This window comes from Pseudarthrobacter sp. Hb11 (assembly GCF_059383655.1).
The window spans coordinates 1-57,058 of record NZ_JBWZCM010000014.1 but is presented as its reverse complement, the minus strand read 5'-3'; the positions used below and the strand labels follow the sequence as shown (position 1 = coordinate 57,058).

Here is a 57,058-nt window from a genome sequence, read left to right as displayed (position 1 = left end):
ATCCCAGGTATCCACATCGTCCGTGGAACCGGTGGGGACGGTGACAAGCTGCAGGTCCAGACTAGCAAGGAGTGCACGCATGGAGCCGTTGATTAAGGTGTCCTGCGACGCCAGTTCCTCGGCCGCCCTTTTTAACTTGTCTGTGCGGTAAAACCCGGCCAGCCGTTGGGGCCTGCGGTCTTCGCCACAGGCCATGAGTCCGTCAACTTGGAACTCCCGCGATTCCAGTGCCTCCGTCAGCACCTCCACGGCAGCCGAGATACGGGGCATGTCACATGCCATTACCAGGGTGTACGCACTTTCGTTTCCGGCCTGGGCCAGAACCGCCAGGCCCGCAGCCACAGCCGCGGCGGGTCCTGCAAATTCCGGCTGCTCCCGGCAGGAGAGCACACCTGCGGGGAGAGCGCCGGCGTCCGGGCCCACCACTACTGTGCGGAACGCACCGGAGGCGGCGGCAAGCGACTGCTGCAGGAGAGTGGCACCTTCAAAGACGAGCCCTTGCTTGGGCACCCCGCCCAGCCTGGATGACCGGCCGCCGGCCAGGATCACGGCGTCGAAGTCCAACCGGTTTTGCTCCACTCCCCCAGCCTAGTCCGGGGACGGCGAAGGCGACCTACCCCGATCAGGCAGCGCGCTCAGGCAGCAGGAACGGATCCCAAGCGGGCGTGGGTTTCTCGAGTTCCTTGATTTGCCAGATGGTGCCATGCGGAGGCTCAGGGACAAACCGCAGTTTCCAGCCCATTTCTGCCGGGGTGTGGTCACCTTTGACGTTGTTGCACCGCAGGCAGGCGGCCACCAGGTTCTCCCAGGACTCCGCACCCCCGCGCGACTTGGGGTGGACATGGTCAATGGTGTGGGCAGCTTTTCCACAGTAGGCGCACTTGTGCCCGTCACGTCTCAGCACCCCGCGCCGGCTCACAGCTGTGGACTGGTTATATCTGGGGCGGATGTAGCGGTTCAGGAGAATCACGGACGGGCGGCCCAAAATCTCCTGGGGACCCACTACGGGCTCGTCCCCTTCAGCCACAACGCTCGCCTTGCCCGTGAGCACAAGCACCAGCGCCCGGCGGAAAGTAATAACCGCCAGCGGTTCATATCCAGCATTCAGAACGAGAGTGCGCATGCACGTACCTCTTCACGGCCGCACCCGGTCAGGGGCACGAGGGCCGGCTGCCCTCGGCATGGTCCGGGCTATGGATCGACACCACAAGAGTAAACAAAGAAGTGCACTATCAGCTAATTCCTGACCCGGGCCGCCGCGTCCGGCTGGCAATTAGTGCCCCGGGCAGATGGACCCGGGGTTTAAACAGACAGGACCCCCGCCGCAAGGGCAGGGGTCCTGATGTGTCTTGATCAACCGCTAAGCGCGGGCTGCAAGGATGTCAGTTGACGCGGATGAACACCGGGCCGGAGCCCACGTTGGCGCTGAAGACAACGGTCTGGTTGCCGTTGTAGCCGCCGTGCACCGCTTGGCCGTTGCCGGCGTAGACGGCGATGTGGGCCATGCCGGAACCACCGTCGGCGTAGTAGATGAGGTCGCCCGGCTGAGCCTCGGCGGCGCTCACGGTGCGCCCCAGGGAGAGGTAACCGGCAGGCCAGTCATGGAAGTTGATGCCCACGGCAGCCAGGGAGTTGGTCACCAGCATGGTGCAGTCCTGCGAAACGCCGAGCTGGGCGTAGGCGGCGGACAGAATGGCTGCGCCCTTGCCGCTTGCCGAGGCAGGAGCGGCGGGGGCTGCAGCGGCCGGAGCCGTGGCGGTCACCTTGGCAACAGCGGCCGTCTCTGCGGCGGGAGCGGGCGCGGGAGCCGGAGCCGGAGCCGGAGCCGGAGCTGCTTCCTGAACCTCAACCTCAACCTCGGGCTCCGGAGCTTCCACAACGGGAGCCGGCGTGGTGGTCACGGCAGGCTTCTCGAAGGTGATGGCAATGGTGGAAGCAGCCGAGATGGGAGCCTCAACCGTTGCTTCAACTTCCAGGGTGGAAGCCGGAGCGGAGTCGCGCTGAACGTTGGCGTCAGCAGCGTTGGCAGCCAGGCCGCTGGTCAGGACCAGACCGGAAGCAGCTGCGATGACAGCTGCCTGGCGTCCTACGCCGCCGGCGTTGTCGCCGACAGCCTTGGCAATGATGGCGAGCGAGTTGGTTTTGGTGACCTCGGCGCGGTGCCGTGCGGTTGCACGAGTAGTCATCAGTTCTCTCTTTCGTTTTCCTTCAAACCGCATGTAGGCAGCCAAAGGTGACTGGACGTGCCGGCATCTTGGGGGTACGCCGGCACGCCCCGAACGGGGGATGTGTGATTTAGCGAAAAGCGTTTGGGCAAAGAAAAAGCCCTTGGACCGTAAGGTCGAAGAACTAGTTCATGGTGTAGAACGCGGAGGAACCGGTAGCAGCTACCGAGTGCAGGAGCGTTCCCTGCGAGGGGTTCAAGGCGCTGATCATCATGCCGTTGCCAACGTAGATGCCGACGTGCGCACCGCCGTTCTGCATAACCAGGTCGCCCGGCTGCGGCGTGGACGTGGGCTTCATCGCAGTCCAGGCGTTGACGCGGGGGATGCTGATGCCGGCCTGGGCGTAAACCCACTGGGTGAAGCCGGAGCAGTCCCAGCCGCTGGGGGTGGTGCCGCCCCACACATACGGGCTGCCGATGCCGGTGTACGCGATGGCCGCAATGCCGGAGGTGGCAGCGGAGGACGCGGTGGCCACGACCTTCTCTGCTGCTGCCGATGCGGTGGTCTCTGTGGAAACCGATGCGGTGGACTCTGTGGAAACGGTGTCCGTGTCGGTGGCCGCGGCCGTGTCATCGTCATCAGAAGTTGACTGGACAGTCACCGGCTCCAGCACGGGAGCGGCGATGGTCTTGACCACCGGACGCTCGAAGGACACGGTAGCCGTGGGTGCCGCAGTGACCGCGAGGGCCGACTGCGCGGACCCGGACTCGGTGGAAGCAGAGACACCAGCGGTGGTGTCCGCCGCGTTGGCCGGCAGGCCCAAGGTCAGGACGAGGCCGGACGCAGCAGCGATAACTGCAGCCTGGCGACCTACTGTCCCGGCATTGGCACTAACAGCCTTGGACATGGTGTCCAGGGGGTTGGTACGAACCGATTGCGCACGGTGGCGCGCAGAATTATGGCGTGAAGACACGAAGGTAGCCTCTCCCAATGCCTGCGAGGTGAGCTGTCGGATTCGGATGGGAGTCACCCGGCCGCGCGGCTTCCTGGGAAGCTTTTGCGACTTAACCCCAAGGCCTTCAAACTGAAGGCCATAATTGGTTCCCCCGCCCCTGCCAGACGATGAAATGCGAACGGACCTTGAGCGGTGGCAGAGTTAGGCAATCCGCACAAGAGCGTCAACTTCGGAAAAGTTGACGCGAGTTAGACGGTACAGCAGTTTTGCTTGAATGTCACATTCAGGTCACGGCAGGTCAACATCATTTGATAGTTCACCGTCACTTGACTAAAGCCAGCCCGTGGGGTCAACAACTTCGCCGTTGACCTGGACCTCGAAGTGCAGGTGGCAGCCTGTGGAGGCTCCCGTGGTCCCGCTGAGGGCCACAACATCCCCGCGGGATACTGTCTGCCCCTCCTTCACGCTGAAAGAGGAGAGGTGGTTGTACGTGGTTTCCAGGCCGTTGCCGTGGTCCACTACAACGCGGTTGCCGCCACCGTACTCGTGCCAGCCCACAAAGGTAACGGTTCCGGTGGCCGCAGCCAGAACAGAGGTGCCGCACTGGGCTACGTAATCCTGTCCGCGGTGGAAGTCACCGGAGCCTCCCGTGATGGGGCTGACGCGGTAACCAAAGGGCGAGGCAGTGCTCAATGCAGCGAGCGGGGCACCGAGGCTTCCGGTGGAAGCGGCGCGGGTGATGGCGCCCGCAGACTGGGCACTGAGCAGCTGTTTCAGCTTCCCGTCGGGGTCCGCTTCGGTGACCACGGCGGATCGGCTGAAGTCTATTTCGGCCTCCGCTTCCGCGGAAATTTTGGGCTGTGGGGCTACAGCGGACGCGGCAACAGGAGAGCTCCCTGAGGCATCCGTAGCCATCACGGGACTGGTGGCCGGTACGGTCACGGTGAGCACCAGTCCGGTGGCGGCCAGGGCGACGCCGGCCTTCTGGCCGATGCCGCTGGCAGCAGCGAACTCGGTAATTTGACGGAATGGACCCCGACGCCGGCGCGCATCACGGTGCGGATCGCGGGGGCGTTCCGAGGTGATGACTTCGACAACGCGCGGTGTCGAAGCAGGGACCGCCGCGCGGCGGCGTCCCCTGGAATTGTGCATGGTCAAGAAGGGTTCCTCTCTGGAAAGCCTGCGAAGTTAGCTGTCGGATTCGGGTCAGAGAGTTCAAAGACCCGGTCCGCCGTAAGCAAGCTTCGGCACAGAGATATCCCCGGAGGGATCCTTCGCTGGAAGAGGCTTGCTGCTGACGGACTTCACCCCAAGGCAGTCCCCCGGCTGCCGCTTGTGGTTCCCCCGCCTCTGCCAGTTACGACTCATGCTCCTGATCCGCTGGCAGAGCTCGGCTCCAGATCAGGTAACGCTTTAATATCAACGCTTCGGTTCAACTATAGAGGGTTAACGCCCAAAGTAACAATTCCGTTATCTTTGCGTAACCCACCTCACATGAGGTAACGAGGCGCGCCGGCCAGCCCGCTAGCGGACGGCCACGAACACGTGCGCGGCCACCTCCGGAGGCAACTCAAGTGCCCCTTCAATGCCGGGAACCCGGACGGAGATGTAGTCCCCCACCCGCTCCAGCGACACAGCAGCCCCCGGCCTTATGCCGCCCTCATCCAGCTGCGAGAGCAGTTCCGGCTCCACCTGGATGGGCTCGGCAAGCCGGCTGATAGTCACGGCTGAGGCGGGCCCGTAGGACTTCATCGCTTCCAGGAGGCTGATGGCTCCATCGGCAAAGCCCGGGGACGGCACCCCGCCCAAGGCGGCCAGCCCGGGAATCGGGTTCCCGTACGGAGACTCGGTGGGGTGGTTAAGCATCTCGTAGATACGGCGTTCCACCCGCTCGCTCATCACATGCTCCCAGCGGCAGGCCTCGTCATGGACGTATGCCCAGTCCAGCCCAATCACGTCGGCGAGGAGCCGCTCAGCCAGACGGTGCTTGCGCATCACTTCCGTGGCGCGCTTCCGACCCGTCTCGGTGAGCTCCAGATGGCGGTCGCCCGAGACAACCACCAGGCCGTCCCGCTCCATCCGGCCGATGGTCTGGGAGACGGTAGGTCCGGAGTGGCGCAGCCTTTCGGCGATACGCGCACGCAGGGCAACAATGTTCTCTTCCTCGAGCTCCAGAATGGTCCGAAGGTACATCTCCGTAGTATCGATCAGATCCGTCATCCAGCTCAGCTCCTCGAGCGCAGTACCTTGCGTTGTCCCACCGTATCGCCGTCACTGCGACGTAGTCCGTGGAAAAGCTTAGCCTATTTTGACTTTGTCCGAATAGTTGCCGATGGCCGCAGGACCGTCTCATTGGCTGGACTATGACGCTTCCGGTTCCCGCCGATACAGCCCAACAAGGCAGAATGAGGGAGGCCCTGGCAGCAGCCATCAGTGACTGCCGGCCATCAACCCCCGTCCGGACCAAAGCCGTGTCCATGCCGAAACTGGAGCACCTGTGAGCGAAACCAGCATCACTATTCCCGCCGACCTCCTGCCCAAGGACGGGCGGTTCGGCGCCGGGCCGTCCAAGGTCAGGCCGGAGCAGATTGATGCGCTGTCCGCGGCGTCGAAGAACATCCTGGGTACGTCCCACCGGCAGGCCCCGGTCAAGAACCTCGTCGGTTCCGTCCGCGAGGGCCTCAGCCAGTTCTTCCGCGCCCCCGAAGGCTACGAAGTGGTACTCGGCGTCGGCGGTTCCACGGCGTTCTGGGACATTGCAAGCTTCGGCCTGGTGGAAAACAAGGCCCAGCACCTTTCCTTCGGTGAGTTCGGGTCAAAATTCGCCGCGGCCACCAACAAGGCGCCCTTCCTGGGTGCCTCTTCCATCATCAAGTCTGAGCCCGGCACCCGCCCCTCGGCCCAGGCCGAAGCGGGCGTAGACGTCTACGCCTGGCCGCAGAACGAGACCAGCACCGGCGTCGCAGCCCCCGTGAAGCGTGTTGCCGGTGCAGACGAGGGCGCACTGGTGCTCGTCGACGCCACCTCTGCTGCCGGCGGGCTGGATGTTGATGTTGCGCAGAGCGATGTTTATTACTTCGCCCCGCAGAAAAACTTTGCCTCCGACGGCGGGCTCTGGCTTGGCCTGTTCTCCCCTGCCGCCCTGGAACGCGCAGCACGGGTCAAGGCCAGCGACCGCTGGATCCCGGATTTCCTGGACCTGCAGACGGCCATTGACAACTCACGCCTGAACCAGACCTACAACACCCCGTCGTTGTCCACTCTGGTCACGCTGGACGCGCAGGTGCAGTGGTTGAACGCTAACGGCGGCCTGGACTTCGCTTCCGCGCGCACGGCAGATTCTGCCGGCCGTATCTACAGCTGGGCTGAGGCATCGGAGTTCGCCACTCCGTTCGTCATCAACCCGGACGAGCGCTCCAATGTCATCGCCACCATCGACTTCGACGAGACAGTGGATGCCGCAGTGGTGGCCAAGGTCCTGCGCGCCAACGGGATTGTGGACACCGAGCCTTACCGCAAGCTCGGCCGCAACCAGCTGCGCATCGCAACGTTTGTTGCAATTGAGCCAGCCGACGTTTCCGCCCTTCTGGCCAGCATCGACTACGTAGTGGGCGAACTGCGCAAGTAATCGCAACTGCGGGGCCACCCCGGCTGACCGCAACGCACCGGCTTTAACGTACGACGGCGCCGCCCGGGTTCTGCCCGACCGGCGCCGTTTGTGCGTCGTAGCTCAGTTTCCGCGCCTGGGCGCGATTCCGGGCGCTAATTTGTATCGGCGTCGCGCCCTGCGCGCTGTTCCTGCGCATCTTCGGCTTCAGCCTCCCGGGCTTCACTTTCCGGCGCTTCATTTTCCAGCCCTTCACCGTCCAGGCTGCCTACTGCGTCCAGAGACGCAGCAACGCCGTCAGCGGGCTCGGCGGCGGCAGCTTCCGGCGTGTCAGCCTGGTGGGCGTCGTCTTCGAGCGCGTCGGCTTCCGGCTGACCGGCGTCGGCTTCGCCGGATTCCTGTTCCTGCTCATCCTCCGGCCGGACGCGTTCTGCCCACGGAACCCATTCCGGGGCCAATATGGAGTCCTCGGACGGCAGGAGACCGAGCTCGTTGACCGTGACCACCTTGGACCGCGAGTTCCGTGTCAGCACGGCGAACCACTGCCAGCCTGCGTAGCCGGGCAGCCTGCACTCGAAGAGGTGTGTCACCAGCCGGTCGCCTTCGCTCTTGACTGCAAGGTGCCGCCCAATGTCCGACGCCGCAGTGATGCCGGCAATGGCGGTCCGTGCCGTGTCCGCGGCAGCGGCGAGGAAGGCGTCCGGCTTGCCGGTCCGCCAAACAGGCACCCCGGCGCGGGGCTTGGCCGTTTTGGCCGTCGCCGGCGCCGGGCCTACAGGCGAAAGGCCCGCAGCAGCGGGAGCAATACCGGCGTCCCCGCCCGTTGCGGCACCTGCCTGCAGCGCCACCAGGTCCACCGATGCCGGGTCCACCGACACCGGGTCCACCAACTCGACGTCCAGCGTCTCCGAGACCAACGACACCGGATCCAGTGACTCCGGGGCCGTTATCTCCAAGCCGCCGGGCTCGGCGGTTGTGTACTCCGGGTCCTGCTGATCAGCTTCCGGGTTCATGAGGGCCTAAACGTCCAGCTCGTCGGCAACCTTACGCAGGGCGGCGGCGATGGCCTTGCCCTTATTGCCTTCCGGGTATTTGCCTTTGGAAAGGGTTCCGGACAGGTTGTCCAGAACAGTCACGAGGTCCTGGACCAGCGGTGCGAGGTCCTTTGCGCTGGGCCGCTTTGCCTTAGCGATGGACGGTGTTTTGTCCAGCACGCGCAGGCCCAGGGCCTGGGCTCCCTTGCGGCCGTCGGCTACACCGAATTCAACGCGGGTGCCGGCCTTCAGCTCTGTTACGCCCTCGGGCAGCGACGATTTGGGCAGGAAAACTTCCTGGCCGTCTTCTCCCGCGAGGAATCCGAAGCCCTTTTCCTTGTCATACCACTTGACCTTGCCGGTAGGCACGTAATCAACCTTCTTCGTTCTGACGTCTTGAGACACGGCCGGCCATCACCGCATCCGCAGTGTTGTGCGGGTTCAGGGTATGACGGCTGGAGACCGTGTTGGTCTGTATCCCTCAAGGTTATCCTGCCCCGTGCCGTAATCCTGCTTTCGACGGCTCTCCGCAACGGCACACTGAACCGTGGCTGCGCTGTCAGACCGGGCTGTTAGCGTTACGTTTATGACACCCTCGCGTTACCGGCGTCCACTGACGATCCTCGCCGCAGTTATTGCCGTGCTTTCACTGGCCGCGGTGGCTGCCGTTATGGCATTCGCCTTTGCCGGTTCCGTGGCTCCGGCCTGGGTCACCTACACGGCACTCTACGGCCTGCCGCTGGCGTTCCTCCTGATGCTGTTCCTTGTTCTGGACAGCGTTGCCGGACGCCGGCGGGCAGGAAAACCGGGCGGGCGGTAACGTTGGACTGATGTCCCTCATTCGCGCGCTCAGCAAGGACCTGGAGGCACGCAGCGACGACTCGCTGCGGGCGCTGTTCGACGCGCGGCCGGACCTCATCTCCCCCGCTGTGCCGGACTTCGCTGCCCTCGCTGCACGGGCGAGCGGGCGCGTCAGCGTCCAGCGTGCGCTGGAGCGCCTCAACCGGCCACAGATGCAGGTCCTGGAAACGCTCCATCTGTCCACAAACACTGATACGGAGCACAGTGCCTCCGCGGCTGGATTGCGCAAACTGATTTCGGGTTCCACCGTTGCCGCTGTGGAGCGGATCCTGGCCGCTCTCCAGGAACTTGCCCTGGTCCACCGTGCGGAACCCCCGCATGGCGCACCCGCCACCGGCAACAAGCAGCGGTACTACCTCCCCGTTGGCAGCCTCAAGGACGTGGTGGGAATTTATCCGGCCGGCCTTGGCCGCAGCTATACAGAGCTGGTGCGCCTCCAGCCGGCGTTCGCGCAGCGCGCGGTGCAGCTCGTGTCCGAACTTCACCGCAGCGGCGCAGCCATCCATGGAGCCACAACACCCATGGAGGCAGCGCTCGCCCTGCAGCACTGGACGTCCTCGCCCGAGGCCCTCCAGGACATTCTGGCCACGGCTCCGGAACGGACCACCGCGTTGCTCGCCCGGTTCCGGAACTGGGCCATGGGTGCCGTCCCCCAAGCGCAACGCAAGGCGTCCATCGCCACTGAGGGATCCGACGTCGGGCCCATCGACTGGCTACTGGCGCGCGGCCTGCTGGTGCCCTTGGACGCTGCCCATGTGGAGCTGCCGCACAGCGTGGGGCTCTCGCTGCGCGGTGGCGCCATCATCAACGACTTCAGCCTTGCGCCGCCGGTCCCGGAGCTTGGCCGGACCAGCGCCGCCTTACGGCGGAATGCGGCGCTGGGGGCCATCAGTGAAACCCTGCGGCTGGTGGGTGAAGTACTCCATGCCGTGCGGGACCAGCCTTTGGCCACCCTCCGCAGCGGAGGCGTGGGCGTGCGGGAGATGAGGCGGCTGGCTGAGTTGCTGCGGATCGACCAGCCCCGTACCGGGCTTCTCCTTGAGCTCTGTGGGCTTGCAGGGCTGATCCGCCTGGACGTCGATTCGTCGTCGTGGGTTCAGCCGCCGGAGCTGGAGTGGCTTGTCCTGCCCCGGCAGGAACAATGGCTCTGGCTGGTGAATGCCTGGCTGGCCAGCCAGCGCGTGCCGTCCCTGGTGGGACAGCCGATCAACGGAACCCCGGGAGCATCTGCGCACCGCGCGGCTTCCGGGAGCACCATTATCGCGTTGTCGGCGGAGGCGCAGCGTCCGGACGCCCCCGTGGTGCGCAAACGGATCCTGGAGATCCTGAATGAACTAACGTGTGAGGCATCGGCCCCTGACGGAACAGCGCCGGTCCTGGACGCTGCAGCTGTGCTCCAGCGCGCCGAGTGGGCCCAGCCCCGGATGGCCCGGCGCTTCAGCTCCCTGATCCGCGGAGTCCTGGCCGAAGCCGAAATACTCGGCCTGCTCGGCTCGGGGGCCCTGAGCCAGCTCGGAAGCGCCATCGCGGACGATGAACCCGACGCCGCTCTCTCCATCCTGGGTGAGCACCTGCCCGCGGAGCTGAACCACGTACTGCTCCAGGCAGACCTCACCGCCGTAGCACCCGGATACCTTGCCCCCGCGCTGACCGAAAAACTGCTGCTGATGGCCGACGCTGAAGGCCAGGGGCCGGCCACCATCTACCGGTTCTCGCCCGGTTCCATCCGCCGGGCGCTGGACGCCGGCCATAGTGCCTCCACCGTGCTGGAGTTCCTGCGGGAGCACTCGGCCACCGCAGTACCCCAGCCACTGCAGTACCTGGTGGAGGATACTGCCGCCCGGCACGGCCGGCTGCGGGTTGGCGCAGCGGCGAGTTTCGTCCAGAGCGAGGATGAAGGTGCGCTGCTGGAGCTGCTGTCCGGACCGAAAACGGAGGGGCTGGGCCTGGTGCGGATTGCGCCCACCGTCCTCATCTCTTCGGCGCCGCCGCGTGAAACAGCACAGGCTCTCCGGAGCCTGGGCCTCTCCCCCTCCTTTGACGATTCGGAGCAGCCGGTGCTCCGGCTCCGGCGCGCTCCTGTACCGCACACCCCGTCCCGGCCCATCTACACCGCGCCGCGGACAGCTCCGCCGGCGGAAGAAGTCCAGGCGCAACTGGATGTGTTGCGGCACCGTCCTGCCGCCGTCGGGAATCATCACACCCCGGAAGGTGACCAGACAGGTGAGGCAGCCACGCAGCTCGGCCTGGAAGCCTTGCAGCGTGCCATCCGGCTCAAGCAGCGCATCAGCATGAACGTGGTGGACGGCATGGGGAATGCCAACCTGGAAATTGTTGTTCCCCTCTCAGTAAGCGGCGGACGGGTGCGGGTCTTCGACCCCGCGAAGGACACCGAACGGGTGCTGTCCATCCACCGCATTATCGATATTGAGGCCGCAGAGGAACTGCGCCAGTGAAGGACTCCCCCGAGTGAACGACGGACCCCTGATAGTCCAGAGCGATAAGACCATCCTCCTCGAGGTGGACCACGAGCTCGCCACAGAAGCCCGGCATGCCATCGCGCCGTTCGCTGAACTGGAGCGTGCCCCCGAGCACGTCCACAGTTACCGGTTGACTCCCTTGGGGCTGTGGAACGCCCGCGCAGCCGGACTGGACGCCGAGAAGGTCCTGGACACCCTCCTGAAATACTCCCGGTTCCCGGTGCCGCACTCACTGCTGATCGACGTCGAGGAAACCATGTCCAGGTACGGCCGGCTGCGCCTGGAAAAAGACCCGCAGCACGGCCTGGTCATGCGGACTGACGATTACCCCGTGCTTGAGGAAGTCATCCGGGCCAAGAAAATTCAACCGCTGCTGGGACCACGCATCGACGGTGAGACCGTGGTGGTGCACGCGTCCCAGCGCGGGCAGCTCAAGCAGCTCCTGCTCAAGATCGGGTGGCCGGCGGAAGACCTGGCCGGCTACGTGGACGGCACCCCGCACCTGATTGCGCTGAATGAGGATGGCTGGAAACTGCGGCCATACCAGCAGATGGCCAGCGACAACTTCTGGGCCGGAGGCAGCGGCGTTGTGGTACTGCCCTGCGGCGCGGGCAAAACGGTGGTGGGAGCGGCGGCCATGGCCACCGGCTCCACAACTACCCTGATCCTGGTCACCAACACCGTGGCTGCCCGGCAATGGAAAGACGAACTGCTCAAGCGAACATCCCTCACCGAGGACGAGATCGGCGAGTACTCGGGGGCCGTGAAGGAAGTCCGGCCGGTGACCATAGCCACCTACCAGGTCCTCACCATGAAACGCGGCGGCCTGTATCCGCACCTTGAACTGGTGGACGGACATGACTGGGGTCTGATCATTTACGACGAGGTCCATCTGCTGCCGGCCCCGATCTTCCGGATGACGGCGGATCTGCAGGCGAGGCGCCGTTTGGGGCTGACAGCGACCTTGGTGCGGGAAGACGGCCGCGAGGGCGAGGTGTTCAGCCTGATTGGACCCAAGCGCTACGACGCGCCCTGGAAGGACATTGAGTCCCAGGGTTACATCGCCCCCGCGGACTGCGTTGAGGTGCGCGTGGACCTGCCACGGGACGAGCGTGTGGCTTATGCCATGGCCGAGGACGCTGACAAGTACCGGCTGTGCGCCACGTCCGAATCCAAAACGCTGGTGGTGGAACAGCTCGTTGCCCGGCACGCCGGGGAGCAACTGCTGGTCATCGGTCAGTACATCGACCAGCTGGACGACCTCGGCGGGCGCCTGAAGGCGCCCGTCATCAAGGGTGACACCTCCGTAAAGGTGCGCCAGAAGCTTTTTGATGCTTTCCGGGCGGGCGAGATCCAGACGCTCGTGGTCTCTAAGGTGGCCAACTTTTCCATCGACCTTCCAGAGGCCTCAGTTGCGATCCAGGTATCGGGCTCCTTCGGGTCGAGGCAGGAGGAGGCGCAGCGGCTCGGCCGGTTGCTGCGGCCCAAGAAGGACGGCCGGGCAGCCCGGTTCTACTCACTCGTGGCACGGGACACCCTGGACCAGGAGTTCGCCGCCAAGCGCCAGCGGTTCCTTGCCGAGCAGGGTTACGCCTACCGCATTATCCGCATTATGGACGCCAAGGACGTGGAAACGGCCGGATAGCCGCCCCGTCTTCCAGCTTGATACGGGGCGGCGGCTCTTCACCTTGCTCACAACAAGTATCCAGACAACTCCCAGTGTCTGGGAGCATGATGGGAATATGAACAAGAACGGCCCTGAAGCGAAGCTCCTGGTAGTGGATGACGAACCCAACATCCGGGAGTTGCTCTCCACGTCCCTGCGGTTCGCCGGATTCGACGTCGTCTCCGCGGCAAATGGACGCGACGCCCTTGCCGCCGCCGATCTGCATGCCCCGGACCTCGCCGTCCTGGACGTTATGCTCCCGGACATGGACGGGTTCACCGTTACCCGCCGGCTCAGAGCTTCCGGCAAGCACTTCCCCGTTCTGTTCCTGACCGCCAAGGACGATACCGAGGACAAGGTCACCGGCCTCACCGTCGGCGGGGACGATTACGTCACCAAGCCTTTCAGCCTCGATGAGGTAGTCGCCCGGATCCGGGCCGTCCTGCGCCGGACGCAGCCCATGCTCGATGACGACGCAGTGATCCGCGTTGATGACCTGGAGCTCGACGACGACGCCCACGAAGTGCGGCGAGGCGGCACCGTCATCGAACTGTCCCCCACGGAGTTCAAGCTGCTCCGCTACCTCATGCTCAACCCAAACCGGGTGCTGTCCAAGTCGCAGATCCTGGACCACGTGTGGGAGTACAACTTCAACGGAGATGCCTCCATCGTGGAGTCGTACATTTCCTACCTGCGCCGGAAAGTGGACATCGACCCCGAAGCTCCGGCCCTGATCCAGACTAAGCGCGGCGTGGGGTACGTGCTCCGGACGGCAGAAAAGCGCTGACCTTGCTGCCGCGGTGGAAGTCGGCCTCGCTCAGGACGCAACTGGTGGCCATGATTATGGCGCTGCTCATCGTCGCCCTCACTGTGACGGGGGCAGGCACCCTGGCCCTGCTTCACAACTACCTGCAGACCCAGGTGGACGGCAAACTCAACGCAGCCGTCGACCTGGCGAGCAGGCAACGGTCCTTCTCGCAACTGCAGGCACGGAGCAACCCCGAGGTACCCACCGACTATTCGCTGATTCTGTTTGTGCCGGGGGAAGAGCCTTATCCGTTCGGCGCTGAACCCGACAACGGGCCGGACATCAGCACCATGAGCGTGGAAGAGGCCCAGGCCCGAGGCAACGATCCTTTCCAGGTGCGGGGAACGGACGGCCAAAACTGGCGGGTTTTGGCGGTGACGGTGCAGAACAACCAGACCACGGCGGTAGTGGTCATCGGGTTGCCGCTGGAGAGCGTTGACGACGTCCTGAAGCACGCCACCCTTGTTGTCACAGGAGTGGGCCTGCTGACCCTGCTGCTGGCGTCCCTGATCGCCAGCTGGACAGTATCGCGTGCCTTCCGCCCGCTTGCACGGGTGGAAAAGACCGCAGCGGCCATTGCCGCCGGAGATTTGTCCCGCCGCGTGGACGTGGAAAATCCCAGCACCGAGCTCGGCCGGCTCAGCAGCTCGCTGAATGCCATGCTGGCCCACATCGAAACAGCCTTCTCCGCCCGCATGGCGTCAGAGGCGAGGATGCGCCGGTTCGCGGCCGACGCCTCCCATGAACTGCGTACCCCGCTGGTGACAATCCGGGGCTTCTCGGAGCTGTACCGGCACGGGGCGCTGGCCACCAACGAGGACGTGGCCATGGCCATGGGCAGGATCGAAAGCGAAGCCAAGCGCATGGGCTCCATGGTGGAGGACCTGCTGCTGCTGGCCCGCCTGGATGAACAGCGCCCGTTGCAGCAAAAGCCCGTGGACCTGCAGCTGATCGCCCATGACGCGGTGGTGGACACGCAGGCCAGCGCCCGGTCCCGGGTGATATCGCTCGTGGGGCTCGACGGCGGCCCGGCAGCTCCCGCGCCCGTGCTGGGTGATGAAGCGAAACTCCGCCAGGTGGTAGGCAACCTGGTAGGCAACGCTCTGCGCTACACCCCGGAGGACAGCCCGATTGAGTTGGCTGTCGGCGTCCGCGTCATGGAGGGCGGGGAGCTCCGCTCAGTCATCGAAGTCCGCGACCACGGCCCCGGTATTTCTGAGGAGGACGCATCCAAGGTTTTCGAGCGCTTCTATCGCGCCGATACCTCCCGTACGCGGGAGACGGGCGGCAGTGGGCTGGGACTGGCTATTGTGGCCGCCATCGTCGGCTCCCACGGCGGTTTCGTCCGGGTGGCGAACACCGACGGCGGGGGCGCCACACTTGTGGTCACCCTTCCGAACCGCGATGACGCACCGGATAACGAATTTTCGGACCGTGCCGGAGCGGAGGACCTGGGTTCATACCCATAGCGTGGCGCAACGACGCAGTGGGCAGCGAGGGGCGGGGTTATCCACATACAGCCTCCCCGGCAGGGCAGCGCCGCACCCGCTTTCGTAGGCTCGTCATTGTGGCCCGGACAGTCCGGGCGCGGGAGCAGACGCTGCCCGTTCCAGCGAAAGGCACTGCCATGAGCATCATTTCCGTCGACACCGAACTGCTCCAGCTCAAATCCGCCAATGTGCAGGCAACAGTGGACCGCATCAGCGCCGACGTCCAGGCCATGAAGCGGGGGCTTGACGAGCTCCAGGGCACCTGGCGGGGCTCTGCTGCCACGAACTTCCAAGCACTCATCACGGAGTGGACCATCACCCAAGGCAGGGTGGAGGCTTCCTTGGCCTCGATCAACATGGCGCTCTCGTCGGCGGCGGCCACCTACGCGCAGGCTGAGCAGGGAAACACCCAAAGGTTCAGCTGACCCGCTGTTCGTGAAGGCCTAGGCTTCGGGCGTTCCCTGGTGGAAGCGGAGCCGCCACCGTCCACCGTCCAGTACCCAGAGGGAGCTCCTGAGGGTCGTGCCGGAGCGCGCGTAACTTCTGTAGGTCAGCAGGACTGCGCTGGTGCCGATGCGGTCCGCACCCAGGATCTCGATGTCGGTCCGCTCACCCGGGTCTTCTTCGAGTGCCATCATCATGGCGTCCCGCGTCCAGACCCTGCCCGAGCTGCCGATCTCCAGGAAGTCCGGGTGCAGCAGGACGGCCGTCCTGCCGATGTCGCCGCGCACCAGGGGACCCAGCAGTTCCCGCTCCAACTTCTCGACCAGTGCTTCGGGCGAGGCTGTCCCCGCCCGGCCTGCGCCGGCCAGGTCAAAGGCGCCGTCCACCTGGGTGAAATCCAGCTGGGCGAACTCCTCTTGAGGGAAGTCATCTGGGGTGAGTTCCTTCTGAGAGGACTCCTTCTGACCACCGTTCTGCCGGCCAACCTTCTGCTGCGTCATTTCCTGCCGCGTGGCATCCTGCTGGCTAAAAAGATCGAGTTCGTCGGTTGCGGCTGCTGGAGTTGCACCACCGGCAAAGGCTTCACCGGCTGCCGGGCCCCCCAAAGCCGGGGTTCCGGGCGCCGACGGATGGTGGGCGCCGGGAAACCCAGGTCCTGACCGGGCCGCTACCCCCTGCTGATAGGCGGTTGCGGCGGCCCGGGCCCGCTCATCGGCGGCTTCGTTCAGGTCATGCCCGGCGTGGCCCTTGACCCACTCGAACCTGTACTTCCGCCCGGCGAGTTCCCGGTCCAACTCCTTGAGCAGATCGACGTTCAGCACCGGCTTGCCGTCCGCCTTCCGCCAGCCTTTGCGCTTCCATCCTGGCATCCACTTGGTGATGGAGTTGATGACATACTGGCTGTCGCAGAGGATGTGGAGGTCCTCGTGGCGAAGGTGCGCGGTGGCCCGCAGCAGATCCAGGACAGCCATCAGTTCACCCTGGTTGTTGGTGCCGTGGGGCCATCCGCCGGCGCGCCAGCAATCGTCATTCACGTACCAGGCCCAGCCGGCCGGGCCCGGGTTTCCCAAAGCCGAACCATCGGCCGCTGCAGTAATCGTCACCGGTCCATCCTGCCAGAAGCCAACGACAATGCAGGATTGCGGGTGCAGAGACACAGCACCCGGGCAGGACCGCAACACCGTGCACGGCACCAACACCCCCATGCCCTCCTGATCCAATGAACTCAGAAGCGTTACGAGAGGAAACAGGAAAGCGTTTACCTAAACCTCTTGACGTAGGCGTCGGAGCCCCGGCACAATCGGAGGTCATAACGAGAAAACGCTTTCTGACTCCTATCCGTCGGCTACCATGCCAGCCGGAAGCACCAAGGAGGCGGACTCATCAGAAAAAGGAAGGCACATCAATGTCGATTCCAACCGTTAGCCGGAGGCGATTCCAGTTTGGCGCTGCAGCCATTGCCCTCTCCCTCCTCGCAACCGGATGTGGCACGTCCAGCAGTTCCAACAGCAACGAGGAAGTGACCCTGCGCTTTGCTTGGTGGGGCAACGAGTACCTCAATGCCCAGACTGAAAAGGTCATCGACGCCTTCGAAGCAGAGCATCCAAACATCAAGATCGAATCGGAACCCGGTGAGTGGGCCAGCTACTGGGACAAGCTGGCCACTAAGACAGCGGCCAATGACGCCCCTGACATCATCCAGATGGATCAGAAGTACATCGCCGAATACGGCGGACGCGGCGCCCTGCTGGACCTGTCCAAGCAGGAGGGTATCGACACGTCGAAACTGGACAAGGAAGGGCTGGCTTCAGGCCAGTATGACGGCGCCCAGTACGGGCTGAGCACCGGCCAGAACGCCTACGTCATCATGGCCAACACGAAGGTTTTTGAGGCGGCCAAGGTGCCCCTCCCGGATGACACCAAATGGACCTGGGACGAGTTTATGGAGACGGCGGCTAAAATCAGCGCCGCAGGAGACGGAAAAAACTACGGCGCCGCCTACGGCAGCAACGAGGCGGACCTGATCATCTGGCTACGCCAGCACGGTGAGAACCTCTACTCCAAGGACGGCAAGCTGGACTTCGATACCGCAACCGCCGCCTCCTTCTGGGAACGCCTGAAGGAGCAGCGCGATTCGAAGGCAAGTCCCCCGGCAACCGTGGCCACCGAGGACGCCGGGGCAGGTCTCGAAGAGAGCCTCTTTGGCACCAACAGGGTGGGCATGGCGTGGTGGTGGACGAACCAGCTCGGTTCCCTCGAGGCCACTACCGGCAGCAGTATTAAGATGCTCCGTGCTCCCAGCGGCGAGGGTTCCGCGGCCAAGAACGGCATGTACTACAAGCCCACCATGTTCTGGTCCGCTTCGTCACGGTCCAAGCACCCTGAAGCCGCCGCCACCTTCATCAACTACCTGGCCAACAGCCCTGAAGCCGGAGCCATCCTGATGACGGACCGCGGCGTGCCCACCAATGCGGAGATTGTTGAGAGCATCACGCCCTCGCTGAAGCCCGCGGATACCACTGTGGTCAGCTTCCTGAAGGACATTGCCCCGGACGTGAAGGAAGCACCGCCCGTTCCCCCGGTAGGCGCCGGCAGCGTGCAGAACGTGATCAAGCGCTACACCGATGAGGTCCTCTACGACCGTCTCACGCCGCAGGCAGCCGCCGAAACATTCAAAAAGGAAGTTGAAGGAATGGTGGCCGGCGCCAGGTAACAGCCCCGCGACTGCCGGACCAGGCAAGTATGCGGCACAAAAAATGCGGCCCCCTCTCGCGAGGGGGCCGCATTTATGTGTATTTGCGGGACAGGCCCGGCAGTGGCAGCCTAGAAGCCGCCCATGCCGCCCATGTCGTCGCCGCCGCCAACCGGAGCAGCGTTCTTCTCCGGCTTGTCGGCCACAACAGCCTCGGTGGTGAGGAAGAGACCGGCAATGGAGGCCGCGTTCTGCAGGGCAGAGCGGGTTACCTTGACGGGGTCGTTCACACCGGCGGCCAGCAAGTCGACGTATTCGCCTGTTGCGGCGTTCAGGCCGTGGCCGGCGGGCAGGCCGCGGACCTTGTCCACCACAACGCCCGGCTCCATGCCGGCGTTGAAGGCGATCTGCTTCAGCGGAGCGTCGATGGCAACGCGGACGATGTTGGCACCGGTTGCTTCGTCGCCGGAGAGCTGAAGGTTGGCGAATGCCTTGGCGCCGGCCTGGATGAGGGCCACGCCGCCACCGGCGACGATGCCTTCTTCAACAGCAGCCTTGGCGTTGCGCACTGCGTCTTCGATGCGGTGCTTGCGCTCCTTGAGCTCAACCTCGGTGGCGGCGCCGGCCTTGATGACTGCAACGCCGCCGGCCAGCTTGGCCAGGCGTTCCTGCAGCTTCTCGCGGTCGTAGTCTGAATCGGAGTTCTCGATCTCGGCGCGGATCTGGGACACGCGGCCGGCGATCTGGTCGGCGTCGCCGGCACCTTCGACGATGGTGGTCTCGTCCTTGGTGACAACAACCTTGCGTGCCTTGCCCAGGAGTTCCAGGCCTGCTGTTTCCAGCTTGAGGCCAACTTCCTCGGCGATGACCTGGCCGCCGGTGAGGACGGCGATGTCGGCAAGCTGCGCCTTGCGGCGGTCGCCGAAGCCCGGAGCCTTGACGGCAACGGACTTGAAAGTGCCGCGGATCTTGTTGACGATCAGGGTGGCCAGGGCCTCGCCCTCGATGTCCTCGGCGATGATCAGCAGCGGCTTGTTGGACTGCATGACCTTTTCGAGGACAGCAACCAGTTCCTTGACGTTGGAGATCTTGGAGTTGACGATCAGGATGTACGGATCCTCGAGGACCGTTTCCTGGCGCTCCGTGTCGGTGACGAAGTAGGCGGAAATGTAGCCCTTGTCGAAGCGCATGCCTTCGGTGAGCTCAAGTTCCAGGCCGAAGGTGTTGGACTCCTCGACCGTGATGACGCCTTCCTTGCCCACCTTGTCGAGGGCTTCGGCGATGAGGGCACCGATTTCGTCGTCACCGGCCGAGATCGAGGCCGTGGCGGCGATCTCTTCCTTGGTTTCGATTTCCTTGGCGGAGTTCAGCAGCTCGGCCGTAACGGCCTCAACAGCCTTTTCGATGCCGCGCTTGAGGGACAGCGGGTCGGCGCCGGCAGCAACGTTGCGCAGGCCTTCCTTGACCAGAGCCTGTGCCAGCACGGTAGCCGTGGTGGTGCCGTCGCCTGCGACGTCATCGGTCTTTTTGGCAACTTCCTTGACCAGCTCGGCGCCGATCTTCTCGTAGGGATCGTCCAGCTCGATCTCCTTGGCGATGGAAACACCATCGTTGGTGATCGTGGGGGCGCCCCACTTCTTTTCGAGGACGACGTTGCGTCCACGCGGGCCGAGGGTGACCTTAACGGCGTCGGCGAGGGTGTTCAGGCCCCGCTCAAGGCCGCGGCGTGCCTCTTCATCAAATGCAATGATCTTGGCCATAACGGCAGTAGTCCTTTCGGGACAGTCGTTAAGAATGAACCTTCGCTGCAGTGCCCGCGACGGACGATCCTTCACCGTTGGCCTCTGTATGCCTTCGGCTGCGGATCTCACTCCAGTGAGGTGTTTCTCGCTCCTCGACCGGTGCAAGGCGCCGCCGGCCGGAACCAGCTTTGCTTAGCAGTCGGTGCGTCAGAGTGCTAACTCAATAATTAGCACTCCCCACGTGAGAGTGCAAGCGAAAGGACGCGAAAAACAGTGCCGCGGGCAGCCGCGGCGAGGTTCAGCCGGAAGCCCGTCCCGCCGTCTCGAGGCCGCTCAGGGCGGGGTCGTTGTCGGCCCCGTAAGTGAAGATGCTGAACGCGGCCGTGGTGATGTCGCCGTTGGCGTCAAAGGCGATCGGCCCTGACTCGCCGTCGTAATTGGCATCCGGCCCGGACTTCAGGCGTTCCAGGCAGTCCTTATAGGAAGGGCACGGCCCGCCCTGCCCTTCCCCTGCCGGCCCCTCTGCTGATCCTCCCGAAACAGCTATCAGATTGGCGGCAATAGATCGGCCGGCGTCATTCTGGGCCCTCGCAGCAGCCAAGGCAGCAACGGTCACTGCGTCATAGGCTTCGGCTGCGAAAGACACGTCCTTCAGGGCCGGGTCCACCGCCAGGAGCCTTGCCTGGAAGCCGGCTTTGGGAAGCTGCCCGGGAACCACGGCGCGGGCGCCCTCCAGGTACCGCCCTGCCAGACCTGACCCGTAGCGGCCGAAGGCGCCGTCACTGAGGATGATCTGCTTCCCGTCAACACCCAAGTTGGCCAGTTCCGCCAGGGCGCCCTGCGCACCGTCACGGGCTATGACAATAACGGCGCCTGCCTCAGCCTTCCCGGCAGCATCGGCTGCGCTGCCCGCGTCGCCCGGCTTGAAGCCGGCAGTTGCCAGCACTTCCATTCCCGCCTGTTCGGCAGAGGCGGCAACGGCGTCCGAAAGGGCCTTGCCGTAGGAACCCTCCTGGTACAGCACTGCGACCGACGTGGCACCGGCGTCCTTGGCCAACTTCACCAGGACGGGACCCTGCGCGACGTCGGACGCTGCGGTCCTGAAGTAATAGCCGCCGCTGGTGATGCTGCTGAGCCCGGCGGCAGTGTTGGCTGGCGAGATGAGCGGAGTGCGGGCACGGGAGAGGACGTCAATTGCCGCTGCGGCACGGCTTGAATCGGTGGGGCCGATGACAACGTCCGCCTTCGCGGCGACGAGCGCCTCGGCCTGTTCCGCCGCACCCTGTCCCGTACCGGCTGGAAGGAGTTCCACCGGCTTGCCCTTGTGGCCGCCTGCAGCATTGATTTCCTGCACTGCGAGCCTGGCGGCGGCAAGTTGCGGGGCATTGAGGAAGCCGTTTTGGCCGGCGTTGTCCAGGATCAGTCCCACGCGCAGGGTGCCGTCACCGGAAGCCTCTGCGGCTTCCACCCGGGCATTGCCGGTGGCCCCGGAACAGGCTGTCAATACCAGGGCAGAACACAGGGCAGCCGTGGAAAGCGCCCGGCGGAGGTTTGCAGGGCGGAGGTTCAGATCAGTCACTCTGCCGGCCGGACGCTTTCAGCTTGCGGGCCCTTCTCGCCTTCGCCCACTTCGAGCTCCACCCGCTGGCCCTCGTCCAGGGCCCGGTAACCATCACCCTGAATGGCGGACCAATGGACAAAGATGTCATCGCCGGAGCCGTCAACGGTAATAAAGCCGTAGCCTTTTTCAGCGTTGAACCATTTGACGGTTCCCTGTGCCATGCTGACCACTCTTTCCGTTATGTCCGCACACCGCTGTGCGCCGACAGGCTCCAACCGCACCTAAAATCACTCTAGCCAATGCCCGGCCAGGGGTAGCCGGCTGCCGCGTGACCGCCCGCAAAAGTTATCCAGGCGTAACCGCTAAGCCTCACGCGGCTCCTGGAGGCTTACTGGTAGCCGGGCCCCAGCACCACAACCAGCGGCACCTGGAATTCTGTGCTTTCCACCACCGCGGGAATGCCGAGAAGCGCCGCCAAGGCCTGGGCGCCGGGCAGTTGGTCGGCCCCCTGGTAGAAGACGACGGACGCCTGCTGCGGGGAACCGGCCCAGTTGCCCACCTGGCCGAGCGTCCAGCCGTCGGCCTGGACCGTTCCACCCACCCGGCCGGCAAGTCCTGCCGTCCCTGCGGCGTTGTAAATGGCAACGCTTTGTGTCTTGTCGATGACCGCGGGAGCGGAGGTTGGCTCGTCCGGTTCCGGTTCGGCGACCGCGCTGGCTTCGGGCTCGGTGAACGGGGATGGCGTTGCCACCGCAGAAGGTTCCGGAGAGGCCTTGGGGGTGGCCGAAGGAGTGGAACCGGTGCCGGCCAGCGGGGAAGCCGCCTGGCTTACTGATGCCTGGTCCGGGGTGCTGACGCTAAGCTTGGGAAGGATCAGGAAGGACACCAGTCCAATCGCCAGGGCGGCAATGCCCACTGCGAGAATGGGCCAGAGCCGCACCCGTGACGGGGCGGAAGCCGTGCGGTGGACTCCTTGTCGCGAAGCAGTTTCCGGGACCTTGTCGAATTCATCGCGGGCGTATTTGGGCATGGAGATATCCTTGTTGATTGCTGCTGGCGGCTCAGCTCGAGCGTCTTAGGCGTCGGACCCCAGGCGCCGTGCGGTACGTGCACGGTGACGCGACGTACGTAGTCTACGCAATCGCTTGACCAGCATGGGATCGTGGGCAAGCGCATCCTCGGTGTCAATCAAGGCGTTGAGCAGCTGGTAGTAGTGTGTGGCGGAAAGGTCGAAAAGCTCCCGGATGGCCTGCTCCTTGGCGCCGGCGTACTTCCACCACTGCCGCTCCAGGGCAAGCATCTGCTGGTCACGCTCGCTCAACGGCGAGTCACGAAGCTTGAAGTCGGCCAGGAGGGAGTGCCGGGATTCCGGCTCCGGCAGGTGCTCCCGAGCTGGTTCCGCCACGGCGAACTCCTTAGCTGGTTACGTAAAATGTCTGACCCCCATGCTACGGACGAATAACAGCGTTGTCATTTGCGCCGGTGACAACATGCCCGGGCCCCGCTTCCGGATGCCCTGCAAGAATGGGACGGTGTTTGCATCAGATGCCTTGTTCGAACTTGAGCAGGAACCAGCGCGCGGAACCGGTTTCGCCGAGCTGGCGCAGCTCCCGCTGGAGGAGCTCATGGCGCCCGACTGGGCCGCCGCCCTGGCGGGCGTGGAAACGGAGCTTCGGGAGGTGCTTACCTTCCTCGCGGACGAAGTGGCGGCCGGACACCAGGTGCTGCCGGCGCCGTCGAACGTCCTGCGGGCCTTCCGGCAGCCCCTCGCCACGGTAAAGGTCCTGATCGTGGGCCAGGATCCCTATCCGACGCCGGGACATGCGGTGGGGTTGTCCTTCTCCGTGGATCCCCGCACACGGCCCATCCCCCGGAGCCTGGCGAACATCTACAGGGAGCTGGAAGCGGACCTCGGGCTGCCGGCGCGGGTCCACGGCGACCTGTCCGCCTGGGCTGACCAGGGCGTGCTGCTCCTGAACCGCGTCATGACAGTGCGCGCGGGATCGGCCGGCTCGCACCGCGGCAAGGGCTGGGAGAAGATCACGACGGCGGCAGTCACGGCGGTCGCCCACCGGCGGAACCACGACGGGTCCAAAATGCCTCTGGTTGCGGTGCTGTGGGGAAAGGACGCCGAAAGTGTCCGGCCCCTCCTGGAAGGAGCTCCTGCGGTGGCGAGTGCCCACCCCAGTCCGCTGTCCGCATCCCGCGGCTTTTTTGGGTCCCGGCCTTTCAGCCGCGTCAATGAACTCCTGAGCGGGCAGGGTGCCCTTGGCGTAACCTGGGAGCTCCCCCCGGCGCCCTAGCTTAGGCTTGCCTTATGAGCACCCTTCCCGCCGCTACCAGCGCCAACAAGAAAAGCCGTCCGCAGATCAACCTCGCCGTTGTACGCAGGGAAGAGCTTTCCCCGCACATGGTGCGGATCGTCGCCGGCGGGGACGGCTTCGCGGACTTCGTCAACAACGATTTTGTGGACCGGTACGTCAAGATCGTTTTTCCGCAGCCGGGGGTGGAGTATCCCTCTCCCCTGGATCTGTGGAGCATCCGTGAGACCATGCCGAGGGAACAATGGCCGTTCACCCGCACGTACACCATCCGCTGGGTGGACCCAGTGGCGCGCGAGCTGGCCATCGATTTTGTGGTCCACGGCGACGAAGGCCTCGCCGGCCCGTGGGCAGCCAAGGCGCAGCAAGGCGACATCCTGACCTTCACCGGCCCCGGCGGCGCCTACAACCCGGCACCCGACGCCGACTGGTACCTCTACGCCGGCGACGAGGCGGCGCTGCCGGCCATTGCTGCGTGCCTGGAGTCCCTGCCGAGGGAGGCAGTGGGCCTCGCCTTTGTGGAGGTGGATTCGAACGCCGACATCCAGCCGATTGCCGCTCCCGCCGGAGTGACAATCCACTGGATCGCCCGCAACGGTGTCCCCGCGGGCGAGAGCGACGTCCTGGTGCAGGCCGTGGCAAACGCCGAATGGCCCGCGGGCAGGGTGGACGTGTTCGCGCACGGCGAGCGCGGCTACATGAAGGCCCTCCGAAAGGTCCTTTTCGATCAGCACGGCCTCGAACGCAGCCAGGTCTCCCTTTCGGGTTACTGGGCCAAGGGCCGCGTGGAGGATGTATTCCAGGCGGAAAAAAAGCTGCCCGTAGGGCAAATATAGCCAGAATCTAGCCAGATCCAGCGGGCCTGGAGCGGGTCAGCGGCGGCGGGCGCGCCGCCGTTCATTGCTCGCCAGGCTGCGCGTCAGCGGCCGGGCGAGGGTGTCGCCGAGGACGATGCCGCCGGCTGTCCCCAGGACGATGGCACCGGCGTTCAGCATCCCTCCGGCGCCGAGCAGGATCTCGGCTTCCTCGATGGTGAGCACATACATGGACCGGAAGATGGTGAGGCCGGGCAGCAGGATCAGCGCTGCGGGCACGGCAACCACCAGCTGCGGCGCCCCCATCCTCAGGGCGACCACACGCCCCAGCAGGCCAATGACCACCGCGGCCAGGGCCGGGGAAAACCGGTCACCCACTCCGAGCTGGCTCGCAGCAAGCAGGACCAGGTAGCCGGCCACGCCCACCGCCGCTGTGGGCAGCAGGAGCTGCCAGCTGGTCTGTTCGGTGATGCCGATGGCCATCACGGCGACCGCCACAAAAATGACCAGGACCCACAGATCGTAGGCTGGCGGGAAGGTTTGGGTTACGTCGATGCGCTGCATCCCGGTCAGCTCACCCACCACGAAGGCGACGGCGATTCCCGCCACGATGGCGCCGAAGGTCAGCAGCGTGGACAGGAACCGGCCCGCCGCCGTCACGGGGAAGCCGTTGATGGCGTCCTGGACGGACGAAACGAGGCGTCCTGTTGGCAGGAGCAGGAGGATGCCGCCCACCACCACGATCGCGGGCGACGTGGTCAGCCCGAACTGCCACAGCACCAGGGCCAGCTGCGTCACCACAAAGGAGCAGCTGGCCGTGATGAAGAAGTCAGGAACGCGCCACCTCCCCAGTTGGCGGGCCAGCAGGCTGATGCCGATATTGGCCGCAAAGGCGATGGCAGAGGACACCGGTCCGCCCCCCAGGACCCCCACGAAGACGGCTGCGAACGTACCGAAGGCCACCGTGACCATCCAGCGCGGAAAGGGCTTGGGGCTGGTGATGGCCTCATCAAGCCGGCGGATTGCCTCGTCCCGGCCTACTCCCCCGGCCACAATGTCCGTCACCAGCTGATGCACCTTCGCCAGGCCGGCGTAGTTGTTGGTCCAGGAACGCACCACCCGCAGCAGCGAAATAGGTGTCTGGTCCTTCGGAGCGTAGTTGATGCCGACCGACTGGTTGGTGATGTCCACTTCGATGTTCTTCAGGCCCAGCGCTGCGGTGACGGCGATGATGCTCGTCTCCACCTCCAGCGCACCAGCCCCGTACCGGAACATGGTTTCGGCCAGGTGCAGCGCAAAGTCGAGGGTCTTGCGGGCGGAGGTGTCCACGCCGCCCACTTGGATAGTGGGGTTGGCGTAGGGACTCCCCGTCAGCCGGTCCACGATGCTCATCGGCGCGGTTGGCGGGTTTTCACCCTGTACCAAGCGCCGCAGCATTCTTTTGGCTGCGGCATTCTGCCGGACCTGGGCAGGGGTCAGCGGCTCTGTTTTGGGCAGGCCGTCCGTGCGCGGCCTGCGCCCGGGACGTTCGGGCCGGTCAGTCATGGTCGCCTCCTCCCGGTGTGGTGCTGTGATTGGTATGTCAGGCGGAGCGTTTCAGGGGCAACTTGCCCAGCAGGGTGCGGGCAGCGGCGGCCGCCGCGCGGGCCAGCCTGTTGGCGTGAAAGACGGCGGGACGGACCGGCGTCACGAAGTCGCCCACCAGCTGGACCACTTCGCCCCCGAAGCCCTTCTTGAACTCGTACCCGCCGTGGCCTTCCTCGTCCTGGCCGGAGATGCCGAATGTTCCATAGAAGTTGTACCGCGGGTACCCCTTTTCCAGTGCGTGGAGCATCATGCCCCAGTACAGGGAGGTGGCCCCGTTGAAGTAGATGTAGTCCTGCACGGTGCCGCCGATGACACACACCACCTCATCGCCGTAGCAGACAAAGTGGATAGCGGCCACTGTGGCGACTCCCACGGAGTCGGGGAACCGCTCAATGTCCTTGAGGCTCCGTTCGTAGCTGTCCACGAGGTCCTGGACCACTTTGAGCCGGTTGGCCTTTTTCTTGCTGCCGGTCTCTTCAACCTCACGGCGCAGTTCGGCCGCCGTCGCCGATTCCGCTTCCAGCCGCTCGGTGATGGATTTCCGGTAGGCCGGGATGTCGATCTTGGCCATCATGAGCTTCGTGAACTCCGTGGAGGTGGTCCGGAGAAGGTGCTCGTAGTAGGCGCGTTCGCGGTAGACGAAGCCCTTCTCGTCCCCTGCCCTGCTCAGCGCGCCGTAGAAGTCGTCGAGGGTTTCCAGGGTTGCCTGTTCCAGGAAGACGCCGTTTTTCTCGGCTTTGCGGATGGCCTTGCGGGTCCGGTAGCTGGTGCTCATGATGAGCTCTTCCGCGTCGCTGACGCCTGCGAGGCTTTTGATGAACATCCAGTTCACGTTGACGAAGTCCATGTCCAGTCCCTGGTGCTGGAATCCCAGCCCGGCAAGCCGGGCCACCAGCGGGCGGTTGTCCTCAACCTCGGGGTGTTCCGCGCCGTCGGCATCGCGGGCGATGTACTTGACGTTGGGGGAAATCCGCAGCTCAGCGGCTTTCCGTTCCACGGCGCGTTTGCGGAGGAGTCCGACGACGGCGCCCACGAGGTCTGCGTCCGTGTAGTCCATCAAAGGCCCCTTGGCGCATTCGCACACCGTGTAGCCCAGGCGCGTGGTGGTGTAGTTCAGTTTCCCGGCAGCGACCAGTTCACCATTGCGGCGCACGCCGAAGAGCTCCACCTGCTGGCCGCGGGCACGCTGGAAGGCCGCGAAGTCAACGGACTGGAAAAAGCTGTTATGCGGGTGCTTGAGGGCAAATGCCTCGAATTCTGCGTCGCTGAGAATGGCAAATTCAAGATCGGTGCCGGTGGTGACTGGATTCAAGGGATTTCCTCATTCGCGGTTGTGCGGCCTTGGTAGTGGCAGGCGCAGGGCAATGACGGGTAGGGGGGGGCGGGCCGGCGGTGCAGGGGTTCCACCGGGTGTGTCAGGTCAGTAGAACTGCTGGCCGGTCCGCGCGGTTTCGATCCGGCGGAAGACCTTTTCTGCGCCCTTGACCCAGAGACGGTGCTTCAGGGGAGCAAGAACGTAGTCGTGGCAGCCCACGAAATCGGTAACGGTTTTGGTGAAGCTGGTCTTGAACATGCCCATGCCGTACAGGTTGTGGCTCTTGTCCTTGATCCGGGCGGCAGGCGGCGTGCCGCAGAAGTCGTATTCGGTGCAGCCCAATTCCTGCATCCGCTTGATGGCTGCCCACTGCACCAGGTGCGAGTCGCCGTACTGTTTGCGGTTCTGCGTGGAGCCGCCGTCCTTGTAGGTGGCTTTGGCTCCGTAGTTGATAACGAAGGCGCCCACGCTGGGTTTGCCGTCCTCATAGACGAAGAAGAAGTTGCCCTGGCCGCGGCTGCAGAACTCGTCCCAGAATGCGGCGTAGTACTCGTAGCTGCGCAGCGGCATTGAGCCCTTGGCGTTGACGGTGTCCGCCATCAGGTCATACAGCGCACGATAGGTTTCCGGGCCGGGTTCCTTGCGGAGCACTTCACAGCCTTCCCGCTCGGCGCGGCGGACGGCGTTGCGGGCGCGGGAGGAGATGGCCTTGAAGACGGCTTCTTCCGTGCCGGAAATGTCCAGCAGCGCGGTGGAGTCGTTGGACTGGATGTTGGGTGCCTTGACCAATCCTGCTTCTGCCAGGTGCGCCTGGACGTCGGCTGAGTCAACGAAGTCAGGTTCGATCTTGATGGTAAAGACGTTGAGTTTCCTGGTCCTGGTGAAATCGGCACAGGCTTCAAGGGCTGCTTTCAGGTCCCCGGAGGCAGCAAGGTCGGGGCCTTTGATGAGGTACCAGAGGCGGCCCAGCACCGGGAACCGCTTCTCGAGTACCAGGTTGTAGCTGGCTCCGCCGGAGCTCTCCAGCACCAGGAAGCGGACCTTCCAGCCAGTGCCGTTCTTGACCGACGCATAGGCCGCCGACTGCAGCATATTGCCGCCGTTCGGGTTGGCAGTGACGTGCTTGTCCCAGTTTTCAATTTCCTCGGCGGTGGCAAAACGTGCGGTGAATTCTCGCAAGGGGGCCGTGTCCAATCAGGGTTGTGCGCGGTTCTGTTCTCGTGGCTGCGTGCGGACATGCAGCCTCAAGTCTAAAGCCTGGCGGCGTTCGGGCATTCCAGCCTAATGGGGGTGGGGCTCTTCATTGGGCAAGGGCCAGCGCTGTTCCCACCAGACCACGCCACCTTGACTTGGCAAAGCGTGGTGGCAAGGGTTGAAGCATGCAGCCGCATCCCGGACAGTTGACGCACCCGCAAAACAAAAGCGCTGAGCGGCCGGGCGCCGGCAGGCAAATAGCGGCCCTGGTTGCCCTCGTGGCAGCGTCCTACCTCGTGGCCGGGCTCGGAGCCCTCGCCACCGCGGGCAACGTGGAAGGGTGGTACATCACCGCCGATAAGGCACCCTGGTCGCCGCCCAACAGCGTCTTCGGTCCGGTCTGGACTCTCCTCTACACGGCGATGGCGGTGGCGGCCTGGCTGGTGTGGCGGAAGCGGGCATCCGGTACCAGGCGCGCTCTGACAGCTTACGGCGTCCAGCTCGCACTGAACCTGGCGTGGACCCCGGTATTTTTTGGTCTTTACCCCGCCATTGGGACAACTGCCCTGTGGTTGGCGCTGGTCATCATCCTTGCACTCATCGTCGCGGTCGCGGTGACAGTCCTCTACTTCGGCCCCATCAGCCGCACCGCCGGGCTGCTCCTGCTGCCCTACGTCAGTTGGCTGGTGTTCGCCGCCACGCTCAACTGGTGGGCTGCCGTCCACAACTGACAGGGCACGCCACAACGGACCGGCGCGTCCACTAAGATCGCGGCCGCCGTCAGCACACGGCCACGTTGACGGCCAAGCCACCCATCGCCGTTTCCTTGTATTTGGAGCTCATGTCCCTGCCGGTTTCGCGCATGGTCACAATCACCTCGTCCAGGGAGACGCGGTGGGAACCGTCTCCCCAGAGCGCCATCTTCGTGGCGTTGATCGCCTTGGCGGCGGCGATCGCGTTCCGTTCGATGCAGGGCACCTGCACCAGCCCGCCGATGGGATCGCACGTCAGGCCGAGGTTGTGTTCCATCGCGATTTCGGCGGCGTTTTCCACCTGGGCCGGGGTTCCGCCCATCACTTCGGCCAGTCCGGCGGCGGCCATCGACGATGCCGACCCCACCTCGCCCTGGCACCCAACCTCAGCACCCGAGATGGAGGCCTGCTCCTTGTACAGCACCCCGACGGCGCCGGCGGCGAGCAGGAACCTGACCACGACGTCGTCGCGGTCCTCCTGGGTGGCGTTCTCCATGCCCGGAGCAAAGTGCAGCGCGTAGTACAGCACCGCCGGAATGATCCCCGCCGCACCGTTCGTGGGCGCGGTGACCACGCGGCCGCCAGAGGCGTTCTCCTCGTTGACCGCGAGGGCGATCAAGTTAACCCACTCCTGCCAATACTTCGGGTCCCGGTCCTTGTCCTCCTTCAGGAGCCGGTCATGCCAGTCCGGGGCACGACGGCGGACCTTCAGTCCCCCGGGCAGCAAACCTTCACGCTTGAGGCTGGTCTGCACGCAGGCCTCCATCACTGACCAGATGTGAAGCAGGCCCGCCCGGATCTCTTCCTCGGAGCGGGAGGCTTTCTCGTTGACCAGCATGATGTCGCCAATCGAGAGCCCCTTGGACCGGCAGTGTTCCAGCAGCTCGGCAGCAGTGCGGAAGGGCAGCGGCAGTTCCTTTTTGGATTCCTCGAGCTCCTGCTGCGCGGCGTCCTCCTCACCTTCGCGGACGATGAAGCCACCGCCCACGGAGAAGAACGTGGCGGTGTGGAGGATCTCGTCCTCTGCGTCAAAGATGGCGAAGGTCATGCCGTTGGTGTGCCGCGGCAGGATGGTCAGCGGCCTCAGCACCATGTCCTTCACCCCATACGGCAGCGGCACCGCACCGGCGAGCTGCAGGGTGCCCGTCCCGTCGATGGCCGCCAACCGTTCCTCCACCTCGTCAGGCAGGATCAGCTCCGGATGGTAACCCTCCAGCCCCAGCAGGATCGCGGTCATCGTCCCATGCCCGTGTCCGGTCGCCGCGAGCGACCCATATAAGTCCACCCGCAGCGACGCCACACGGTCCAGGGCACCGGAGGATTTCAGCTCCTCCGCAAAAACGGCAGCAGCCCGCATCGGCCCCACAGTATGAGAACTCGACGGCCCAATCCCGATAGAGAAAAGGTCAAAGACACCAACAGCCATTACTTGTCCTAACTAAGAATGTGCGTGGGTTACGTGGCGGGGTTGGGTGCGACTGGCCTATCTGTGGGGACCAGGAGGGGCCGGCGGAGCCGGACTTTTCGAAAGCCTGCGTCAAAGCGACGAAGGAGCAGCAGGCGTGAAAATGTCCGGTCCGCCGGCCCAAAGCCAGCCACGGAGGTTCCGCGAGGAACGAGCCAGCACGCGCGAAAAATCCGGTCCGCCGGTCACGAAGCCAACCACGGAGCACCAGAGCTACTTGGCGCGTCGATAGAACGGGAGGTTGACCACTTCGAACGGCTCTGCCTTGCCTCGGAGATCAACGTCCAAGGCGGTGCCCACTTCGGTGAACCCGACGTCGACGTACGCCATGGCTATCGGATATCCCAGCGTGGGTGACGGCTGGCCGGAGGTGACTTCGCCGACCACGTTGCCGTCCTTGAGGACCGGGTAGTGCGCCCGGCCTGCACGGCGGCCCAGGCCTTTAAGGCCCACGAGCCTGCGGCCGGACGTGGTGCCGGCACCGGCTGCCTTCTGGGCGGCCAGCGCTGCCTTGCCCACGAAGTCGCCTGCCTTGGAAAGCCCAACGACGGGTCCCAGGCCTGCAGCAAACGGGTCGCCCTGCAGGGACAGTTCGTTGCCGTACAGCGGCATCCCCGCTTCCAGGCGAAGGGAATCGCGGGAGGCGAGGCCCGCCGGCGTCAACTCCCCCTCGTCCGCAATGGCGACGAGTGCCTGCCAAAGGCCCGCGGCGTCGTCGTTCGCTACAAATATTTCGAACCCGTCCTCACCGGTGTAACCGGTGCGGGCAAGCAGGAGGTTCAGCCCGGCGCCTGCCACCAGGAACGGAACCTCGACGGCGGCGTAATACTTCAGCTCTGTCACCAGGCTGTGCTGCGCGGCCGGGACGAGTCGGAGCAGCAGCTCCTGCGCCGTAGGGCCCTGGACAGCGACCAGCGACGTCCCGGCGGAAGCGTCATCAACGACGACGTTGAACCCCACTGTGCGTTCGGTGAGGGCAGCGGCCACCACCGCGGCGTTGCCTGCGTTGGGCACCACCAGGAAAACGTCGCTGCCGTCAGCAGCGGCCGGGCGGCGGTAGGTGATGAGGTCGTCGATGATGCCGCCGTCCTCGTTGCAGATCAGCGAGTACTTGGCCTTGCCCACTGCCATGGCGGAGATCTTCCCCACCAGTGCGTAATCGAGGAAGGCGGCGGCGTCCGGACCCGTGACCCAGACCTCGCCCATGTGGGAGAGGTCAAACAGGCCGGCGCTCCTGCGGACGGCGTGGTGCTCGGCGAGTTCTGAGCTGTATTTCAGGGGCATCTGCCAGCCGCCGAAGTCCGTGAAGGACGCGCCCAGCTTCTTGTGCTCGTCGTAAAGAGCGGTGTACTTCTCAGTCATGGCCCTGGTCCTTAGTTCTCGAACTCGGACAGCGGCGGGCAGGAGCAGATCAGGTTCCGGTCGCCGGCCGCGCCGTCGATGCGGCCCACCGGCGGGAAGTACTTGTCCTGCTTCAGCGACTTCACCGGGAACACCGCCTGCTCGCGGGGGTAGGCGCGGTCCCAGTCGCTGCTGATGGCGGCCGCGGCGGTGTGCGGGGCGTTGCGCAGCGGGCTGTCGGTCACAGTGAAGTCCCCGTGCGCCACTTGGTCGATCTCTGCCCGGATGGAGATCATGGCCTCAATAAAACGGTCCATCTCGCCGAGGTCCTCGGATTCCGTGGGCTCCACCATGAGGGTACCGGCAACCGGGAACGCCAAGGTGGGGGCGTGGAAGCCGTAGTCGATGAGGCGCTTGGCTACGTCCTCGGCGGTGACGCCGGTCTTGGCGGTGAGCTCGCGCAGGTCCAGGATGCACTCATGTGCCACCAGCCCGCCTTCCCCCGTGTAGAGGACGGGGAAGAAGTCGTTCAGGCGCGCGGCGATGTAGTTCGCAGCCAGCAGCGCGGACTTGGTGGCCTCGGTGAGCCCCTGGCCGCCCATGAGCTTGACGTACGCCCACGAGATGGGCAGGACGCCGGCGGAACCGTACTTTGAGGCAGAAATCGGGACGTCGTCGCCTTCGGTCCAGGTGGCCGCGTTACCGGGCATAAACGGTGCCAGGTGTGCCTTGGCAGCGACAGGTCCGACACCCGGTCCGCCGCCGCCGTGCGGGATGCAGAACGTCTTGTGCAGGTTCAGGTGGGACACGTCGCCGCCGAACTTGCCGGGCTGGGCGAGGCCAACCAAGGCGTTCAGGTTGGCGCCGTCGATGTACACCTGGCCCCCTGCCGCATGGATGGCGTCGCAGACTTCGCGGACGTCGGCGTCGTACACACCGTGGGTGGACGGGTAGGTGATCATGATGCAGGACAGTGCGTCCTTGTTCGCCTCGATCTTGGCGTACAGGTCGGCGTGGTCGATGGTGCCGTCGGCGGCGGTGGCCACCACCACCACCTTCATGCCCGCGAGGACCGCCGAGGCGGCGTTGGTGCCGTGCGCGGACGCCGGGATCAGGCACACGTTGCGCTGCTGGTCGCCGCGGGAGTGGTGGTAGCCGCGGATCGCCAGCAGGCCGGCAAGCTCCCCCTGGGAACCTGCGTTGGGCTGGATGGACACCTGGTCGTAGCCTGTGATTTCGGTCAGCTGCGCTTCCAGGTCAGCGATCAGTTCTCGCCAGCCCTCGGTCTGGGAGTCCGGGGCGAAGGGATGGATGGAGGCGAACTCCGGCCAGGAGATCGCTTCCATCTCGGCCGTGGCGTTCAGCTTCATGGTGCAGGAGCCCAGCGGGATCATGGTGCGGTCCAGCGCCAGGTCCCGGTCGCTGAGCTTCCGGATGTAGCGGAGGAGCTGCGTCTCGGAACGGTAGGTGTTGAACACCGGGTGCTGCAGGAAGTCGGAGGATCGTTCGACGGCGGCATCGAGGCCGCACCCGGCGTCACCTTCGGAGTCGCTGGCGGAAGCCCCAAAGGCTTCCAGCCCAAAAGCTTCAAGGACGCCGTCGACAATTTCTGATGTGGTTGTTTCATCAGTGGAGAACCCCACCATGTCGGCGTCGATGCTGCGCAGGTTGATGCCGTTTGCCTCGGCGGCGGCCACGATGCCCGCCGCCTTGCCCGGGACGGAGACCGTGACGGTGTCGAAGAAGCTGGTGTGGAGCACGTTTAGGCCAGCGGCCTTGAGGGCAGCGGCGAGCGTCCTGGCGTGTTGATGCGCGGACTGGGCGATCGCCTTCAGCCCCTCGGGGCCGTGGTAAACCGCGTACATCGAGGCCACGATGGCCAGCAGGGCCTGCGCGGTGCAGATGTTGGAGGTGGCTTTCTCGCGGCGGATGTGCTGCTCGCGGGTCTGCAGGGCAAGGCGGTAGGCAGGAACCCCGGCGGAGTCCTTGGAAACGCCCACCAAGCGCCCTGGCATCGAGCGTTCCAAGCCTTTTTGAACAGCCATGTAAGCGGCGTGCGGGCCGCCATAGAACAACGGAACACCGAAGCGCTGCGCCGAGCCGACGGCGATGTCGGCGCCCTGCTCACCCGGGGGCGTGATCAGGGTCAAGGCCAGCAGGTCCGCGGCAACGGTCACCAGGGCCCCGCGCTCCTTGGCGTCGGCGATCACGGCGCTGTGGTCGAAAACCCTGCCGGAAGCACCAGGCTGCTGAAGCACCACGCCGTTGATGCCGCCGTCGGGCAGGCCCTTGGAGAGGTCCGCGACCTCAACCTCGAAGCCCAGCGCCTCGGCGCGGCCCTTCACGATGGCGATGGTCTGCGGCAGGCAGTCGGCGTCCAGCACTGTTTTGCCGTCCCGCGCAGCGGCATTCTGTCCGGTGGACTTATTCGCCCTCCGCATCATCAGCACGGCCTCGGCCACAGCGGTGGCCTCGTCCAACAGGGAGGCGTTGGCAATGGGCAGGCCCACCAGGTCCTGGACCATGGTCTGGAAGTTGAGCAGGGCTTCGAGGCGGCCCTGGGAAATCTCGGGCTGGTAGGGGGTGTACGCGGTGTACCAGGCCGGGCCCTCGAGGATGTTGCGGCGGATCACCGGCGGCGTCACGGTGTCGTAGTAGCCCTGGCCGATCATCTGCACGGCGGTCTTGTTCTTCGCTGCCAGCCTGCGCAGTTCAGCCAGTGCCTCCACCTCGCTCAGTGCGCCCGCCAGTTCCAGGGCGCTATCCTGCCGAATGTCCTTGGGCACGGCGGTATCAACCAGCGCGTCCACCGTGTCGTAGCCCACGGCCTTGAGCATGGTTTCAACGTCGGCCTCCCGGCGGGCGCCGATGTGCCGGTCGACAAAGGTGGCGGTAGCCGGGGCGGCGGCGGTGGAGGCCGGAGAAGCGGAAGCCGAAGATACAGTCACGGGGAACTCCATGGTTATGGCGGCGTTATTGCACGCCGCATCGATTCGGGTTCCTCCCCGCTCTGTAATTGGACCTGAGAGTTTCCGCGTTGCCTGCTTCCGCTGGCCCCGCTTGCACCGTCGGTGAGCACGGCAGTCCAGGTATCCGGGGACCGGATGCCCCAGGCGGACAGCCTGCTACTTTCCAGAGTTGCCTCGCCGCGGCGGTACATGGGCCTGTGAGATTCCTGGGGAGGTATTGCTCCTACGGCGCCTGCTTGTACCTTCTGGCAGAACTCTCCCGCCGCAGATCAAAGGCTATTCATTTGGGTTTTCCTGGCGGCGGTGAAGGCCCGCACGTGGACCAATTCTCCTATGCCGCGGGCGCAGGAGCAAATACCGGCTAGTCCCTCAACCGCTCGACGGCGGCAAGGAGTTCGTCCACCTCTGCCTGCCTGTCGCCGGGGTTTCCGGAGGGCCCGCTCTCCCACATTGCGTTGAAGTAGAGCCCGTCCCCCATATAGAGCACAGCCTTCGCCATGGCCGCACCCACGTCCTTCCCGATCAGGTCCAGCCATTGCTGCTGGATGGCAGCAAAACGGCGGCGGGCATCCTCATGTGCCACTTCGGCGAGGCGCGTCGCAGCCACAAAGGAACGGTCCATGGGGGTATCGGACCACAGCGATGACCGGATGAAGTAGGCAGCAGCCCCTTCCGGCGCAGCCGCCATGGCGGCGAGGTCCTCCCCTGCCAGGCGATCCAACCGGTCCAGGGTGGCGGTGATCAGCGCTTCCTTGTTAGGGAAGTGGTACAACAGGCCGCCTTTGGAGACGCCGGCACGCTTCGCCGCCGCATCCAGGGTGGCAGCCCTTTCCCCCACGTCAATGAGGAGTTCTTCAAAGGCATCGAGCACTGCGTCTCGGGCTACGGGTTTGCGGGGCATGGTTCCCATCATCCATCGTCGGGCGGGGTTTTTTAACTGTACCGTCTGGACGGTATAGTTAAAGGATGATGTCTTCCGCCACTCCCCCACAGAACATCACCCCTCACACGTCAGCTGCTCCGGCTGAACCGCATTGCGCCAACGAAAAATGGCGGGACTGGCTCGCGCTGGGACTCCTGATGTTCCCGGTCCTCCTGGTTGCCGTGGACAACACGGCGCTGACCTTTGCGCTGCCGACCATCGCGAGCGCGCTGGGCACGTCCGGAGTTGAGCTTCTGTGGATTGTGGACGCGTACCCGCTGGTGCTGGCCGGACTGCTTGTGGCGATGGGAAGCCTGGGCGACCGAATCGGACGCCGCCGGCTGCTTATCACCGGGAGCATCGGCTTCGCAGCCGTTTCCGCAGTAACGGCCTTTGCCCCCAGTGCCGGCTGGCTGATTGCCGGCCGCGCCGCCCTGGGCCTCTTCGGCGCCATGCTGATGCCCTCCACGCTGTCCCTGATCCGCAACATCTTTGTGGATCCGAACCGCCGGCGGCTGGCTATCGCCATCTGGGCCGCGGGGTTCTCCGGTGGTGCCGCACTCGGTCCAATCTTCGGCGGGTGGCTGGTTGAGCAGTTCTGGTGGGGAGCAATCCTGCTGGTGGCCGTGCCCATCATGCTGCCCCTGCTGGCCTTCGGGCCGGCATTCATCCCGGAATCCAAGGACCCTTCGCCTGGCCGGGTGGATGCGCCCAGCATCGTGCTCTCGCTGCTCACCATGGTTCCGGTGGTTTACGGCATCAAGGAATTCGCCACGGAGGGTGCCGGTCCGCTGGCCCTGGGGAGCATGGCCTTCGGCCTGGCAATGGGCACTGCTTTTGTCCGCCGGCAGCAGCGGCTGGCGAGCCCGCTGCTGGACATGTCCCTGTTCCGCAACCGGGTGTTCAGCATGGCCATCACCGCCAATGTCCTGGCCCTGTTCTCCTTCAACGGTTTTATCCTCTTCCTGGCCCAGCACCTTCAGCTCCTCGAGGGCATGTCCCCTTCCGCCGCAGGAGTGGCAATGATTCCAGCGCTGGTGGCAACCGTGGTGGCGGGCCTCGCGGTGGTTCCGGTGGTACGCAGGATCCGGCCGGGTTTCGTGGTGGGCGCCGGGCTGGCCATGAGTGCCGCCGGCTACAGCATGGTGACGTTCGGCAGCCATACCAACGGCCCGGCACTGCTGCTCGCTGCCCTGCTGGTTTTGGCACTGGGCGTGGGAACCGCCGAGACAATCTCCAATGACCTCATCCTCGGAAGCGTGCCACGGGAAAAATCGGGGGCGGCCTCAGCGATCTCGGAGACGGGTTACGAGGTGGGCGCCCTCCTGGGAACTGCCGTGCTGGGCTCCATCCTCACGGCCTCCTACCAGCACAACCTGCGGCTCCCGGAAGGCCTTCCAGCACCCGCCTCCGGGCACGGCAGTGGACATGCCGGTGAAACCCTGGCCGGAGCCATGGAGCTCGCAGCAAGTCTGCCCGCTCCCCTCGCGGACGCCGTCCGGCACGCAGCCGGCGCCGCCTTCGACTCCGGCGTCCACGTCACCGCCGCAATCGGGCTGGTACTGATGGCGACGGCGGCGGTCCTGGCCGCCGTCGTGCTGCGGAAGGTACCCAAGGCACAGTAGGCGGCATGGGCCGCACCACAGGCAGCCCCGCCCGCAGGCACGAAAACAGCGCCCGGCGGCCGGACTTCAAGTCCGGCGCCGGGCGCTGTGTTGCGCTCCTGGAGAGCTACTGCGCGTCGGGCGCGGTCACGCTCGCGGTGGGCTTCATGGTTTCGGCGTTGACCATCCATGCGAACTGCTCGAACTTGGCGATGAACTCGTGCAGAAGGTCAGCCGACGTGGGGTCTTCCTCATCAACTTCATCGTGGACTTTCCGCATGGTGCCCACGGCAGCCTCGAGGGCAGCAACAATCCGCTCGATGGCATCCTTGGTGCTGATCAGCCCCTCAGGGAAGGGAGCGAGACTCGTGGCCTCTGCCACCGTGGAACTGCGCCCGTCAGGGAGCGCGTGCAGGGCGCGCATCCGCTCGGCCGTATCATCAGCGAACTGGCGGGCGGCGTCAACGATTTCGTCCAACTGCAGGTGGAGGTCCCGGAAGTTGGTTCCCACGATGTTCCAGTGGGCCTGTTTGCCCTGGATATGCAGCTCGATCAGGTCCGTGAGCACAGCCTGCAGATTGTTGGTCAGTGTCGGTGAAGCTTTCATGCGTCCTCCTCGATTGGTCCAGTAATCCTGACGCTACCAGCCCCGCGTACGGCAAAGGACGGCACTCCTCGGAAATTTCTCAGTGAGCTTACTAATTTGTTTTTTGGACATAAACGAACGCGGTTCATATTTCCCCTTGCATCCGGGCGGATGGACCCCCCATACTAAATGAACGTCATTCATTTAGTGACCGCCGTCTCAATGGAGTAGCAAACATGATTGAAATTACCTGCCTCGACGCCCCCGCCTCCCTGGCCCGGACATCGCCGTCCGGCCGGCCAGCCCTGCGCGTGGGCGTGGTCCAGCACCGGTGGCAAGCAGACAGTGCAGCCGTCGAGGCCGAACTGAACGAGGGCATCGGCCGGGCCGCCCGCCTTGGTGCCTCCGTTGTTTTCCTGCCTGAGCTGACGCTTTCGCGGTACCCTGCAGACACGCTGCCGCACAACGATCCCGCCGAGGGCCCCACCCGTTCCCGGCCCTCGGATATCGCCGAGGACCTGCTCACTGGCCCCACCTTCCGGTTTACCGCCGACGCTGCCCGGCGCTACGGGGTGTCCGTCCACGCGTCCCTGTACCAGCGGGCCGAAGACCCTGACGGACAGGATGACGGGCTGGGCCTGAACACGGCCATCCTGGTCTCACCCGAGGGCGAGCTCCTGGCACGGACGCACAAACTCCACATCCCGGTTACCGCCGGCTACTACGAGGACAAGTTCTTCCGCCAGGGCCCGGCCGCCGCTGACGCCTACGAGGTCCATGCGCCCGCCGAACTCGGCGGCGCCCGGCTGGGAATGCCCACCTGCTGGGATGAATGGTTCCCTGAAGTAGCCCGGCTGTACTCCCTGGGAGGCGCGGAAATCCTGGTCTACCCCACGGCTATCGGTTCAGAGCCTGACCACCCCGATTTTGATACCCAGCCGCTCTGGCAGCAGGTGATTGTAGGAAACGGCATCGCCAACGGGCTCTTTATGATCGCGCCGAACCGCTGGGGAAGTGAAGGCACCCTGAACTTTTACGGATCGTCCTTCATCTCCGATCCCTACGGCCGCATCCTCGCCCAGGCACCCCGCGATGCATCGGCTGTCCTGGTAGCTGATGTGGACCTGGACCAGCGGAAGGACTGGCTGACGCTGTTCCCCTTCCTCGCAACGCGCCGCCCGGACACCTACGGCCGCCTCACCGAACCCGTCCGCCCGAATGAATCCATCGGCGGCGAGCGCGGGTTCGCGGAGGTCTGCTCGTGACCGCCGCCGCGGTGCATCAGGACGCCGGCGTACCGCTGCTGGCTTCGCAGGCCCAGCAGTGGCGGATGCCTGCTGAAACAGCCCGCCAGGAGCGGCTTTGGATGGCCTTTCCTGCCGGCGGCTACACCCTTGGTGAGTCGGCTGAAGCCGCCCACGCGGCCCGGTCCACCTGGGCCGCGGTGGCGAATGCCGCCGTCGAATTCCAGCCTGTCACCATGGTGGTGGACCCCGACGACGTCACAACAGCCGCCGCCTACCTGCACCCTGACGTTGAGGTGCTTGCGGCCCCGTTGAACGACGCGTGGATGCGCGACATCGGCCCCACCTTTGTCGTGGACGGCGAGGGGCAGCTCGGCGCCGTGGACTGGGTGTTCAACGGCTGGGGCGGGCAGGACTGGGCGAAGTGGGACAAGGATGCCCTGATCGCCGCCGAGGTGGCCGGGCGCTCAGGTGCGCGGCACGTTGTCTCAGCACTGGTGAACGAGGGCGGCGGCATCCAGGTGGACGGCCAGGGAACGGTCCTCGTTACGGAAACCGTGCAGCTGGATCCCGGACGCAATCCAGGCCTCAGCCGGGCGGACGTCGAGCAGGAACTGGCCAGCACCATCGGCGCCACCCATGTGGTGTGGCTGCCGCGGGGCCTGACCCGGGACTCCGAGCGCTTCGGCACCCGCGGCCATGTGGACATTGTGGCCGCCATCCCCTCCCCCGGCACGCTGCTGGTCCACTCGCAGGAGAACCCGGAGCATCCGGACTTCGAGGTCAGCCGGGAAATCATCGACTTCCTGCGCGGCACCACGGACGCCGCCGGCCGGCAGTGGAACATCATCCCAGTCCCCGCTCCCGAAGCACTCCGGGACGATGAAGGCTTCGTGGACTACAGCTACATCAACCACGTGGTGGTCAACGGCGGCGTCATCGCCTGCAGCTTCAATGATCCCCAGGACGACAAGGCCCTGCAGATCCTGGCGGAGGCCTACCCCGGACGGCGCATCGTCGCCATCGACGCACGGGAGCTGTTTGCCCGCGGCGGGGGGATCCACTGCATCACCCAACAGCAGCCTGCTGCCTCCCAGAAAGTGGTGTCATGACAGAAACCATCCGCAAGGACGCCTCCGCCGGCGGGCATGCTCCCGGCACCGCCCACGGAATCACCCCCAAGGGCCTGAAGGGTGGGCAGCTGGGACTCCTCGCCGTCGTCGTCCTTGGTATCTCAACCATTGCCCCGGCGTACACGCTCACCAGCGCGCTGGGGCCAACGGTGAACGAAGCCGGGCTGCAGCTGCCGGTTATTTTCCTGATCGGGTTCATCCCGATGATTCTGGTCTCGCTGGCCTACAGGGAGCTCAACGCCGACTCCCCGGACAGCGGCACCACCTTCACCTGGGTTACCAAGGCATTCGGTCCCTGGGTCGGCTGGATGGGCGGATGGGGGCTGCTCGCCGCCAACATCATTGTGTTGTCCAACCTGGCCGGCGTGGCTGTCGACTTCTTCTACCTCTTCCTCTCCCAGCTCACGGGCTCGCCGGAGCTGGCTGAGCTGGCCGCGAACAAGCCGTTGAACGTGCTGACCTGCTTTGTGTTCGTTGCCCTTGCCGTGTGGGTGAGTTACCGCGGCCTGCACACCACCAAACTGGTGCAGTACGGACTGGTGGGATTCCAGCTGCTGGTGCTCGGCCTGTTTGTGGCCATGGCCTTCGCCAACTGGTCCACCTCGGAAACAGCAATCCCCTTCAGCTGGGACTGGTTCGACGTCACCAAAATCGAGACGTTCGGGCAGATCGCCGCGGGCATTTCACTGTCCATTTTTGTGTACTGGGGCTGGGACGTCTGCCTCACCGTGAACGAGGAAACCGCCAACGGCAAAAAGACGGCGGGCCTCGCCGGCACCCTGACCGCACTGATTGTCCTTGCGATCTACCTGCTGGTAACCATCGCCACCATGATGTTCGCCGGCGTTGGGGACACCGGCAACGGGCTGAACAACACCGAAAACCACGAGAACATCTTCACGGCCCTGGCCTCCCCCATCATGGGCCCCTTCGCCATCCTGATGTCCCTGGCCGTGCTCTCCAGCTCCGCTGCCTCGCTGCAGTCCACGTTTATGTCGCCCTCCCGCAGCCTGCTGGCAATGGCCCACTACGGGGCATTGCCTGAGCCGCTCAGCCGCGTGAGCAAGCGCTTTGCGACGCCGGGCTACGCCACGATTGCCGCGGGCATCGTGTCCGCGGGGTTCTACGCCGTGATGCACGTGGTCAGCGAAAACGTCCTGAACGACACCATTCTGGCGCTTGGCCTGATGATCTGCTTCTACTACGGGCTGACCGCCCTCGCCTGCGCCTGGTACTTCCGCAACAGTGCCTTCAGAGGCCTCCGCAACATCGTGCTGCGTTTCCTTTGCCCGGTGCTCGGCGGCGTGGGATTGTTCGTCGTGTTCCTGCAGACCGCCGTGGACAGCTGGGCTCCGGAGTTCGGCAGCGGTTCTGAAGTGTTGGGGGTGGGGCTGGTATTTGTCCTGGGGGTGGGCATCCTGGCCCTTGGCGCGGTGTTCATGCTGGTGATGTCCCGGATGCGTCCCGGCTTCTTCCGCGGCGAAACCCTCAAGCGGGACACTCCCGCCCTGGTGGTTCCGGAGTAGGTCCGGCTTCCTTGCAGCACCCAAAAAGGTGCCGTACCCCGGATTCCGGGGTGCGGCACCTTTTCGTTGCGTCACCTTTGTTGTGTCACCAGAAGTGGGCCACGTCCACAATCAGCCGTGAACCTGTTCCGGGACCGGCCACCGTAAAGACCCGGAAGGGCAGCCGGGCGCGGACGCCCAGGCCAACACTGGTGTAGCCCTCGAAGCTTCCCGCGTAAACCACCTGCCGGAAGGTCTGGTAGCCGGAGACGTTGGACAGTTCGGTCTTTGCCCGCGGGTTGTACGTGACGTTGCCCTTCTGGTCATAGGAAGGCGCATGCACTGAAACCTGCAGGCGTGCGCCGCCCCTGACCGGAATGGTGAAACCGGAGCCGTCCTGGACGATGTTCGGGACATACCGGACCGTGTAGCCCGTAGCCGGGCCGTTAAGGTCAACCACCATCCGGTCAAAGCAGTAGTGCTGCCCGGTCCGGACGTTGGTGACGGAGGCGGTGCTGAATTTGGGCCCGGCTTTTGCGAGGGACCCCCATTGAAGACCGCAATACGATGTGGCAGCCGAGGCGGGCCCCGGAACCAGAATTCCCAGCCCGACAGCCACGAGGAGAGCCGTAAGCCAGATGAGGAGTTTTTTCATTGTGGGTGCCATCCAGAGGAGAGTGGAGCGATTGGATAGCTCAAGCGTAGGAGCGCTGCACTACGGAATACGAGGGTTGTGGCCGCTTCGGCGCGGAACCGTAAGGAAGCCGGGATCCGCATCACGCGCCTGTAAATCGGGGGCTCTTTTGCCCCCGTCCTTAACCGTTCCGGTGCCGTTTCTGGACCCGGCCGTTATGCCGGATAACGACGCCGGAAAGACCAAACAGCGCCGGTCACCCTGAAGGGGTTGCCGGCGCCGTTCTGGGTATGGATTTCAGCCTTCGCAGTCGCGGCAGTACTTCATGCCGTTCTTCTCGCGGGCCACCTGGGACCGGTGGCGGACCAGGAAGCAGGACGAGCAGGTGAACTCATCTGACTGCTCTGGAACCACGATGACGGTCAGTTCCTCGTTGGACAGATCGGCACCGGGCAGGTCGATGCCCTCGGCCGTGTCGTTTTCTTCAAGGTCGATCACCGCGGTCTGCGCATTGGCGCCGCGTGACGCCTGCAGGGCCTCCAGGGAGTCGGCAGGAGACTCTTCTTCTTGCTTGCGAGGAGCATCGTAATCGGTAGCCATAGCGTGTTCACTTTCGTTGCTGCACAGCACCATTTCAGGCACCTCAGTGAAGCAGTTTAGGTCATTCTGCCTTCACACGCGCAAAAGTGTGTTCAAGCAGACATTCCACGTGGTGACGCCGCGGATTCCGGCTGCTGCTTCCGGGCATGGTCTGCTCCGACGGCCACTCCACTGAGTGCCGGCAGCCAGCCCCACCGCGTCGCGTCTGCCATCACATCTGCAGCCTGGCCAGGAGTTTCGCAGGAGAACGTATCCGCGAACCAGGCACGGATTCGGGCTGGAAATTGAGCTGTCATGCCTCCGACCGTACGGAGCAAATGTTGAGGGCGCGTTTCGTCCCGGTCTCGGCGATATTAATCCCGGCCTGCTTCCTAAGGGGAGGAATAAATAGGCGGTTGACCCGTCCAAGGAACTGCTCCTAGACTCCCGGCATCGGCACTACGGGCGAATTGTCCTTGCCTTCAGTCTGGAAGTAACAGCGATGGCCACAGTTCATCACAACAATCCGGAGCTTGAGGTCCAGCAGTCACTGCAGGACCTGCGTGGACGGCTGCAGGGATCCTTGATCGAGCCGCAGGATCCGCTTTACGAGGAAGCCCGGGCAGTATGGAACGGGATGGTGGATCTCCGTCCCCGCGCCATCGCGAGGGCCGGAGCCGTCTCGGACATCGACCTGGTGCTGGATACGGCGCGGCGCAGCGGGCTGGCGCTTGCCGTGCGCGGCGGGGGGCACAACATCGCCGGCCATGGCACCGTTGACGGCGGCCTGGTCCTGGATCTGGGACCGCTCCGGGCTGTCGCAGTCGACGCCGAAAGCAGGCTCGTCACCGTGGAGCCGGGAGCCACCCTGGCTGACGTGGACGGGGCCACAGCCGCTCATGGGCTGGCCGTTCCTTTGGGGGTCATCAGTGGCACAGGGGTAGCAGGACTGACCCTTGGCGGCGGGGTGGGCTGGCTGACCCGGACGGGCGGACTGAGCCTGGACAACCTGGAAGCCGCCGATATCGTCACCGCCGGCGGAGAGCACCTACACGCCAGCGCCGACGAGAACCCCGAGTTGTTCTGGGGGCTGCGTGGCGGTGGCGGGAACTTCGGCGTCGTATCCTCCTTCACCTTCCGTGCCCGTCCCCTTCCGGCGGCACCCCTGGGGGGCAACCTCTTCTACCGGCAACAGCACTGGAGGTCCGCCCTTATTGCCTTCGATGCCTGGACCCGGGACCTGCCTGATGAGATGAACCCGATCATCTCGTTCCTGATCTTCCCGCCCGAGTTCGGCATGGGCAACGAGCCCTGGATGGTCCTTGGAGTCGCCTGGGCCGGTGACGACCACCAGGCCGGCCTCAACCTCATAGACCGGCTCCGAGCCGTTGCCCCGCCTGACGAAGAGGAAGTGGGACCCACTTCCTGGCTGGATTGGCAAAGCGCCATGGACGCAGTGTTCCCCAAGGGCTCACGCGGCTACTGGAAAAACGTTTCGTTCTCACGGCTGGATGAAGAGGTAGTGGACGTTGTGGTTGGTTTCGCCTCCGAATTGTCGTGGGAGGGAACCGGCATCGATATTCATCACCTGGAGGGCGTCTTTGGGCGGGTCCCGGAAGAGGCAACAGCGTTCCCTAACCGCTCCGCGCGTTACTGGCTCAACGTTTACGGGTTTTGGCGGGACGCGGCTGAGGACGAGCGGCTGACCGCTTTCGCCCGCAAGGCCTATGCGCTGATGCGTCCATTTGCCGAGCAGGGCGAATACGTCAACTTCCTGGGGGCGGAGCTGGGGGTCAGGGAGGCGGACGCTGCGCGGGATGCCTACGGCCAAGACAAGTACCAGCGGCTCGTTGCCCTTAAGGACCGTTATGATCCGCAGAACGTCCTGCGCCTGAACCACAACATCCCGCCGTCGCGCGGCTAGTCGTCCCTCTGGCGGGAAACCGGCAGACTGGGAAAAGAAAAAGAGCCCCCTGTCGGATTCGAACCGACGACCCCCGCTTTACAAGAGCGGTGCTCTGGCCAACTGAGCTAAGGAGGCGTGCCCTTGCGGGCGGGCACCTGAACGGCGCTAGATAAGGTTAGCCCAAGTCCTCCCGGTGGTAAAAACGCCGGCTTTGGCTCCCGCGGAACATGCCCGCGCAAACGGAAGGGCCCGCCTCCGGAACCTATCCGGAAGCGGGCCCTGAAATCACCCGGAGACGCTCTATGCCTTAGCGTCGATCGCTGCCTGGATCTCGGCGTTCAGGTCGGCGGTGCCGTCCCACTGCTTGCCGTCGATGAAGACGGTGGGCGTCCCGGTGATGCCGGTATTCTCTGCCAACTGGGTGGAGTACTTCACGTAGGGGCGGAAGGTCTTCTCGTCCACGCAGCTGTTGATGTCCGCACCGATGTCACTGGCCAGGGACTTCAGTTTGTCGTCAGACAGTCCTGCTCCGCCTTCGGCAGGCTGGTTGGCAAACAGAACGTCAACGTATTCGGCGTACTTGTCGGGTGCCTTGTCGGCTACGCAGGCCGCGGCGTTGGCGGAACGCGAGGAGTAGTTGGTGCTGGACTGGCGGTCCAGGAAGCCCAGCGGGCGGTACTCCATGGTGATCTTGCCTTCATTGCGGAGCGTGGTGAGCGCCTCGCTGTAGGTGTTTTCGAACCGCAGGCAGACCGGGCAGATAAAGTCGATGTAGGCAACCACCTTCACCGGCTGGCCCGCTTCGGCCCCGGCGCCGGGCGCCACCACAGGGCTTGGCTGCGCATCGGGCTTGGCCGGAAGGTTGGCCATGTCCACCGTCGCGGGGTCCGCCTTTTTGACGTCGGTGTTCGCCAGCAGGGTCACACCGCCGTTGACGTTGGCGCTGGCCGGTACCGGCCCCTGGTCTGCAATGGGGGTGTTCTGCCGGATGCCGGTGGTCACCACCAGGGCGATAATCGCCAGGATGGCCACAACAGCCGCCACAATTCCCCACCCGATCAGCAGCTTGTTGCGCTTGTCCTTTTTCAGCTGGGCGTCACGGATCAGCCGCGCTTTCTCGCGGGCCTCCGCGGTGCGCTCAGCTTTGGACTTACGTACTTCGTTTGCGGGGCTCATGTGTTCCTTGGGTCGATCGACGAGGGGGACCAATTCGTGGCAACCCTTCCATTTTAGGGGAGAAAACTGAGAGCTTGCCTGTTCAAGTATTCTGCCGGTTGACCAACGGACGAATAGCACGGAAGATTCCGTCCCGTTAGGGTGAACTAAGAGGCACAAGCAACCCCAGGGGGCCGCAATGCAAACACCCGTCCAGGAAAAACCATCCACCGCAGCCGGGTCCGGCGCCGCCGGCTCCGGCCACAGCGGGGAAACAAAGTATGACTTCATGGTGGTCTCGAACAGGCTGCCCGTTGACCGCTGCGCTCCCGGCGAAAGCGGCGACGACGGCTCCGGATGGCGCCGGTCCCCCGGCGGCCTGGTGACCGCGCTGGCACCGATGATGACCAAAACCGACGGCGCATGGGTGGGCTGGCACGGCGCCCCGGACGAGACGGTACAGCCCTTCAGCCACGGCGGCATGGACCTGGTCCCGGTGCAGCTCAGCGCCGACGACGTCGAGCTCTATTACGAGGGTTTCTCCAATGCCACGCTGTGGCCGCTCTACCATGACGTCATCGCCCCGCCTGAGTTCCACCGGACGTGGTGGGACGCCTACCGTAAGGTCAACAGAAGGTTCGCCGACGCCGTCATACGCCATGCGGACGAGGGCGCCACGGTGTGGATCCAGGACTACCAGCTTCAGCTGGTGCCCCGGATGCTGCGGGAAGCGCGGCCGGACCTCCGCATCGGTTTCTTCAACCACATTCCGTTCCCCCCACCCGAGATCTTCGCGCAGCTGCCCTGGCGGCAGGCCATCATCGACGGCCTCCTCGGCGCGGACCTGGTGGGCTTCCAGCGCGCCAGCGACGCCGGAAACTTCATGCGTTCGGCCCGCCGGTTCCTCGGCGCCAGCGTCAAGCAGCAGCAGGTCCACGTCAAGGGCCAGGACGGCGAAATCACGCACATCGCCCGGGCCCAAGCGTTCCCCATCTCCATCGACGTCCAGCAAATCAGCGAGCTGGCCCAAAAGCCGGAGATCATTGAGCGGGCGCGCCAGATCCGCCAGGACCTCGGCAACCCGAAAACCATCCTGCTGGGCGTGGACCGCCTGGACTACACCAAGGGCATCCGGCACCGGCTGAAGGCGTTCGAGGAGCTCCTGGCCGACGGCAAGCTGTCCGTGGCTGACGCCACCCTCATCCAGGTTGCCAGCCCCAGCCGCGAGCGCGTTGAGCAGTACCGGCTCCTGCGGGAGGAGGTGGAGGGCACTGTGGGCCACATCAACGGCACCTACGACACCCTCGAGAACACCGCGGTCCGGTACCTGCACCACAGCTACCCCGTGGAGGAGATGGTGGCCCTGTACCTGGCCGCCGACGTCATGCTGGTAACCGCACTGCGGGACGGCATGAACCTGGTGGCAAAGGAGTACGTCACGGCCCGCACCAACAACGACGGCGCGCTTGTGCTCAGCGAGTTCGCCGGTGCCGCCGACCAGCTCAAGCAGGCCCTCCTGATGAACCCGCACGACATCGATGGCCTGAAGGGCGCGATCATGCGGGCTGTGGAGATGTCGCCCCGGGACGCCTCCCGGCGCATGCGGGCCATGCGCAAGCAGATCCTTGAGCACGATGTGGACTACTGGTCCGCGGAATTCCTGCGTGCCCTCGATGAGAAAGCGGTCCGTGATGACTCCTGACGGCCGGACCGGCAACGGCAAGTTGGCCCTGACGCCGGAGCTTCGCGAGGCCCTCCGCCGGGTCGCTGCGACGGACCATTTGCTGGTGGCCATGGACTTCGACGGCACCATGGCGCCCATTGTGGGCCACGCCGACGACGCCCGCCCCCTTCCGCGCGCAGCCACGGCCTTCGCCGGGCTCGCCGTGCTGCCCCGCACGACGACGGCACTCATCTCCGGACGCGCCCTCGCCAGCCTGCGTACCGTAGCATCGCCGCCGGTGGACACCCTGCTGATCGGCAGCCACGGGGCAGAGGCCTGGCTGGGGCCGGGGTCTGCCGGCCTGTCGCTCGATGATGACCAAAAGGCTTTACTGGCCGAGGTCCGCAGCATCCTGGCGGAGATCGTCGCCGAGGCGCCCGGCACCATGCTTGAAGACAAGCCGGCCGGGGTGGTCCTGCATACCCGCCAGGCGGAGGACGACGTCGCACAGGACGCGGTTTCGGCCGCGCGTTCGCTGCTGCAGGACCGCAAGGGCGTCTTCCTCAAGGACGGAAAGCGGGTCCTGGAAACATCTGTGGTGAACGCCTCCAAGGGAGAGGGGGTTACGTTCCTGCGCCAGGTCACCGGGGCGACCGCCGTGCTGTTTGCCGGGGACGACACCACCGACGAGGATGCTCTGGCCCGCCTGGAGCCAAGGGACGTGGGCGTGAAGGTGGGCCTTGATTTCACCCAGGCCCAGTACCGCGTGGAGGCACCCGTGCACGTGGCGGAGCTGCTGGAGGTGCTGCTTCACGAGCGGACCCTGGCCGTCGCCGAGGAAGACCAGCAGGGTTTCCAGGGCAGAAGTTGAGCAAGGTCATATGTGACGTCCGTAACATATGGGACCAAAAGCACAACATCTGACATACTCTTGCTTGTGATGTGGCGCACAAGCACCGTGCGGCGTCACTCGGCGCTTTCAAGCCTTGGCTGAAGATCGTCTGCAGCACAAAACTGAACAAACATGAACCATTCACAACGGATCGTCCGGCACGTACCTGCCGGTGAAGGGATTGATAACTGTGGCTACAGTTACTTTTGATAACGCTACGCGTCTGTACCCGGGCACAGAAAAGCCCGCCGTCGACAAGCTCAACATCGACATCGCCGATGGCGAATTCCTGGTCCTTGTTGGACCCTCCGGTTGCGGCAAGTCCACCTCCCTGCGCATGCTCGCCGGGCTTGAGGACGTCAACGCCGGCCGCATCCTCATTGGCGACCGCGACGTCACCGACGTTCCGCCGAAGGACCGCGACATCGCAATGGTTTTCCAGAACTACGCGCTGTACCCGCACATGACTGTTGCTGACAACATGGGCTTCGCACTGAAGATCGCCGGCGTTTCCAAGGAAGAGCGCGCCGAGCGCGTCCGTGAAGCCGCCAAGCTCCTTGACCTTGAGCCTTACCTGGACCGCAAGCCGAAGGCACTCTCCGGCGGTCAGCGCCAGCGTGTTGCCATGGGCCGCGCCATCGTGCGTAACCCGCAGGTCTTCCTCATGGATGAGCCGCTGTCCAACCTGGACGCCAAGCTCCGCGTGCAGACCCGCACCCAGATTGCGTCCCTGACCCGGCGCCTGGGCGTCACCACCGTTTACGTGACGCACGACCAGGTCGAGGCAATGACCATGGGCGACCGCGTGGCTGTGCTGAAGGACGGCCTGCTGATGCAGGTTGACACCCCGCGCAACCTCTACGACAAGCCCAAGAACGTCTTCGTTGCCGGCTTCATCGGCTCCCCCGCCATGAACCTGCTCGAACTGCCGGTTGTCGACGGTGGCGTGCAGTTCGGCGGCACCGTTTACCCGGTACCCCGCTCCGTTCTTGAAGAGGCACACGGCTCCACCGTGACCCTGGGCTCCCGCCCGGAGGACCTCGAGACCGCTCCGCACGGTGAAGGCCTGAAGGTAGAGGTCGACGTCGTCGAGGAGCTCGGTGCCGACGCTTACGTCTACGGCCACACCACGCTTGACGGCAAGGACCACGACATCGTGGCACGCGTCGACGGCCGCCGCCCCCCGATGAAGGGCGAGTCCATCTACGTCCGTCCGCAGTCGGGCCACGTGCACCTGTTCGACACCAAGACCGGCCTGCGCCTGGGCGACTGACCTTTAGCATTACCGACGGCGGCCCTCCTTACTGGACGGCCGCCGTCGGCCTTTAACTGCGCCGGCGGAAGAATTAGCTGGCCACGCCTATGTACGGAAGAATTGACTCATGACCGAGGAATACAGCGCCCAGTGGCACGATGAACCCACCGACTATGCGCAGGTGGGGAAACTGCCCCGGTTCGTGGCTGCCAGCGCGGACGACGGCAAGCTCGCTTCGGTCTCCAGTTCCCTGAACATCACGGCGGCGGCGGCCGACCCTGAACTGCTCGACCTGCCGTGGCACATCGCGCTGGAGGACTGGCCCGCAGAGAACCTGGCCGCACTCCCCCGCGGCATCTCCCGGCACATCGTCCGCTTCGCCCACCTCGGCGGCTCCGTGATCGCCATCAAGGAAACCTCCGAGCACGTCGCCCGGCATGAATACCACATGCTCCGCAAGCTGGCCCGGCTGGACGTTCCATGCGTGGAGCCCGTCGCCGTTATCACCGGCCGCACCACACTGGACGGGCGGCCGCTGAACCCGGTACTGGTGACCCGGCACCTGAAGTTTTCCATGCCGTACCGTGCCCTGTTCTCGCAGATGCTCCGCAAGGACACGCTCACCCGCCTCATTGACGCGCAGGCGCTGCTGATGGTGCGGCTGCACCTGATCGGTTTCTACTGGGGTGACGTTTCGCTGTCCAACACCCTGTTCCGCCGCGATGCGGGCGCATTCGCGGCCTATCTGGTGGACGCCGAAACCGGTGAGCTCTACCCGGACCTGTCCACCGGCCAGCGCGAGTACGACCTGGAAATTGCCCGGGTAAACATCGCAGGCGAACTGATGGACCTGCTGGACGGCGGACTCATCGAGGAAAAAGTGGACCCCGTGGCCACCAGCGAGCTGATCATGGACAGCTACCGCCGCCTGTGGGCCGAGCTCACCGAAAAGGAATCCTTCGAACTGGGCGAACGCTGGCGCGTGAGTGCCCGCATCCGCCGGCTCAACGAACTCGGGTTCGACGTCGAGGAATACGCCATCAAGACCACCCAGAACGGGTCCACCATCCAGCTGCAGCCCAAGGTGGTGGACGCCGGGCACCACCAGCGCCGCCTGCTACGGCTCACGGGTATCGACGCGCAGGAGAACCAGGCGCGCCGGCTCCTGAACGACATGGACTCCTTCCGGGCCGACAACAATCCGGACATGGATGAGGAGTACAGCGCGCACCTTTGGGTCAGCCAGATCTTCGAGCCGATCGTTCGCTCCATTCCGCGGGACCTCTCCGGCAAGCTCGAGCCCGCTGAGGTTGTGCACGAGGTCCTGGAGCACCGCTGGTACATGTCCGAAAAGCAGGAGCGGCACATCCCCCTGGCGGAAGCAGTGCAGTCCTACATCGACTCCATCCTCCGGCACCGCCGGGACGAGGCCGCGATCATGCTCAACCCTGACACCGGGATGCTGAAAATCCTCGAAGTGGAGACGGAAGAGTCACGCTACGGCGACGACGAGTCGATCGACGAGTACCCGGACTCGGACGACTAAGGCTAAATCGCCTTACCGGGATTCAGGATGCCGGCAGGATCGAACAGTTCCTTGATCCTGCGCTGGAGCTCCCGGATCGGTTCCGGCTGCTCCTGGCCCAGCCACCGCAGTTTGTACTGCCCTACGCCGTGTTCCCCGGTAATGGTTCCACCCATCCGCAGTGCTGCCGTGATGGATTCGTCCAGTACTTGCTGCAGCCGCGCCATCGCATCCGGATCCGCCATGTTCGCCTTCCGGTTAATCCAGAAGGTGGGGTGCAGGTTGCCGTCGCCGGCGTGTGCCACCACCTTCAGGTTCACGCCGTTGCCGGCGGCCATGCCCTCGAGGGCAGTGACATAGTCAACGAGGCTCGAGCGGGGCACTGCGACATCCTCTCCCACCCGGTACTCGTCATCGACTTCCACGCCCCGGCTGTGGCGCCGAAGCTCCACCAGCCGTTCTGCCTCCGCGCTGGCCTCGGTGGTAACAGTCGCCCCGCCGGCCTTCAGGACTTCCCGGACCACTTCCGCCTCGGCGGCAGCGCCGAAGCCGTCCGTCTGGATCAGGAGCAGCGACCGGCCGCGCGCCGTAAGGTCCGAGCCGTGGATCTCGTCCAGCTGGGCCAGCGTACCGCCGTCGAGCAATTCCATGATGGCGGGCTGGACCCGCGCCCTGCCCACGGCCAGTACGCCCGCGGCGGCGAGACGGAAGTCCGGGTAAAAGGCTGCAACAGTGTGCACTTCCCGGGAAAGGTACTTCAGGCGCACCGTCACTCCTACCACGATGCCAAGCGTTCCCTCCGAGCCGACGAACAGTCCGGTCAGGTCATAGCCGGCCACGCCCTTGAAGGTCTGGTGGCCGGTATGGATGAGCGAGCCGTCCGCCAGCACAACGTCCAGCGCAAGGACCGAGTCCCTGGTGACTCCGTACTTGGCGCACCGCAGGCCGCCCGCGTTGGTGGCCACGTTGCCGCCAATCGTGGAACTGCGGAAGCTGGCCGGGTCCGGCGCATACATCAGGCCATGCGCCGCTGCTGCCTCGTTGAGGACGGCGTTGATAACTCCCGGTTCCACCGCTGCCGTTTCGTCGTCAGGATTCAGTTGCAGAATCCTGTCCATGCGCTCAAGGGACAGGATGATGCAGTCTTTGGTGGCGTGGGCGCCGCCGGACACTCCCGTTCCCGCGCCCCGCGGCACAATCGGCACGGCACCGGCAGCGCAGATCTTCACCACTGCCTGCACGTCTGCCACTGATTCCGGGAACACCACTGCCAGCGGGAGCTGGTAATCGAGGATGGGCGCCTGGTCCACCGCGTACCGGCTGAGGGTTGCTTCCGTCCGATCCACCTGGCCGGCCGCCAGCGTGGTTTCCAGTTCCTCAACTACGCTTCCCACGAAGCCTCCATCCTTCGTCGCACATGTCCCACCAGTGTAGGACGGCGCCCTGCGGCTTCAGGGCGGGCAGCTCCCAGGGGCGGTGCGAGGATGAGCGATCTTTTGCAAGCGCTTCCAGTCCTGACCTGCCAAAAGGCATTTCCGCTGGGGCATTTCCTGCCCTAGAAGCATGGAAGCGTTTCCAAGAGGTGCGCTGAACAAGCTAAGCTTGCTTCCATGTCTGTTGAAACTGTGACGCCCACCACCGCACCGCACACCGGGCCGCTGACCCTGATCCACTCGGAGGACAGCCAGCCCGGCTGGTGGCGCTCGGCCGTGATCTACCAGGTGTACCCGCGCTCGTTCCGCGACCTCAACGGCGACGGCGTGGGAGACATTCCGGGCATCACGGAGGAACTGCCGCACCTGGCCGAGCTTGGGGTCGACGCCGTTTGGCTGTCACCCTTTTACCGTTCCCCCCAGCGCGATGCCGGCTATGACGTCAGCGATTACTGCGACGTGGACCCGCTCTTCGGCACCCTCGGGGACTTCGACGTCATGATGGCAGAATCCCACCGGCTGGGACTGCGCGTGATCGTGGACCTCGTGCCCAACCACTGCTCCGACCAGCACGTGCTGTTCCAGGCAGCCCTCGCGGCGCCTGCCGGAAGCCCCGAGCGGGACATGTTTATCTTCCGGGACGGCAATGGGCCCGAAGGCCACGAGCCGCCCAACAACTGGCAGTCCCACTTCGGCGGTCCCGCATGGACCCGGGTAACCGGACCTGATGGGCAGCCCGACCAGTGGTACCTGCACCTTTTTGATTCATCCCAGCCCGACTTCAACTGGGACAACCCCGCCGTCCACACCGAGTTTGAGCGGATACTCCGGTTCTGGCTGGACCGGGGCGTCTCAGGTTTCCGTGTGGACGTGGCCCACGCGCTGGTTAAAGCACCGGGGCTTCCTGCCTGGGGAGGGCGGGCCGACGGCGGAAGTTCGGACGGCTTCCCGGGTCATGAGGCACCCATGTTCGGACAGCCGGCCATCCACGACATTTACCGTGCCTGGCGGAGGATCCTTGACCAGTACGGCCCGGACCGGATCCTCTGCGCGGAAGCCAGCGTGGACCTCCCCCGCCTCGCCCACTGGGTCAGGTCCGACGAGATGCACCAGGCTTTCAACTTCCCGTACCTGCACGCCGGGCTGGACGTATACCGGTTGCGGTCGGTCATCACGGACTCCCTGACCGTCCTGGGCGCCGTCGGTGCTCCCAGCACCTGGGTGCTTTCCAATCACGACGTCGTCCGGCATGCCAGCCGCTTCGGCTACAACGGGCATGGGCCCCGCGATGGTGACGGCATCGGCCCGGCCGATCCGCAACCTGACACGGCTCTGGGCCGGCACCGGGCTGCTGCCGCTTCGCTGTTTATGCTGGGGCTGCCCGGGGCTGCTTATCTATACCAGGGCGAGGAGCTTGGGCTGCCTGACGGCATCGACATCCCTGAGCACCAGCGCCAGGACCCCACATTCGCCCGGACAGGCGGGCAACGGCTGGGCCGTGACGGCTGCCGAGTTCCCTTGCCGTGGCGGGCCGATGAACCGCACTTCGGCTTCGGCTCCGGCAACGATCCCTGGCTGCCGATGCCATCATCCTTCGCTGGATTGGCCCGTGACCTGCAGGCCAGCCTGCCGTCGTCGCACCTGTCCCTGTACCGGAACATGCTGGAGATCCGCCGCGGACTGGACCTGGGCCGCGGATCCTTGGCATGGGCGGAGGACTGGTGCACGGGGTCGTCCCTGGCGTACGTCAACGGCACTACGCTGGTGCTTATGAACCTCAATCACGAGCCGCTGGAAATGCCCGCCGGCCAGGTCCTCGTCCGCAGCGCGTCTTCGGGTCTGGAGTCTTCAGGGTGGGACGGCCCGCTGGCTTCGGGCGAAACCGCCTGGATCCGGATTGGACCGGACACCTCAGCCAATTGAGCATGGCCGGCATAAAGGACGTCGCAGACAAGGCGGGTTTATCCGTCGCAACCGTCTCACGGGCGCTGAGCGGAAAATCAAACGTCTCTGCCAAGAGCCGGAAACTCGCGCTGGAGGCGGCGGGGGAACTGGGGTTTGTCCCGTCCTATCACGCCTCCAGCCTGGCTTCCGGGCGGAACCACAATATTGGCCTGGTGGTGCCCTCCATCCACCGCTGGTATTTCTCTTCAGTGCTGGAGGGTGCGTCTGCCACCCTTTTGGATGCCGGTTACGACCTGACGCTCTACAACGTGGGCGACCAGCCGGAGCGCCGGCAAAGCGTGCTGAACGACTTCCTGCTCCGGAAGCGTCTCGACGCTGTGATCGCCGTGGCGCTGGTGCTCAGCGATGACGAGATCCAGCAGCTGCTGGCTGTCCACCGCCCCATTGTGGGCATTGGCGGCACGCTGCCCGGAGCGTCCACGATCAGGATCGACGACGGGCGTCTGGCCAGGATGGCGACCGACCACCTCATCACGCTGGGACATGCCCGGATAGCCCATGTCACCGGCGACGCAGCCATGAATCAGGACTTCAAGCTGCCGGGCATCCGGCAAGCAGGCTACCAACAGGCCATGGATGCCGCTGGCTTGGAGATCCGGCCGGAATGGGAGATCGCCGCCGACTTCACTGTCCACGGTGCCTACACCGCTGCCCGCCGGCTGTTGGGCGCTTCAACGGAGCGCCCCACGGGTGTCTTCGCCGCCTCCGACGAGATGGCGGTAGGCACCATACTGGCAGCCCGGGACTTCGGCCTGCAGGTTCCCCGGGATCTCTCGGTGGTAGGCATGGACGGGCACGAACTGGGTGAGACCTTCGGCCTGACCACCATCGATCAGGACCCTCGCGGGCAGGGCGCCCTCGCTGCCAGGACCGCGCTGCAGTTACTGGAGCCTAAGAGCGGATCCGACGGCGGCCCGGTACCGCCGCAAGCTGACCAGGAGTTCCGGACGGAGTTCGTGATCAGGACCAGCACGGCTGTGCCGCCGGACGAATCCGGCCGTAAGCGGCCCTGACCTTCCTTCCTGCGGCCGTGCGTTGGGCCTAGGCCTCGCCAGCCCCGGGGACGCCCATAAAGCGGCTATACCTGGCAAGGATCAGTGGCCAGGCGGCAATGTATTGGGCTCGGGTTGCGGACGGGTTCTCGGCCCCTTCCCAGCCGTCGTGGAAGATGCGGACTTCCGTACCCTCCTCCACTGCGCGAAAGGCCACGAGCAGCTCGGTGGACCACATCGCACTGGAGCCAGGGTGCCACGTCGCGTGAAAGGACAGCGGCGGCTGCCAGTCGTCAAGCGTCCCCCAGATGCTGGTCCGGCCGTTGTCTGCGGTTTCGAGGATGAGGTTCTCCTCGAACTCGACATAGGATCCCGTACCGTACACGCCGAGGGTATCGAACGGCCACCAAAGGTGCGTGTGGTCGGTGAAGCCGGCGAAGGCGTGGGCCACGCTTCCCGGCACAACCACTGTGTTGACGACGGGCTCAAGGAGCTCGAATGAGCTCTTTTCATCGCTTCCGAACGGTTCGCTGCCATGGCTGAAGAGGCTGTTCATGGTGCTCCACTCTACCCGCGCAGCCCGCCCTGCAACGCCCGCTCACCTGCTGGCTTCTGCCGCAGCTGCGCTGCGTGGTGTGGTGGTTAAAGTGGTAGGGCCCTGACGTGGTGTCAGGGCCCTACTCTAATTTATGTCCGGCGGTGACCTACTCTCCCACACCCTCCCGGGTGCAGTACCATCGGCGCTGTGGGTCTTAGCTTCCGGGTTCGGAATGGGACCGGGCGTTTCCCCCACGCTATGAC

49 protein-coding genes, 1 tRNA gene, 1 rRNA gene and 4 riboswitches (1 of these 55 cut by a window edge) are annotated in these 57,058 nt (G+C 64.9%); of the genes, 22 read left to right on the top strand and 29 right to left on the bottom strand.

Annotated elements, in window-relative coordinates:
• The 6 genes from mobA to AC50X7_RS16310 form a co-directional block, all read right to left on the bottom strand.
• Window positions 1-579 carry the 5' portion of a molybdenum cofactor guanylyltransferase gene (gene mobA, locus AC50X7_RS16335; RefSeq protein ID WP_494979972.1) on the bottom strand. Its footprint begins 69 nt before the window's first position, so the window shows 579 of its 648 coding nt (coding positions 1-579); it begins with the start codon at window positions 577-579; its stop codon lies beyond the left edge, outside the window.
• Between the two features lie 43 nt (window positions 580-622).
• The gene (locus AC50X7_RS16330) at window positions 623-1,123 is read right to left on the bottom strand and encodes an HNH endonuclease (RefSeq protein WP_494979971.1); all 501 of its coding nucleotides are present in this window, start codon (window positions 1,121-1,123) and stop codon (window positions 623-625) included.
• A gap of 259 nt (window positions 1,124-1,382) precedes the next feature.
• Window positions 1,383-2,186, bottom strand: coding sequence for an NlpC/P60 family protein (locus tag AC50X7_RS16325; RefSeq protein ID WP_494979970.1), 804 nt, complete (start codon window positions 2,184-2,186; stop codon window positions 1,383-1,385).
• A gap of 163 nt (window positions 2,187-2,349) precedes the next feature.
• Window positions 2,350-3,072, bottom strand: coding sequence for a C40 family peptidase (locus AC50X7_RS16320; RefSeq protein ID WP_494979969.1), 723 nt, complete (start codon window positions 3,070-3,072; stop codon window positions 2,350-2,352).
• 70 nt (window positions 3,073-3,142) lie between these two features.
• Window positions 3,143-3,322: riboswitch (cyclic di-AMP (ydaO/yuaA leader) on the bottom strand.
• 128 nt (window positions 3,323-3,450) lie between these two features.
• Window positions 3,451-4,272 carry a M23 family metallopeptidase gene (locus AC50X7_RS16315; protein ID WP_494980001.1) on the bottom strand — a complete coding sequence of 274 codons (822 nt, stop codon included), beginning with the start codon at window positions 4,270-4,272 and terminating at the stop codon, window positions 3,451-3,453.
• A gap of 10 nt (window positions 4,273-4,282) precedes the next feature.
• Window positions 4,283-4,501, bottom strand: a riboswitch (cyclic di-AMP (ydaO/yuaA leader).
• Between the two features lie 143 nt (window positions 4,502-4,644).
• Window positions 4,645-5,340: an iron-dependent transcriptional repressor DtxR gene (locus AC50X7_RS16310; protein ID WP_461189211.1), complete on the bottom strand. Its 696-nt coding sequence runs from the start codon at window positions 5,338-5,340 to the stop codon at window positions 4,645-4,647.
• Between the two features lie 277 nt (window positions 5,341-5,617).
• Here AC50X7_RS16310 and serC point away from each other — a divergent pair, with 277 nt between their 5' ends.
• Window positions 5,618-6,748 carry a phosphoserine transaminase gene (gene serC, locus AC50X7_RS16305; RefSeq protein WP_494979968.1) on the top strand — a complete coding sequence of 377 codons (1,131 nt, stop codon included), beginning with the start codon at window positions 5,618-5,620 and terminating at the stop codon, window positions 6,746-6,748.
• Window positions 6,749-6,882: 134 nt separating this feature from the next.
• Here the strand turns inward: serC and AC50X7_RS16300 are convergent, their stop codons facing one another.
• Window positions 6,883-7,533, bottom strand: coding sequence for a DUF3027 domain-containing protein (locus AC50X7_RS16300; protein WP_494980000.1), 651 nt, complete (start codon window positions 7,531-7,533; stop codon window positions 6,883-6,885).
• A 213-nt stretch (window positions 7,534-7,746) separates the two neighbouring features.
• Window positions 7,747-8,130, bottom strand: coding sequence for a cold-shock protein (locus AC50X7_RS16295; RefSeq protein WP_013599963.1), 384 nt, complete (start codon window positions 8,128-8,130; stop codon window positions 7,747-7,749).
• A gap of 217 nt (window positions 8,131-8,347) precedes the next feature.
• Here AC50X7_RS16295 and AC50X7_RS16290 point away from each other — a divergent pair, with 217 nt between their 5' ends.
• The 6 genes from AC50X7_RS16290 (at window position 8,348) to AC50X7_RS16265 (ending at window position 15,491) form a co-directional block, all read left to right on the top strand.
• A complete protein-coding gene (locus AC50X7_RS16290; protein ID WP_494979967.1) occupies window positions 8,348-8,581 on the top strand; it encodes a hypothetical protein in 234 nt (77 codons plus the stop codon).
• Window positions 8,582-8,591: 10 nt separating this feature from the next.
• Window positions 8,592-11,078: a helicase-associated domain-containing protein gene (locus tag AC50X7_RS16285; RefSeq protein ID WP_494979966.1), complete on the top strand. Its 2,487-nt coding sequence runs from the start codon at window positions 8,592-8,594 to the stop codon at window positions 11,076-11,078.
• Between the two features lie 13 nt (window positions 11,079-11,091).
• Complete coding sequence (locus tag AC50X7_RS16280) at window positions 11,092-12,747, top strand: DNA repair helicase XPB (protein ID WP_494979965.1); 1,656 nt, start codon at window positions 11,092-11,094, stop codon at window positions 12,745-12,747.
• Window positions 12,748-12,844: 97 nt separating this feature from the next.
• The gene (locus AC50X7_RS16275) at window positions 12,845-13,555 is read left to right on the top strand and encodes a response regulator transcription factor (RefSeq protein WP_104044652.1); all 711 of its coding nucleotides are present in this window, start codon (window positions 12,845-12,847) and stop codon (window positions 13,553-13,555) included.
• A 2-nt stretch (window positions 13,556-13,557) separates the two neighbouring features.
• The gene (locus AC50X7_RS16270) at window positions 13,558-15,045 is read left to right on the top strand and encodes a sensor histidine kinase (protein WP_494979964.1); all 1,488 of its coding nucleotides are present in this window, start codon (window positions 13,558-13,560) and stop codon (window positions 15,043-15,045) included.
• Window positions 15,046-15,203: 158 nt separating this feature from the next.
• Window positions 15,204-15,491 carry a WXG100 family type VII secretion target gene (locus AC50X7_RS16265; RefSeq protein WP_104044651.1) on the top strand — a complete coding sequence of 96 codons (288 nt, stop codon included), beginning with the start codon at window positions 15,204-15,206 and terminating at the stop codon, window positions 15,489-15,491.
• Between the two features lie 18 nt (window positions 15,492-15,509).
• On the opposite strand, the gene AC50X7_RS16260 is transcribed toward AC50X7_RS16265, so the two are convergent.
• Window positions 15,510-16,613, bottom strand: a complete 1,104-nt coding sequence (locus AC50X7_RS16260; RefSeq protein ID WP_494979963.1) for an RNase H family protein — start codon at window positions 16,611-16,613, stop codon at window positions 15,510-15,512.
• 302 nt (window positions 16,614-16,915) lie between these two features.
• On the opposite strand from AC50X7_RS16260, the gene AC50X7_RS16255 reads away from it, so the two are divergent.
• The gene (locus AC50X7_RS16255; protein WP_494979962.1) at window positions 16,916-18,223 is read left to right on the top strand and encodes an ABC transporter substrate-binding protein; all 1,308 of its coding nucleotides are present in this window, start codon (window positions 16,916-16,918) and stop codon (window positions 18,221-18,223) included.
• Between the two features lie 110 nt (window positions 18,224-18,333).
• Here the strand turns inward: AC50X7_RS16255 and groL are convergent, their stop codons facing one another.
• From groL to AC50X7_RS16230, 5 genes are all read right to left on the bottom strand, one after another.
• Window positions 18,334-19,962, bottom strand: coding sequence for a chaperonin GroEL (groL, locus tag AC50X7_RS16250; protein WP_307096487.1), 1,629 nt, complete (start codon window positions 19,960-19,962; stop codon window positions 18,334-18,336).
• Between the two features lie 280 nt (window positions 19,963-20,242).
• Window positions 20,243-21,523, bottom strand: a complete 1,281-nt coding sequence (locus AC50X7_RS16245) for an ABC transporter substrate-binding protein (RefSeq protein WP_494979961.1) — start codon at window positions 21,521-21,523, stop codon at window positions 20,243-20,245.
• Window positions 21,520-21,726, bottom strand: a complete 207-nt coding sequence (locus AC50X7_RS16240) for a cold-shock protein (protein WP_307096488.1) — start codon at window positions 21,724-21,726, stop codon at window positions 21,520-21,522. Before AC50X7_RS16240 ends, AC50X7_RS16245 begins: the two co-directional genes overlap by 4 nt.
• Window positions 21,727-21,893: 167 nt before the next feature.
• Window positions 21,894-22,535, bottom strand: a complete 642-nt coding sequence (locus tag AC50X7_RS16235) for a LytR C-terminal domain-containing protein (RefSeq protein ID WP_494979960.1) — start codon at window positions 22,533-22,535, stop codon at window positions 21,894-21,896.
• 45 nt (window positions 22,536-22,580) lie between these two features.
• On the bottom strand, window positions 22,581-22,910 hold the full coding sequence (locus AC50X7_RS16230) for a DUF3263 domain-containing protein (RefSeq protein ID WP_494979959.1): 330 nt from the start codon (window positions 22,908-22,910) through the stop codon (window positions 22,581-22,583).
• Between the two features lie 127 nt (window positions 22,911-23,037).
• Between AC50X7_RS16230 and AC50X7_RS16225 the strand changes: the two genes are divergently transcribed.
• Complete coding sequence (locus AC50X7_RS16225; protein WP_494979958.1) at window positions 23,038-23,808, top strand: uracil-DNA glycosylase; 771 nt, start codon at window positions 23,038-23,040, stop codon at window positions 23,806-23,808.
• A gap of 14 nt (window positions 23,809-23,822) precedes the next feature.
• Window positions 23,823-24,662: a siderophore-interacting protein gene (locus AC50X7_RS16220; RefSeq protein ID WP_494979957.1), complete on the top strand. Its 840-nt coding sequence runs from the start codon at window positions 23,823-23,825 to the stop codon at window positions 24,660-24,662.
• 36 nt (window positions 24,663-24,698) lie between these two features.
• On the opposite strand, the gene AC50X7_RS16215 is transcribed toward AC50X7_RS16220, so the two are convergent.
• The 3 genes from AC50X7_RS16215 to AC50X7_RS16205 form a co-directional block, all read right to left on the bottom strand.
• Window positions 24,699-26,186 (bottom strand): threonine/serine exporter family protein, encoded by a 1,488-nt coding sequence (locus AC50X7_RS16215; protein ID WP_494979956.1) that lies wholly within the window; start codon window positions 26,184-26,186, stop codon window positions 24,699-24,701.
• Window positions 26,187-26,223: 37 nt separating this feature from the next.
• A complete protein-coding gene (locus AC50X7_RS16210) occupies window positions 26,224-27,540 on the bottom strand; it encodes a peptidoglycan bridge formation glycyltransferase FemA/FemB family protein (RefSeq protein ID WP_494979955.1) in 1,317 nt (438 codons plus the stop codon).
• 108 nt (window positions 27,541-27,648) lie between these two features.
• On the bottom strand, window positions 27,649-28,722 hold the full coding sequence (locus AC50X7_RS16205; RefSeq protein ID WP_494979954.1) for a lipid II:glycine glycyltransferase FemX: 1,074 nt from the start codon (window positions 28,720-28,722) through the stop codon (window positions 27,649-27,651).
• A 200-nt stretch (window positions 28,723-28,922) separates the two neighbouring features.
• Here AC50X7_RS16205 and AC50X7_RS16200 point away from each other — a divergent pair, with 200 nt between their 5' ends.
• Window positions 28,923-29,468 carry a TspO/MBR family protein gene (locus AC50X7_RS16200; RefSeq protein WP_494979953.1) on the top strand — a complete coding sequence of 182 codons (546 nt, stop codon included), beginning with the start codon at window positions 28,923-28,925 and terminating at the stop codon, window positions 29,466-29,468.
• 49 nt (window positions 29,469-29,517) lie between these two features.
• Here the strand turns inward: AC50X7_RS16200 and AC50X7_RS16195 are convergent, their stop codons facing one another.
• The 4 genes from AC50X7_RS16195 to AC50X7_RS16180 all read right to left on the bottom strand — a co-directional run bounded on the left by AC50X7_RS16195 (window position 29,518) and on the right by AC50X7_RS16180 (window position 36,165).
• Window positions 29,518-30,915, bottom strand: a complete 1,398-nt coding sequence (locus tag AC50X7_RS16195; RefSeq protein ID WP_494979952.1) for an L-serine ammonia-lyase — start codon at window positions 30,913-30,915, stop codon at window positions 29,518-29,520.
• Window positions 30,916-31,167: 252 nt separating this feature from the next.
• Window positions 31,168-32,316: a glycine cleavage system aminomethyltransferase GcvT gene (gene gcvT / locus AC50X7_RS16190; RefSeq protein WP_494979951.1), complete on the bottom strand. Its 1,149-nt coding sequence runs from the start codon at window positions 32,314-32,316 to the stop codon at window positions 31,168-31,170.
• Between the two features lie 11 nt (window positions 32,317-32,327).
• Window positions 32,328-35,255 carry an aminomethyl-transferring glycine dehydrogenase gene (gcvP, locus tag AC50X7_RS16185; RefSeq protein ID WP_494979950.1) on the bottom strand — a complete coding sequence of 976 codons (2,928 nt, stop codon included), beginning with the start codon at window positions 35,253-35,255 and terminating at the stop codon, window positions 32,328-32,330.
• Window positions 35,256-35,295: 40 nt separating this feature from the next.
• Window positions 35,296-35,437: riboswitch (glycine riboswitch) on the bottom strand.
• A riboswitch (glycine riboswitch) is annotated at window positions 35,438-35,536 on the bottom strand.
• Between the two features lie 89 nt (window positions 35,537-35,625).
• Window positions 35,626-36,165, bottom strand: coding sequence for a TetR/AcrR family transcriptional regulator (locus AC50X7_RS16180; protein ID WP_494979949.1), 540 nt, complete (start codon window positions 36,163-36,165; stop codon window positions 35,626-35,628).
• Between the two features lie 65 nt (window positions 36,166-36,230).
• On the opposite strand from AC50X7_RS16180, the gene AC50X7_RS16175 reads away from it, so the two are divergent.
• Window positions 36,231-37,811, top strand: a complete 1,581-nt coding sequence (locus tag AC50X7_RS16175; RefSeq protein ID WP_494979948.1) for an MFS transporter — start codon at window positions 36,231-36,233, stop codon at window positions 37,809-37,811.
• Between the two features lie 106 nt (window positions 37,812-37,917).
• Here AC50X7_RS16175 and AC50X7_RS16170 read toward each other — a convergent pair whose 3' ends face one another.
• Complete coding sequence (locus AC50X7_RS16170) at window positions 37,918-38,397, bottom strand: Dps family protein (RefSeq protein WP_307096509.1); 480 nt, start codon at window positions 38,395-38,397, stop codon at window positions 37,918-37,920.
• Between the two features lie 215 nt (window positions 38,398-38,612).
• Between AC50X7_RS16170 and AC50X7_RS16165 the strand changes: the two genes are divergently transcribed.
• From AC50X7_RS16165 to AC50X7_RS16155, 3 genes are all read left to right on the top strand, one after another.
• On the top strand, window positions 38,613-39,641 hold the full coding sequence (locus AC50X7_RS16165) for a nitrilase-related carbon-nitrogen hydrolase (RefSeq protein WP_494979947.1): 1,029 nt from the start codon (window positions 38,613-38,615) through the stop codon (window positions 39,639-39,641).
• Window positions 39,642-39,706: 65 nt separating this feature from the next.
• Window positions 39,707-40,732: an agmatine deiminase family protein gene (locus AC50X7_RS16160; RefSeq protein WP_494979999.1), complete on the top strand. Its 1,026-nt coding sequence runs from the start codon at window positions 39,707-39,709 to the stop codon at window positions 40,730-40,732.
• Complete coding sequence (locus tag AC50X7_RS16155; RefSeq protein WP_494979946.1) at window positions 40,729-42,279, top strand: APC family permease; 1,551 nt, start codon at window positions 40,729-40,731, stop codon at window positions 42,277-42,279. The genes AC50X7_RS16160 and AC50X7_RS16155 overlap by 4 nt, the downstream gene beginning before the upstream one ends.
• An 85-nt stretch (window positions 42,280-42,364) precedes the next feature.
• Here the strand turns inward: AC50X7_RS16155 and AC50X7_RS16150 are convergent, their stop codons facing one another.
• On the bottom strand, window positions 42,365-42,913 hold the full coding sequence (locus AC50X7_RS16150) for an AMIN-like domain-containing (lipo)protein (RefSeq protein ID WP_307096513.1): 549 nt from the start codon (window positions 42,911-42,913) through the stop codon (window positions 42,365-42,367).
• 276 nt (window positions 42,914-43,189) lie between these two features.
• A complete protein-coding gene (locus AC50X7_RS16145; RefSeq protein WP_104044729.1) occupies window positions 43,190-43,492 on the bottom strand; it encodes a DUF4193 domain-containing protein in 303 nt (100 codons plus the stop codon).
• A gap of 481 nt (window positions 43,493-43,973) precedes the next feature.
• Here AC50X7_RS16145 and AC50X7_RS16140 point away from each other — a divergent pair, with 481 nt between their 5' ends.
• Window positions 43,974-45,395, top strand: coding sequence for an FAD-binding oxidoreductase (locus tag AC50X7_RS16140; protein WP_494979945.1), 1,422 nt, complete (start codon window positions 43,974-43,976; stop codon window positions 45,393-45,395).
• 43 nt (window positions 45,396-45,438) lie between these two features.
• On the opposite strand, the gene AC50X7_RS16135 is transcribed toward AC50X7_RS16140, so the two are convergent.
• Window positions 45,439-45,512, bottom strand: a tRNA-Thr gene (locus AC50X7_RS16135).
• A gap of 165 nt (window positions 45,513-45,677) precedes the next feature.
• A complete protein-coding gene (locus AC50X7_RS16130) occupies window positions 45,678-46,553 on the bottom strand; it encodes a DsbA family protein (RefSeq protein ID WP_494979944.1) in 876 nt (291 codons plus the stop codon).
• A 178-nt stretch (window positions 46,554-46,731) separates the two neighbouring features.
• Between AC50X7_RS16130 and AC50X7_RS16125 the strand changes: the two genes are divergently transcribed.
• The 4 genes from AC50X7_RS16125 to AC50X7_RS16110 all read left to right on the top strand — a co-directional run bounded on the left by AC50X7_RS16125 (window position 46,732) and on the right by AC50X7_RS16110 (window position 51,888).
• The gene (locus AC50X7_RS16125) at window positions 46,732-48,234 is read left to right on the top strand and encodes an alpha,alpha-trehalose-phosphate synthase (UDP-forming) (RefSeq protein ID WP_494979943.1); all 1,503 of its coding nucleotides are present in this window, start codon (window positions 46,732-46,734) and stop codon (window positions 48,232-48,234) included.
• Window positions 48,224-49,066 carry a trehalose-phosphatase gene (gene otsB, locus AC50X7_RS16120; RefSeq protein WP_494979998.1) on the top strand — a complete coding sequence of 281 codons (843 nt, stop codon included), beginning with the start codon at window positions 48,224-48,226 and terminating at the stop codon, window positions 49,064-49,066. Before AC50X7_RS16125 ends, otsB begins: the two co-directional genes overlap by 11 nt.
• 211 nt (window positions 49,067-49,277) lie before the next feature.
• Window positions 49,278-50,360: an ABC transporter ATP-binding protein gene (locus tag AC50X7_RS16115; protein WP_142043703.1), complete on the top strand. Its 1,083-nt coding sequence runs from the start codon at window positions 49,278-49,280 to the stop codon at window positions 50,358-50,360.
• Window positions 50,361-50,469: 109 nt separating this feature from the next.
• Window positions 50,470-51,888: a DUF4032 domain-containing protein gene (locus AC50X7_RS16110; RefSeq protein WP_494979942.1), complete on the top strand. Its 1,419-nt coding sequence runs from the start codon at window positions 50,470-50,472 to the stop codon at window positions 51,886-51,888.
• A gap of 2 nt (window positions 51,889-51,890) precedes the next feature.
• Here the strand turns inward: AC50X7_RS16110 and AC50X7_RS16105 are convergent, their stop codons facing one another.
• Complete coding sequence (locus tag AC50X7_RS16105; RefSeq protein ID WP_494979941.1) at window positions 51,891-53,261, bottom strand: FAD-binding oxidoreductase; 1,371 nt, start codon at window positions 53,259-53,261, stop codon at window positions 51,891-51,893.
• A 216-nt stretch (window positions 53,262-53,477) separates the two neighbouring features.
• On the opposite strand from AC50X7_RS16105, the gene AC50X7_RS16100 reads away from it, so the two are divergent.
• The gene (locus AC50X7_RS16100) at window positions 53,478-55,223 is read left to right on the top strand and encodes a glycoside hydrolase family 13 protein (protein WP_494979940.1); all 1,746 of its coding nucleotides are present in this window, start codon (window positions 53,478-53,480) and stop codon (window positions 55,221-55,223) included.
• A gap of 2 nt (window positions 55,224-55,225) precedes the next feature.
• Complete coding sequence (locus AC50X7_RS16095) at window positions 55,226-56,278, top strand: LacI family DNA-binding transcriptional regulator (protein ID WP_494979939.1); 1,053 nt, start codon at window positions 55,226-55,228, stop codon at window positions 56,276-56,278.
• Window positions 56,279-56,306: 28 nt separating this feature from the next.
• Here the strand turns inward: AC50X7_RS16095 and AC50X7_RS16090 are convergent, their stop codons facing one another.
• Window positions 56,307-56,813, bottom strand: a complete 507-nt coding sequence (locus AC50X7_RS16090; RefSeq protein WP_494979938.1) for an SRPBCC family protein — start codon at window positions 56,811-56,813, stop codon at window positions 56,307-56,309.
• A gap of 135 nt (window positions 56,814-56,948) precedes the next feature.
• A 5S ribosomal RNA gene (gene rrf / locus AC50X7_RS16085) occupies window positions 56,949-57,058 on the bottom strand; the annotation flags it as partial.

Bases quoted from the DNA above. Each gene is read 5' to 3' on its own strand.
- AC50X7_RS16330 (WP_494979971.1), bottom strand. From the start codon at position 1,123: ATGCGCACTCTCGTTCTGAATGCTGGATATGAACCGCTGGCGGTTATT.
- AC50X7_RS16325 (WP_494979970.1), bottom strand. From the start codon at position 2,186: ATGACTACTCGTGCAACCGCACGGCACCGCGCCGAGGTCACCAAAACC.
- AC50X7_RS16320 (WP_494979969.1), bottom strand. From the start codon at position 3,072: ATGTCCAAGGCTGTTAGTGCCAATGCCGGGACAGTAGGTCGCCAGGCT.
- AC50X7_RS16315 (WP_494980001.1), bottom strand. From the start codon at position 4,272: ATGCACAATTCCAGGGGACGCCGCCGCGCGGCGGTCCCTGCTTCGACA.
- AC50X7_RS16310 (WP_461189211.1), bottom strand. From the start codon at position 5,340: ATGACGGATCTGATCGATACTACGGAGATGTACCTTCGGACCATTCTG.
- AC50X7_RS16290 (WP_494979967.1), top strand. From the start codon at position 8,348: ATGACACCCTCGCGTTACCGGCGTCCACTGACGATCCTCGCCGCAGTT.
- AC50X7_RS16285 (WP_494979966.1), top strand. From the start codon at position 8,592: ATGTCCCTCATTCGCGCGCTCAGCAAGGACCTGGAGGCACGCAGCGAC.
- AC50X7_RS16275 (WP_104044652.1), top strand. From the start codon at position 12,845: ATGAACAAGAACGGCCCTGAAGCGAAGCTCCTGGTAGTGGATGACGAA.
- AC50X7_RS16265 (WP_104044651.1), top strand. From the start codon at position 15,204: ATGAGCATCATTTCCGTCGACACCGAACTGCTCCAGCTCAAATCCGCC.
- AC50X7_RS16255 (WP_494979962.1), top strand. From the start codon at position 16,916: ATGTCGATTCCAACCGTTAGCCGGAGGCGATTCCAGTTTGGCGCTGCA.
- groL (WP_307096487.1), bottom strand. From the start codon at position 19,962: ATGGCCAAGATCATTGCATTTGATGAAGAGGCACGCCGCGGCCTTGAG.
- AC50X7_RS16240 (WP_307096488.1), bottom strand. From the start codon at position 21,726: ATGGCACAGGGAACCGTCAAATGGTTCAACGCTGAAAAAGGCTACGGC.
- AC50X7_RS16235 (WP_494979960.1), bottom strand. From the start codon at position 22,535: ATGCCCAAATACGCCCGCGATGAATTCGACAAGGTCCCGGAAACTGCT.
- AC50X7_RS16220 (WP_494979957.1), top strand. From the start codon at position 23,823: ATGAGCACCCTTCCCGCCGCTACCAGCGCCAACAAGAAAAGCCGTCCG.
- AC50X7_RS16215 (WP_494979956.1), bottom strand. From the start codon at position 26,186: ATGACTGACCGGCCCGAACGTCCCGGGCGCAGGCCGCGCACGGACGGC.
- AC50X7_RS16200 (WP_494979953.1), top strand. From the start codon at position 28,923: ATGCAGCCGCATCCCGGACAGTTGACGCACCCGCAAAACAAAAGCGCT.
- AC50X7_RS16195 (WP_494979952.1), bottom strand. From the start codon at position 30,915: ATGGCTGTTGGTGTCTTTGACCTTTTCTCTATCGGGATTGGGCCGTCG.
- gcvT (WP_494979951.1), bottom strand. From the start codon at position 32,316: ATGACTGAGAAGTACACCGCTCTTTACGACGAGCACAAGAAGCTGGGC.
- gcvP (WP_494979950.1), bottom strand. From the start codon at position 35,255: ATGGAGTTCCCCGTGACTGTATCTTCGGCTTCCGCTTCTCCGGCCTCC.
- AC50X7_RS16180 (WP_494979949.1), bottom strand. From the start codon at position 36,165: ATGCCCCGCAAACCCGTAGCCCGAGACGCAGTGCTCGATGCCTTTGAA.
- AC50X7_RS16175 (WP_494979948.1), top strand. From the start codon at position 36,231: ATGATGTCTTCCGCCACTCCCCCACAGAACATCACCCCTCACACGTCA.
- AC50X7_RS16170 (WP_307096509.1), bottom strand. From the start codon at position 38,397: ATGAAAGCTTCACCGACACTGACCAACAATCTGCAGGCTGTGCTCACG.
- AC50X7_RS16165 (WP_494979947.1), top strand. From the start codon at position 38,613: ATGATTGAAATTACCTGCCTCGACGCCCCCGCCTCCCTGGCCCGGACA.
- AC50X7_RS16160 (WP_494979999.1), top strand. From the start codon at position 39,707: ATGCCTGCTGAAACAGCCCGCCAGGAGCGGCTTTGGATGGCCTTTCCT.
- AC50X7_RS16155 (WP_494979946.1), top strand. From the start codon at position 40,729: ATGACAGAAACCATCCGCAAGGACGCCTCCGCCGGCGGGCATGCTCCC.
- AC50X7_RS16150 (WP_307096513.1), bottom strand. From the start codon at position 42,913: ATGAAAAAACTCCTCATCTGGCTTACGGCTCTCCTCGTGGCTGTCGGG.
- AC50X7_RS16145 (WP_104044729.1), bottom strand. From the start codon at position 43,492: ATGGCTACCGATTACGATGCTCCTCGCAAGCAAGAAGAAGAGTCTCCT.
- AC50X7_RS16140 (WP_494979945.1), top strand. From the start codon at position 43,974: ATGGCCACAGTTCATCACAACAATCCGGAGCTTGAGGTCCAGCAGTCA.
- AC50X7_RS16130 (WP_494979944.1), bottom strand. From the start codon at position 46,553: ATGAGCCCCGCAAACGAAGTACGTAAGTCCAAAGCTGAGCGCACCGCG.
- AC50X7_RS16125 (WP_494979943.1), top strand. From the start codon at position 46,732: ATGCAAACACCCGTCCAGGAAAAACCATCCACCGCAGCCGGGTCCGGC.
- otsB (WP_494979998.1), top strand. From the start codon at position 48,224: ATGACTCCTGACGGCCGGACCGGCAACGGCAAGTTGGCCCTGACGCCG.
- AC50X7_RS16110 (WP_494979942.1), top strand. From the start codon at position 50,470: ATGACCGAGGAATACAGCGCCCAGTGGCACGATGAACCCACCGACTAT.
- AC50X7_RS16100 (WP_494979940.1), top strand. From the start codon at position 53,478: ATGTCTGTTGAAACTGTGACGCCCACCACCGCACCGCACACCGGGCCG.
- AC50X7_RS16095 (WP_494979939.1), top strand. From the start codon at position 55,226: ATGGCCGGCATAAAGGACGTCGCAGACAAGGCGGGTTTATCCGTCGCA.
- AC50X7_RS16090 (WP_494979938.1), bottom strand. From the start codon at position 56,813: ATGAACAGCCTCTTCAGCCATGGCAGCGAACCGTTCGGAAGCGATGAA.